Annotated in this window: 45 protein-coding genes, 1 tRNA gene and 2 pseudogenes (1 of these 48 running past the window's edge); 30 read left to right on the top strand and 18 right to left on the bottom strand. The window is 54.8% G+C overall.

Features of this window, described 5'->3' with window-relative positions:
- The 3 genes in view from RB620_RS08940 to RB620_RS08930 are tightly spaced (at most 41 nt apart) and all read right to left on the bottom strand, a layout consistent with a single transcriptional unit that may run on beyond the window.
- On the bottom strand, positions 1-459 hold the 5' portion of the coding sequence (locus RB620_RS08940) for an ABC transporter ATP-binding protein (protein ID WP_308093604.1). 300 nt of this gene lie to the left of the window's left edge; 459 of the gene's 759 nt are visible here — the first part of the coding sequence; its start codon is at positions 457-459; the stop codon falls past the left edge of the window.
- A 4-nt stretch (positions 460-463) separates the two neighbouring features.
- Complete coding sequence (locus tag RB620_RS08935) at positions 464-2,770, bottom strand: ABC transporter permease (RefSeq protein ID WP_308093602.1); 2,307 nt, start codon at positions 2,768-2,770, stop codon at positions 464-466.
- Between the two features lie 41 nt (positions 2,771-2,811).
- Positions 2,812-3,459, bottom strand: a complete 648-nt coding sequence (locus RB620_RS08930) for a TetR/AcrR family transcriptional regulator (RefSeq protein WP_308093601.1) — start codon at positions 3,457-3,459, stop codon at positions 2,812-2,814.
- Between the two features lie 212 nt (positions 3,460-3,671).
- Here RB620_RS08930 and RB620_RS08925 point away from each other — a divergent pair, with 212 nt between their 5' ends.
- The 7 genes from RB620_RS08925 (at position 3,672) to RB620_RS08895 (ending at position 14,117) form a co-directional block, all read left to right on the top strand.
- Complete coding sequence (locus RB620_RS08925; RefSeq protein WP_308093600.1) at positions 3,672-4,631, top strand: peptidylprolyl isomerase; 960 nt, start codon at positions 3,672-3,674, stop codon at positions 4,629-4,631.
- 28 nt (positions 4,632-4,659) lie between these two features.
- Positions 4,660-6,996, top strand: coding sequence for a carbohydrate binding domain-containing protein (locus RB620_RS08920; protein ID WP_308093598.1), 2,337 nt, complete (start codon positions 4,660-4,662; stop codon positions 6,994-6,996).
- A gap of 178 nt (positions 6,997-7,174) precedes the next feature.
- The gene (locus RB620_RS08915; protein WP_308093596.1) at positions 7,175-8,140 is read left to right on the top strand and encodes an ABC transporter permease; all 966 of its coding nucleotides are present in this window, start codon (positions 7,175-7,177) and stop codon (positions 8,138-8,140) included.
- Entirely contained in the window at positions 8,140-9,015 is an 876-nt protein-coding gene (locus RB620_RS08910) for a carbohydrate ABC transporter permease (protein WP_308093594.1), read from the top strand. Before RB620_RS08915 ends, RB620_RS08910 begins: the two co-directional genes overlap by 1 nt.
- A gap of 57 nt (positions 9,016-9,072) precedes the next feature.
- A complete protein-coding gene (locus tag RB620_RS08905) occupies positions 9,073-10,731 on the top strand; it encodes an extracellular solute-binding protein (RefSeq protein ID WP_308093593.1) in 1,659 nt (552 codons plus the stop codon).
- A 127-nt stretch (positions 10,732-10,858) separates the two neighbouring features.
- Positions 10,859-12,685 (top strand): sensor histidine kinase, encoded by a 1,827-nt coding sequence (locus RB620_RS08900; protein ID WP_308093591.1) that lies wholly within the window; start codon positions 10,859-10,861, stop codon positions 12,683-12,685.
- Complete coding sequence (locus tag RB620_RS08895; RefSeq protein ID WP_308093589.1) at positions 12,675-14,117, top strand: response regulator transcription factor; 1,443 nt, start codon at positions 12,675-12,677, stop codon at positions 14,115-14,117. The genes RB620_RS08900 and RB620_RS08895 overlap by 11 nt, the downstream gene beginning before the upstream one ends.
- Before the next feature lie 77 nt (positions 14,118-14,194).
- Here the strand turns inward: RB620_RS08895 and RB620_RS08890 are convergent, their stop codons facing one another.
- The gene (locus RB620_RS08890; protein ID WP_308093587.1) at positions 14,195-14,572 is read right to left on the bottom strand and encodes a methyl-accepting chemotaxis protein; all 378 of its coding nucleotides are present in this window, start codon (positions 14,570-14,572) and stop codon (positions 14,195-14,197) included.
- Complete coding sequence (locus tag RB620_RS08885; protein WP_308093585.1) at positions 14,569-15,888, bottom strand: methyl-accepting chemotaxis protein; 1,320 nt, start codon at positions 15,886-15,888, stop codon at positions 14,569-14,571. The genes RB620_RS08890 and RB620_RS08885 overlap by 4 nt, the downstream gene beginning before the upstream one ends.
- Before the next feature lie 222 nt (positions 15,889-16,110).
- Here RB620_RS08885 and RB620_RS08880 point away from each other — a divergent pair, with 222 nt between their 5' ends.
- From RB620_RS08880 to RB620_RS08870, 3 genes are all read left to right on the top strand, one after another.
- Positions 16,111-16,533, top strand: coding sequence for a MarR family winged helix-turn-helix transcriptional regulator (locus tag RB620_RS08880; RefSeq protein ID WP_308093584.1), 423 nt, complete (start codon positions 16,111-16,113; stop codon positions 16,531-16,533).
- A gap of 31 nt (positions 16,534-16,564) precedes the next feature.
- Positions 16,565-17,020 carry a GNAT family N-acetyltransferase gene (locus tag RB620_RS08875; protein ID WP_308093582.1) on the top strand — a complete coding sequence of 152 codons (456 nt, stop codon included), beginning with the start codon at positions 16,565-16,567 and terminating at the stop codon, positions 17,018-17,020.
- A 91-nt stretch (positions 17,021-17,111) separates the two neighbouring features.
- The gene (locus tag RB620_RS08870; protein WP_308093581.1) at positions 17,112-17,591 is read left to right on the top strand and encodes a hypothetical protein; all 480 of its coding nucleotides are present in this window, start codon (positions 17,112-17,114) and stop codon (positions 17,589-17,591) included.
- 75 nt (positions 17,592-17,666) lie between these two features.
- Here the strand turns inward: RB620_RS08870 and RB620_RS08865 are convergent, their stop codons facing one another.
- The 3 genes from RB620_RS08865 to RB620_RS08855 form a co-directional block, all read right to left on the bottom strand.
- Positions 17,667-18,476: a DUF4367 domain-containing protein gene (locus RB620_RS08865; protein ID WP_308093580.1), complete on the bottom strand. Its 810-nt coding sequence runs from the start codon at positions 18,474-18,476 to the stop codon at positions 17,667-17,669.
- Between the two features lies 1 nt (position 18,477).
- Complete coding sequence (locus RB620_RS08860; protein ID WP_308093578.1) at positions 18,478-19,047, bottom strand: RNA polymerase sigma factor; 570 nt, start codon at positions 19,045-19,047, stop codon at positions 18,478-18,480.
- A 111-nt stretch (positions 19,048-19,158) separates the two neighbouring features.
- Positions 19,159-20,067 (bottom strand): AraC family transcriptional regulator, encoded by a 909-nt coding sequence (locus RB620_RS08855; protein ID WP_308093576.1) that lies wholly within the window; start codon positions 20,065-20,067, stop codon positions 19,159-19,161.
- A gap of 155 nt (positions 20,068-20,222) precedes the next feature.
- On the opposite strand from RB620_RS08855, the gene RB620_RS08850 reads away from it, so the two are divergent.
- From RB620_RS08850 to RB620_RS08840, 3 genes are all read left to right on the top strand, one after another.
- Positions 20,223-20,966, top strand: coding sequence for a ThuA domain-containing protein (locus tag RB620_RS08850; RefSeq protein WP_308093574.1), 744 nt, complete (start codon positions 20,223-20,225; stop codon positions 20,964-20,966).
- Between the two features lie 3 nt (positions 20,967-20,969).
- Positions 20,970-21,098 (top strand): hypothetical protein, encoded by a 129-nt coding sequence (locus tag RB620_RS08845; RefSeq protein ID WP_308093572.1) that lies wholly within the window; start codon positions 20,970-20,972, stop codon positions 21,096-21,098.
- Positions 21,099-21,351: 253 nt separating this feature from the next.
- Positions 21,352-22,401, top strand: a complete 1,050-nt coding sequence (locus RB620_RS08840; protein WP_308093571.1) for a M42 family metallopeptidase — start codon at positions 21,352-21,354, stop codon at positions 22,399-22,401.
- A 70-nt stretch (positions 22,402-22,471) separates the two neighbouring features.
- Here RB620_RS08840 and RB620_RS08835 read toward each other — a convergent pair whose 3' ends face one another.
- Positions 22,472-30,268 carry a cadherin-like beta sandwich domain-containing protein gene (locus RB620_RS08835; protein ID WP_308093570.1) on the bottom strand — a complete coding sequence of 2,599 codons (7,797 nt, stop codon included), beginning with the start codon at positions 30,266-30,268 and terminating at the stop codon, positions 22,472-22,474.
- Between the two features lie 325 nt (positions 30,269-30,593).
- On the opposite strand from RB620_RS08835, the gene RB620_RS08830 reads away from it, so the two are divergent.
- Positions 30,594-32,354, top strand: a complete 1,761-nt coding sequence (locus tag RB620_RS08830; protein WP_308093568.1) for an ABC transporter ATP-binding protein — start codon at positions 30,594-30,596, stop codon at positions 32,352-32,354.
- Positions 32,338-34,428, top strand: a complete 2,091-nt coding sequence (locus RB620_RS08825) for an ABC transporter ATP-binding protein (protein WP_308093566.1) — start codon at positions 32,338-32,340, stop codon at positions 34,426-34,428. Before RB620_RS08830 ends, RB620_RS08825 begins: the two co-directional genes overlap by 17 nt.
- 404 nt (positions 34,429-34,832) lie before the next feature.
- Here the strand turns inward: RB620_RS08825 and RB620_RS08820 are convergent, their stop codons facing one another.
- On the bottom strand, positions 34,833-35,690 hold the full coding sequence (locus tag RB620_RS08820) for an AraC family transcriptional regulator (protein ID WP_308093564.1): 858 nt from the start codon (positions 35,688-35,690) through the stop codon (positions 34,833-34,835).
- 334 nt (positions 35,691-36,024) lie between these two features.
- Here RB620_RS08820 and RB620_RS08815 point away from each other — a divergent pair.
- From RB620_RS08815 to RB620_RS08810, 3 genes and pseudogenes are all read left to right on the top strand, one after another.
- Positions 36,025-37,236 (top strand): annotated as a pseudogene (locus RB620_RS08815) (family 8 glycosyl hydrolase); the annotation flags it as partial.
- A gap of 18 nt (positions 37,237-37,254) precedes the next feature.
- Positions 37,255-37,464, top strand: a pseudogene (locus tag RB620_RS30315) (fibronectin type III domain-containing protein); the annotation flags it as partial.
- A gap of 60 nt (positions 37,465-37,524) precedes the next feature.
- Positions 37,525-37,896, top strand: coding sequence for a discoidin domain-containing protein (locus RB620_RS08810; protein WP_308093774.1), 372 nt, complete (start codon positions 37,525-37,527; stop codon positions 37,894-37,896).
- A gap of 76 nt (positions 37,897-37,972) precedes the next feature.
- Here the strand turns inward: RB620_RS08810 and RB620_RS08805 are convergent, their stop codons facing one another.
- Both RB620_RS08805 and RB620_RS08800 read right to left on the bottom strand, forming a co-directional pair.
- The gene (locus RB620_RS08805) at positions 37,973-38,443 is read right to left on the bottom strand and encodes a GNAT family N-acetyltransferase (RefSeq protein ID WP_308093562.1); all 471 of its coding nucleotides are present in this window, start codon (positions 38,441-38,443) and stop codon (positions 37,973-37,975) included.
- Positions 38,444-38,467: 24 nt separating this feature from the next.
- Positions 38,468-39,340 (bottom strand): AraC family transcriptional regulator, encoded by an 873-nt coding sequence (locus RB620_RS08800; protein ID WP_308093560.1) that lies wholly within the window; start codon positions 39,338-39,340, stop codon positions 38,468-38,470.
- Between the two features lie 116 nt (positions 39,341-39,456).
- Between RB620_RS08800 and RB620_RS08795 the strand changes: the two genes are divergently transcribed.
- The 4 genes from RB620_RS08795 (at position 39,457) to RB620_RS08780 (ending at position 45,110) form a co-directional block, all read left to right on the top strand.
- Entirely contained in the window at positions 39,457-40,995 is a 1,539-nt protein-coding gene (locus RB620_RS08795; protein WP_308093558.1) for a sulfatase family protein, read from the top strand.
- A gap of 204 nt (positions 40,996-41,199) precedes the next feature.
- On the top strand, positions 41,200-42,774 hold the full coding sequence (locus tag RB620_RS08790; protein WP_308093557.1) for a spore germination protein: 1,575 nt from the start codon (positions 41,200-41,202) through the stop codon (positions 42,772-42,774).
- Positions 42,764-43,981, top strand: coding sequence for a Ger(x)C family spore germination protein (locus RB620_RS08785; protein WP_308093555.1), 1,218 nt, complete (start codon positions 42,764-42,766; stop codon positions 43,979-43,981). The genes RB620_RS08790 and RB620_RS08785 overlap by 11 nt, the downstream gene beginning before the upstream one ends.
- A gap of 31 nt (positions 43,982-44,012) precedes the next feature.
- Positions 44,013-45,110 carry a GerAB/ArcD/ProY family transporter gene (locus RB620_RS08780; RefSeq protein WP_308093553.1) on the top strand — a complete coding sequence of 366 codons (1,098 nt, stop codon included), beginning with the start codon at positions 44,013-44,015 and terminating at the stop codon, positions 45,108-45,110.
- Here RB620_RS08780 and RB620_RS08775 read toward each other — a convergent pair.
- The gene (locus RB620_RS08775) at positions 45,107-45,337 is read right to left on the bottom strand and encodes a YczF family membrane protein (RefSeq protein WP_308093552.1); all 231 of its coding nucleotides are present in this window, start codon (positions 45,335-45,337) and stop codon (positions 45,107-45,109) included. The two genes, RB620_RS08780 and RB620_RS08775, sit on opposite strands and share 4 nt — an antisense overlap.
- Before the next feature lie 170 nt (positions 45,338-45,507).
- On the opposite strand from RB620_RS08775, the gene RB620_RS08770 reads away from it, so the two are divergent.
- The 3 genes from RB620_RS08770 (at position 45,508) to RB620_RS08760 (ending at position 46,877) form a co-directional block, all read left to right on the top strand.
- Positions 45,508-46,104, top strand: coding sequence for a DUF2087 domain-containing protein (locus RB620_RS08770; protein WP_308093550.1), 597 nt, complete (start codon positions 45,508-45,510; stop codon positions 46,102-46,104).
- Positions 46,105-46,106: 2 nt separating this feature from the next.
- Positions 46,107-46,505: a secondary thiamine-phosphate synthase enzyme YjbQ gene (locus RB620_RS08765; RefSeq protein WP_308093549.1), complete on the top strand. Its 399-nt coding sequence runs from the start codon at positions 46,107-46,109 to the stop codon at positions 46,503-46,505.
- Positions 46,506-46,592: 87 nt separating this feature from the next.
- Positions 46,593-46,877 (top strand): DUF2277 domain-containing protein, encoded by a 285-nt coding sequence (locus RB620_RS08760; RefSeq protein ID WP_308093548.1) that lies wholly within the window; start codon positions 46,593-46,595, stop codon positions 46,875-46,877.
- 372 nt (positions 46,878-47,249) lie between these two features.
- Here RB620_RS08760 and gluQRS read toward each other — a convergent pair whose 3' ends face one another.
- The 3 genes from gluQRS to RB620_RS08745 all read right to left on the bottom strand — a co-directional run bounded on the left by gluQRS (position 47,250) and on the right by RB620_RS08745 (position 49,193).
- Positions 47,250-48,239: a tRNA glutamyl-Q(34) synthetase GluQRS gene (gluQRS, locus tag RB620_RS08755; protein ID WP_308093547.1), complete on the bottom strand. Its 990-nt coding sequence runs from the start codon at positions 48,237-48,239 to the stop codon at positions 47,250-47,252.
- Positions 48,240-48,324: 85 nt separating this feature from the next.
- Positions 48,325-48,401: transfer RNA gene (locus tag RB620_RS08750), tRNA-Asp, on the bottom strand.
- 81 nt (positions 48,402-48,482) lie between these two features.
- The gene (locus RB620_RS08745; protein WP_308093546.1) at positions 48,483-49,193 is read right to left on the bottom strand and encodes a hypothetical protein; all 711 of its coding nucleotides are present in this window, start codon (positions 49,191-49,193) and stop codon (positions 48,483-48,485) included.
- Positions 49,194-49,388: 195 nt separating this feature from the next.
- On the opposite strand from RB620_RS08745, the gene RB620_RS08740 reads away from it, so the two are divergent.
- Together RB620_RS08740 and RB620_RS08735 are read left to right on the top strand one after the other, a co-directional pair.
- Positions 49,389-50,165, top strand: coding sequence for a gluconate 2-dehydrogenase subunit 3 family protein (locus RB620_RS08740; protein ID WP_308093773.1), 777 nt, complete (start codon positions 49,389-49,391; stop codon positions 50,163-50,165).
- Positions 50,166-50,189: 24 nt separating this feature from the next.
- On the top strand, positions 50,190-51,905 hold the full coding sequence (locus RB620_RS08735; protein ID WP_308093545.1) for a GMC family oxidoreductase: 1,716 nt from the start codon (positions 50,190-50,192) through the stop codon (positions 51,903-51,905).
- Between the two features lie 98 nt (positions 51,906-52,003).
- Here RB620_RS08735 and tatA read toward each other — a convergent pair whose 3' ends face one another.
- Both tatA and tatC read right to left on the bottom strand, forming a co-directional pair.
- Positions 52,004-52,213 carry a twin-arginine translocase TatA/TatE family subunit gene (gene tatA / locus RB620_RS08730; RefSeq protein WP_308093543.1) on the bottom strand — a complete coding sequence of 70 codons (210 nt, stop codon included), beginning with the start codon at positions 52,211-52,213 and terminating at the stop codon, positions 52,004-52,006.
- Between the two features lie 47 nt (positions 52,214-52,260).
- Positions 52,261-52,986: a twin-arginine translocase subunit TatC gene (gene tatC / locus RB620_RS08725; RefSeq protein WP_374121387.1), complete on the bottom strand. Its 726-nt coding sequence runs from the start codon at positions 52,984-52,986 to the stop codon at positions 52,261-52,263.
- A gap of 139 nt (positions 52,987-53,125) precedes the next feature.
- Here tatC and RB620_RS08720 point away from each other — a divergent pair, with 139 nt between their 5' ends.
- From RB620_RS08720 to cysI, 3 genes are all read left to right on the top strand, one after another.
- Entirely contained in the window at positions 53,126-53,536 is a 411-nt protein-coding gene (locus RB620_RS08720; RefSeq protein ID WP_308093540.1) for a c-type cytochrome, read from the top strand.
- Between the two features lie 275 nt (positions 53,537-53,811).
- Positions 53,812-55,686 (top strand): assimilatory sulfite reductase (NADPH) flavoprotein subunit, encoded by a 1,875-nt coding sequence (locus tag RB620_RS08715; RefSeq protein ID WP_308093538.1) that lies wholly within the window; start codon positions 53,812-53,814, stop codon positions 55,684-55,686.
- A gap of 80 nt (positions 55,687-55,766) precedes the next feature.
- Entirely contained in the window at positions 55,767-57,500 is a 1,734-nt protein-coding gene (gene cysI / locus RB620_RS08710; protein ID WP_308093536.1) for an assimilatory sulfite reductase (NADPH) hemoprotein subunit, read from the top strand.
- The last annotated feature ends 171 nt before the right edge of the window (positions 57,501-57,671 follow it).

Genomic DNA, 57,671 nt, shown 5'->3' with positions numbered 1-57,671 from the left:
ACGCTGAAGCTGACCTCCGGAAACCTGAGTAATGTCGCGCTTTTCGAGCTCTGCAATGCCTACCCTTTTCATAAGGGTTCTTGCCTTCTCAGCTATTTTTGCGGCGTTTTTTCTGTTATCGCGCATGGACGGGAGAATGATGTTGTCGAGGATATTCAGATTTTTCAGCATGGTCGGCTGCTGAAAAACAAATCCCATCGCAGTTCTGCGTAGATCCGAAAGCTCATTCTCAGAGGCCGCTGATATATCCTTGCCGTCAAAAACGACCTCTCCGCCATTAACGCTATCCGTTCCGCTCAGCGCATACATCAGCGTCGATTTTCCCGAGCCCGAAGGTCCCATAACCGCAACGAACTCGCCCTCGCCAATTTCAACGGACACTCCATCGATAACATTGCGCTGTTCATCGCCCTCGCCGAAAGATTTTACGATTCTGTCACCGATAATGATCTTCTTCATATGCCTACTCCTTTATATGTTCGGTTATTTTGATTTGTCCCGCGCCCAATGTGCCGATAGCTGTTGCGATTAGAACCGCGCAGATCATCATCAGTGGACTGAGCAGATAGGCCGAAAGCGGATTGACCGCGAATTGAAACGTCGACGCTCCGAACGAGGAGATCACCGCGCCCGCAAGCTTCTCTCCGAGCGTGTTCGCCAGAAGCGTGCCTACGACAATTCCGACAATCAGAACGAATACCGAACGCGAAACAAATTGCGACTTAATATCCGAGTTTGCAAAACCGAAAGCTTTCATTACGGCAATGGAATATCTGTCCTTGGCAACAAGCATTTTCATGAACAAAAGCGTAACCAGTACCGTAATAACCAGCGCAACGGCAACTGCGGCGTAGGAAGCCATTTCGACGGAACTTATTGTCGAACCTAGGGTCTGTGCAGTATATTCACCAATGTCTGAAGTCTTTGCAAAATCAAACCTGTCCGAATATTCAGAAACTTTTTCGCTGATAAGAGATTTATCCGAAAGCTCCACACTGATAATGTTCCAAATCATGTCCGCTGAATGGTCGGTGAATACAGCCTTTGCCGTTTTGCCGCCGTTGGTAACATCTGAATAGATTCCAACTACAGTGAGATCTTTCTCCTGCCCCTCAATCACCAGCGTAATGACATCGCCGACCTTCCTGCTCATCTCACTAGCGTTTACAGCCGAAAGGGCAATTTCGTTTTCATCGGCAGGTGCTCTGCCCTCGGAATAGGCTATAGGGAAAGCAGAATGGTCACCGAGCTCAACTTTCATATTTTCCTCTGTCCCGGCTTCGGTTTTTGTTTTGAACGTTTTGGTTGTTAGGACAGCATATTTTGAAATGTCACTGTCGCTATCTATCGTCTTTAAAATATCAACGGCTTCAGAGTTATTGCCAGTCTGTACGCGTAAATCGTAGTTTCCAATCCCCATATAATTGATGAAGCTTTTTGAGGAAATCGTGTTGTATAAGTTCTGCGGAACAATAATGATAAATGCCGAAATAATCAGCACCACAAGCATTGTGGCGTAAAGTTTTTTCCTCGCGAGAACATCTTTGATACCGAGAAAAACATTCGTGCTGAACAGCTTGTTTCCGTTCAGGGTAAAACGTTTTGCCCCAGCCTTTTTTTCCTGTGAAGTACCGAAGCGTATGGCTTCCGCGGCGGATATTTTCCGAAAGCGTTTCAGCACTCCGTTGACATAAGCAACAATGGCAAGGAATACAAACAGTATGCCGATGATTCCGAACAGCAAAGCAGAAGAGGAGTTTTCGCTTTCACCCATATAAAGCCGTATATTTTCAAGAAGCATGCCTTTGAGCATAAACGAAAGTGCAAACCCGAGAATAGAGCCTGCCGCCGCAATCGCTGCGTATTTTGCAAGATACATCTTCTTTATGTCGGAAATACGCAGCCCGATTGCCTTCATTACGCCAATTTCGCGGTAATCTTCTTCGATTTTCGCAAGGAGCGTAAACCGTATGCACATAAATGCGATGGTCACGACAAGCGCGCTTACAAGCAGGATAACCGCAATCATCATCCCGTCTGAAATGGCGTTCATCGTTTTGAAAAGCGTATAGGTAACCGACGGTCCGTTCGCTTCAAGTCCGGCGGAGGCATAAGCGGTTTCAAATGCGCCGATCGCCGACATATCCTTTAATCTGAACGCTATCAAATACTCCGCACTTCCAAGGTCTTTCATCTCCTCGTAGTCATTGCCGCTTACAAGAAACCGCTTTGAGGCGGAGAGCGAGGAATTCATTGTCGAGTCTCGAAGAAATCCCGCAACGGTAAATTCCTTTCCGCTTATGAGGGCTTTGTCACCGACCTTGGCAGTGTTGTCCTTCATATAGCTTATCGGAACATAAAGCTCGCCGTCGGATACGTTGATGACGTTTCCGTCAAGATCAAGAAGATAATCGAATTTTTCGTTTTGTACGCTTAAGCCGTTGTCCTGAACGCTGTTCGCTAGCGTTTTATCGCCAAAAACAAATTGCTCGCCGCCGATGTTGAGAAACTGGGCCACCTGGTAATCAGCCACATCTTGATTTTTCTCTGCAAATGCCGCGAGACGCTCAGTGTCCAATTGACCCGAATGCATCTGCATAAAATGCGGCGTTTTCGCTTGCGTCATCAGCGTATCCAGCGCGCCGGCAAGATTGACGACAAGGATCGCTGCCAATGAAACAAGCATAGCCGCGGCTGCGACAAAGATCATGGTTGTCAGCGTAATTACTTTGCTCTTTAAAATATCACTACGGATTATTCTGTTATACATACGTCACCTCTGTCTTCAAGCTTTATTGCAGCATTTCTGAACTATTCATTGCTTCCTTCATTTCCGCTGCCAAACATCTGCATTACGTTCATAAGACTTCCGCTTTCGGCGCCAAGCAGCCTTTCTGCATTGAAAACAAACGCCTGTATGCGTGCAACGCGCTCCTCGTTCGTCATTGGGACCATATCATCATCAAAAACGGTATTCGCATAGATCACAACCATTTCCATGCATTCATGCGGGTACGGCGTATTGAACAGTCCCTGCTGAATGCCCTCGCGAATGATTTCCGCCAGAATCGGCGTAACGCCGCCTATGATAACTTTTTGTATTTTCTGATGCAAAAGCGCATTCTGGGGCTTATGTATATGCTCCATAATTTCCTGGCTGCTTCCGCCGCTCAGGTTCAGCGCCATAACAACGCTGATGATGCGCTCGACTACGGGAACGTTTTTGTCTGCGGCAATTTCCTGCGCCGCGCCTAAGAGACGGACATTATACCGTTCAATCAGAGCGTCCATAATATCCTCCTTCGACTTGAAGTGATAATACAGCGTTCCCCGCGCAATTCCGACCTTTTCGAGAATATCGTTTGTACTCGTGCCGTCAAAGCCCTTCTGACCGAAAAGCTCATCCGCTGCGTCAAGTATTTCGTTCCTCCGTTCCTCCGCTTTTTTTACAACTCTCATTTTTACAACTCCTTAATATAGACCGACTGTCTGTCGGTAAAACAATAACATACTATTGGGGGGAGTCAATATCATTTACTAAATTTCAACAAATAACATCTAAATAATGAATATAGAACATCTAAAAATGATTGATAGGAACAAGCGGTTTCCTTCTTTATAGTTGACATTAATGAAAGCGTTATCATTCTATGCTGAAAGAAGGGAAGCGGATGAAACGAACGATGATGGTTTCGATCATTGTCCTATTGATCAGCGCGATAATATGTGTGTTGACTATCGTTGCAATTAAACGGATGAGCGGCGATACGGGGAACGGTTACGGGAATTCCGTTGCTTTCGTGAACGGCATTCCGGTTGCGGCCGAAGAGCTGGAGCTGTACGGATTGGAGGAGCTCGTAAAAGTGAAAGCCGCTCAGCAGGAAGCGATTCAATACGGCTTGCTGAAGGACGGCTCTTACCATGCTTTCTTGAAAGAATGGAGAGAGGAGAATGAAAGAAGAGCGCGTGCATTAGAAAACAAGGAGCCTATATACGGACCCAAACAATATACGGAGAAAATGTATTACGATTACCGGCAATCCATCTTGCTGAATGCGATCCAATCGATCTGGACCGAGCGGCGCGGAAGTGCGACGGAAGAGGAGATCTATGCCTATTACATGGACAATCGCGATCGGCTTGCAAGGAAACACGACTTCATGACGCTACTGAAAATTGTAGAACCAATCGAGGCGTCTTTGCCGAATAGCGGCAGCGATCGGCGACGCGAGGCTGAGCAAAAGATTGAGGATATTAAGCTTCAATTGGATAACGGAACGGCATTTATGGATCTGTACGATAAGCGCCGATTGACTGAAGGATTAACCGGAACGGAAACGATCCGGGAGGACAACTACAGGAACATCTCCAAATATCGCAGCGGCTATTACGAGCTTGTCGCGAATCTCCGGCAAGGCGAGAATAGCGCTATCATCGAGTCTGTCGATTCTTACGAAATTGTCTTATGCGTTCTTCGAACGCCCGAGGGCTACCTTCCCTTCGACGACGTTAGAGAGGAGGTGATTCGACAATATCGAGACAAGGGGTTCGAGGCTTATATGGACAAGCTCGCTTCAAAAGCGGAGATCAACTTGACGCCGCTGTATGAAACACTGACGGCTGAAAAGTGATCAGCAAAACGAATGGAGGAGAATGGAAATGAAAACGATGGTTATGCGAAGTATTTATTTGACGGTTCTGGCGCTGGCGTTCAGCGCGATTTGCTTTGCCGTATCTGCCGCGGCGGCGACCTACTACGTCGATGCGACGAACGGCAGCGATGCGAATGCCGGAACAGGAACGGGAACGGCATGGAAAACCTTGAACAAGGTGAACGGCACAACCTTTCAGCCAGGCGACCGAATTTTGTTCAAGCGCGGAGAATCCTGGACGGGAAGGCTTTGGCCGAAGGGAAGCGGCACGAACGGCTCGCCGATCGCTATTGATACGTACGGCAGCGGCAGCGCCCCCCTAATTAATGGCAACGGCCAGGAATCGGCCGTGTATCTTTACAACCAACAATATTGGGAAATTAAAAATCTCGAAATCAAAAATGAAAACGGCAGCAGCTCCAGACGAATGGGTATTTATGTCGTGAATGAAGACGGCGGTACGCTCCGCCACATTTATTTGATCGGCAACAACGTTCACGATGTATATGGGAATAACGTAAAGGACGGGAACGGCAGTTCAGGCATCAAAGTCCGCACAATTGCAGGCAGCGTGCAATCGAAATTCGACGATGTTCGGATCGACGGCAACACGGTCGGGCCGCGCGTCGATCGGACGGGCATCGATATCAATTCCGATTATTGGTGCAGAACGGACAGTGGCTGCCAAGGCGCCTACAATTGGTATCCGAGCACCAATGTCGTCATCGAGAACAACTATGTGAGCGACGTTGGAGGGGACGGGATCGTTCCGATGGCTACGCAAGGCGCGATCGTGCAATACAATACGGTCAATGGATTCAATATGCGGTCGGGCACCGTCAACGCCGGCATATGGACATGGAACGCCGACGACACCGTCATTCAGTTCAATGAAGCGTTTAATGGCAACTCGACCGCGGATGGCCAAGGCTTCGATATCGACTACGGCCAGTCGCGAACGATTGTTCAATACAATTACAGCCATGACAACGACGGCGGATTTATTCTGATCTGCCAGCCGGGCGGCGCAAAAAACGACGGAGGGATCGTTCGGTACAATATAAGTCAAAACGATGGAGCGCGATTGTTCCAGCTTGCCGGTCCGACGACGAATACGTCCGTCTACAACAACACGCTGTATTTGCCGCCGGGAAGCTCAACTTCGCCGATCTATGCAGGCTCATGGGACGGTTATACGCAATCAATCGCCTTCCGCAACAATATCTGGTATCTTGCCGGTGCCGGAGCATGGGAAGGCCTATCCGGCATTCACAGCTTTCAGTTCGATTCCAACACGATCTACGGCGTTCATACGGCGGGAGAACCTGCGGACTCGAATAAGTCGACCGCCAACCCAATGCTGGCGGGTCCCGGAAGCGGGACGAGCCGCAGCTCCGTGGACGGTTACAAGCTGCTCGCGAATTCGCCGGCGCTCGGCACCGGTACGCCGATCTCGAATAACGGAGGACGAGATTATTGGGGCAACGCAGTAGCCGCGTCCGGCTCGCCGAATCGCGGAGCCTATAACGGTCCGGGCGTGCAAGGAACCGCGAACGAACCGGTTCATAACGCGGGCTTCGAGTCCGGCACGTTAAGTCCGTGGACGAATTGGAATACGGCCAGCGTCGTCAATCACAATGCTCGAAGCGGCAGTTATGCGCTGCGCTTGGCCGGAGGTCCCGGATCGGCCGAGCTTGTCTTGGAAGTGCAGCCGAATACGACGTATACGCTGACCGGATTCGCCAAGACAAGCGACAGCTCGCAGCCGGTACGAATCGGCGTAAAAAATTATGGCGGAGCGGAGATGTATGCTTCGATATCCAGCACCACTTATACAGAAGGTTCGGTTACGTTTACAACGGGATCTTCGAATACCGGCGCAACGATATATGTATATAAGCCGTCTGGCTCTGCCGACGCTTTCGGCGATGATTTGTCGTTGACATCCAGCTTGCCGGGCAACGGCGGCTTCGAGTTAGGCTCGCTGAGCCCATGGACGAACTGGAATACGGCGAGCGTCGTCAATCATAATGCCAGAAGCGGCAGCTACGCTTTGCGATTAGCCGGTGGTCCGGGCTCCGCCGAGCAGGTCGTTCAGCTACTACCGAATACGACCTATACGTTGTCCGGATTCGCAAAGACCGCCAGTGGCGCGCAGCCGGTACGAATCGGCGTAAAAAATTACGGCGGTGCGGAGATGTACGCTTCGATATCCAGTACCTCTTATACGGAAGGTTCGGTTACGTTCACGACGGGAGCCTCGAGTACAAGCGCAACGATATACGTCTATAAGCCTTCGGGTACCGCAGACGCATTTGCCGACGACATAACCATCACGCATTAAATGTACATCGATCCCCGGTCCTGGCGACCGGGGATTTGTATTTTCATAACTAAGCACAGAATCTAAAAAATGAATATAGAGAACTAAATGTGGTTTATACGAACGGGGGGCAATCACCTTTACAATGATAAATGTAAGCGTTGACAAAATACAGCACAAAGAATGCAGGAGGTAACGTATGCATGAAAGAGGAAAGGAGCGGCCGCGGCTCACGGCTATCGAAACGATTCCTGTGAAGAGCAAAGCGGCTAAGCTAGCATGGGAAGCCAGATATCTTTATCTTCTGCTATTGCCGCTCATCGCCTATTATGTTGTCTTTCACTATTATCCGTTGTACGGAATTATGATTGCGTTCAAGGAGTACAGCTTTTCCAAAGGCATATTGGGCAGCTCCTGGGTAGGATTCGAGCATTTCGAAATGATGTTTCATTTGCCGCAGTTTTTTGATGTATTGCGCAATACGCTGATCATCGCGGTCGGCCGTATCGTCATCGAGTTTCCGTTTCCGATCCTGTTCGCCTTGTTATTAAATGAAGTGCGCAAGGCGGTCGCCAAACGATTTTACCAAACGATCTTTACCTTTCCGCACTTTCTGTCCTGGGTCGTCGTTTCGGGCATCTTGATCCATTTCTTGAACGATGCCGGAGTGATGAATCAGCTGCTGCAAGTATTCGGATTGCCCAAACAGAGCTTGTTAATGGACGGTAACGGATTTGTGGGGCTGTTGTTCGGCTCGAGCATATGGAAAGAGATGGGTTGGGGAACGATTATTTATTTGGCCACTATATCCGGCATTGATCCTGCGCTGTACGAAGCGGCCAGCATTGACGGAGCGAACCGCTATCAGCGAATGAAAGCGATCACTTGGCCATCCATACGCGGAACCGCGGCGATCCTGTTTATATTGGCCGTAGGAAATATGATGAGCGGCGCCGGATTTGACCAAATATTCAATATGTACCATCCCGGCGTATACGAAAATGCCGACATTCTGGACACGTATATTTACCGAACAACCTTCTACGAAGGGGCGAGCTTCAGCTTCTCGACCGCCGTAGGCGTCTTCAAATCGATTATCAATTGCGTGCTTCTGATCGTCGCCAATTCGGTAGTGAAGCGGATGGGCAATGGGGGGTTGATCTAATGGTAGAAAAAAAGAATTGGGCCGACTACGCGATACACGCCATTCTGATCGCGGTAAGCATCTTGATGCTGCTGCCTATGTACAATGTTGTGCTCATTTCATTTTCGGATCCCGGAGCAATCGCCAAACAAGCCGTTTATTTGTTCCCGACTTCCCTTGATTTCAGTTCCTACCGATTTATTTTTTCCGGGGACACGATTTTAAGCGCGCTCGGCGTTTCCTTTATCGTAACCTTCTTCGGCACCATTCTTAATATCGCCGTTACGATATTCGGAGGGTACGCTTTGACCAAAAAGCATTTGCCCGGCAGAAAAATAGTTCTAATCGGCATATTGATTACGATGTTGTTCCATGGAGGACTTATCCCCGTTTATTTGACCGTAAAAGGTTTGGGGTTGATCAACAGCGTGTTGTCGATGATTCTCCCGCTTGCCGTCAATACGTTCTATTTAATTATTATGATGACGTATTTCAGAACCGTGCCGGAGGCGCTGGAAGAGTCGGCGAGAATGGACGGAGCCAACGACATTCAAATCTTGATGCGGATCGTTTTGCCGATCTCGATGCCGACGATTGCCGCCATCACTTTATTTTACGCGGTGGATCGGTGGAACGAATGGTGGAGCGCGCTCTTGTACATTACCGATACGTCCAAATATCCCATGCAGCTGTATTTGCGGGAGATGCTCGTAGATGTCAATAAAATGCTGAACAATTCTTATGCGGCCTCCTTGGCGTCGGAGACCCGGGATATGTACCCGGAAGGTCTCAAGATGGCCGCGGTTGTCGTAACGATGCTTCCGGTCATGTGCATCTATCCGCTCCTGCAAAGGTTTTTCTCCGCAGGCGTCATGATCGGATCGCTGAAAGAGTGATTGCGGCTTATCAGCCATAATCTATAATTATACGTATACACAAGGAGGTCATGGAAGATGTTCAAGAAATCTAGCAGATCGATGATCGCGCTTATCCTCATGCTGTCGACTTTACTCGCGGCTTGCAGCGGCGGGGGCAATTCCAACGAAGGTTCAGGCGGAGACCCTAAAGAGACAGACGGTGCGCAAACGGAAGCTCCTTCGTCCGAGGCGCAGAATGATTCGAAAAAGCTGGAAATCAGCATCGGCATGTGGGATGCGGATAAGGCGTTCGTTAATCGCGAGCAGGACGAAATGCTGAAAAAAATCGAAACGGACTACAATGTGAAGCTGACTCCCAAAAACGTAAGCTGGACCGATTATCAGGAGAAATTCAGATTATGGGGAGCGGCGGACGAGCTGCCGGATATTATCGCCACGGATATGTACAATACGGCCACGTACAATCAATGGATCGACCAAGGGATTATTCGTGCGCTGCCGGATGATCTGAGCGCATACCCGAATGTACAAAAGGTGATGGAGCAACCCGATATCCAGCCGCTTAAGGTGGACGGCAAATTTTATATGATTCCGAGACTTACATTTGATTCAACGGAAGACTGGGTCATGGAACGAGGCCTCATGGTTCGCAAGGATTGGATGGAGGAGCTTGGCATTCAGACGCCAAAGACGTTTGAAGAATATAAGCAAATGTTCAAAAAATTCGCGGAAGCGGATCCCGACGGCAATAACAAAAACGATACGGTAGGCGTTACGCTGCGGACTCCTACGTTTCTCGACGCGGCTCTTATCGGCACGATTCCGCAATATAGCAACGAAGGCTGGCTGTACGAGGATGGCAGCTGGATGCCGCATGTCGCATCCAAAAACATGATCGAAGGATTGAAGCAGCTCCGCGATCTGTACGACAGCGGGGCGCTGGACAAGGACTTCCCGCTGCTCAAAAACGACGACGGCTCGGAGAAATTTGCCCAGAACAAAGCCGGTGCTTTCTTCAGCCAAATCTCGATCAGCAAACTTAAAAATATGAAAGACTTGTGGAGCAAATACGAGCATGACGTCGCATTCGAAGATGCGATCGAGATTCTTCCGATCTGGCCTCACAGCGACGGCAACACCTATCGTTTCGTGCAAACCTCGTTCTGGTCGGAAAGCTACTTCAGCGCCAAAGTGGATGACGAGAAGATGGATCGCATATTGAAGCTGTATGATTTCCTGCTCTCGCCGGAAGGAGACAAACTTTCCAGATACGGCTTTGAAGGCAAAGATTACAAGATGGATGGCGACAAAGTTGTCGCAACCCGTCCGATAGATGACAAAACCGGTTTGATGAAAAATGTGAAAGACATTTATCCTTCGCAGCAAATTATAGCAATGCTTGCAAAATGGCGTGAAGACACGTATTTGGATGACAGTGTGAAACGGACACAGTTCGGAGACAAACTGGTGGACTTAACCGATGCCGCCTATGCCAAATTGATGGCGGAAGCTAAGCCCATACCGACCGCGTTTGATATCAAGCTGATGTCCACGCCAGCCAAAGATAAAGTGATGGGCATCAAGTTTATAGATGATATTATCAAGGTCGTGATCGCAAAAGAGGACCCTGCGAAGATGTGGGCGGAAGTCCTGAAAGGATACGAAACCAAAGGGCTTAAGGATGCGATTAAAGAAGTAAACGAAAAAGCGGCGGAAATGGGCATTCAGCCGTAAATACAAACCCGATCAGCTTCCTCTGCGGTATTCCGCAGGGGAAGCTCTATATTGCCTCCAGAATCTATGAGATAATAGATGAGACAATCTCGAATAATAAAAGCGCTCGAAGGGGGAGGAAGCAACATTGTTCAAGTTCATCGGCAGACAGCCCATCAAGCTGCAGCTATTTGTCGTCATTACTGTGCTGCTGATGCTCATCCTTGCGGCGATGATAACAGCCTACCACTTTACTTCGAAATGGATATATGATCAAAATAGTGGATATTCCCATTTGCTGCTTAACAAGATTCGCCAGCATATTTCGGCTCAGACGATCTCCACCAATCGGCTTATTCAGGGCATTGCGTATAACGATTCGGTCCAACAATATTTGCTGGAGCCCGAAGGCATGTCTTCCCGCAAATACGATCTATTCACCCAGACGAATAGGATCGTCGTTCGTTATGCATCGCTGCGCGAAGGCATAGCCGAACTTACGATTCGCGGCATGAATGGAAGCGATTACAACTTAATGTATGATTTGAAAAAACGCGAGGCCGTGCTGGAAACCATTAGCGAGATGGAGGCAATGGGAATAAACGGATCGGCTCCGTACTATAGAGGGCTTCTTTCGATCGGCAACGGAAGCGTCACGGAAACAGATCGGTATTTCATTGTCGGGCTCACCATCAATAACGCGATGCCTACTTCGGTCGTGGGCAGAAGGCTGGGATATCTCGTCGTGTTTATGGAGCCGTCTTCGTTTGTGTCCAACATGGGTGAGGTGTACAAAAACGCGTTCGGGCAAATCTATGTCCTGGATCGCAACGGCATCATCATCGCTGCTAACGATGCTGATCAAGTCGGCACGAAATACGCTCTAGACCAGCTGAAAGAAACAAAAGACGGGGGCTACGAATATTACGATTCGGACGGAAAGCGCTACATTGTTCGTCTGACCGATTTGCCGGAAATTCAAGGGAAAATTGTAAACGTCATCTCTGAGAAAGAGATGTTCAAAGGGCTGGACGATATACGGAAAATGTATTTGGCGATTATGGCGGTGGCCATACCGCTGCTTTTTCTGGTCGCGCTTCTCTTTGGCCGGAGCATCATATCTCCAATCCGGGCTTTTGTCGGACATATCAGTTCTTTCAAAATAGGGCAATTGCCAAAATCAAAGTCCAAAATTTCATTGACGGGTTATTCGGAAATTATGATTATGGCCGATAAGTTTAATGAAATGTTCGAATCGATTGACCGATTGACGGAAGAATCGGTGGCTTCGCGGACCCGCATCTACGAGCTGGAATTATCCAATCAAACGGCGGAGCTTTCCTATCTGAAGCATCAAGTTAATCCTCACTTTTTGTACAATACCTTAGCTTCGATGAAAGGTTTGGCCGCGGAGCTCGGCGTTCCGCAATTTGTGGAGATTACCGGCGCGTTAAGCCAAATTTACAAATACAGCATTAAAGGCGCGGAAGCCGTAAAGCTCGGGGAAGAGCTTGAAATTGTCAAATCGTATGTCCAAATTCAGCAGTTCCGTTTCGAAGACCGCTTCGATGTGCATTATGATTTCGACCCTCGGATTTACGATTGCAGAATTATTAAAATGATTCTTCAGCCCGTGGTGGAAAACGCGATCGTTCACGGCCTGGAGATGAAGCTCGAGAAGGGAAATCTATGGATCGGCGGGCGGGAAGCGGGACCGGGACATCTCGAATTATGGGTAAAGGACGACGGGGGAAGCATCGCTCCCGAGAAGCTCTTGCGGATTCAGCAATATCTGGCGAATGAAGGCACCGCGCAGCCCCTCTATTCCGATAATGCCAGCTTAGGATTGATGAACGTGCATAGGCGATTAAGACTGACGTACGGCTCGATGTCCGGCATTACGTTGTCGAGCTCTCCCGCAGCAGGAACGGAAGTTCGTCTAACGATCATAAAGGGGGATGCCAATGAAATATAAAGTCTTATTGGTAGATGACGAGAAATGGGTTTTGAAGCATATGCGAAGCTCCATCGATTGGGAGGTTTACGGATTCGAAATCGTCGGTGAAGCCCGGAACGGAATAGAAGGGTTGGAAGAGATTGCGAGGCTTAAGCCTCATCTCGTCATTACGGATGTGCGCATGCCGGGAATAGACGGCTTGGATCTTATTAGACGCGCGAAGCGCGTGACGAGCCATACGAGCTTCCTTGTAGCTAGCGGTTACGCGGAATTCGAATACGCTCGCCAGGCCGTGAACGAAGGGGCGCTCGGGTATTGCTTGAAGCCGTTCGACCAGCATGAATTGATAGAGATACTGGATAAATTCAAGAAAACCCAGGCTGAGACCGAGAACCGGCTCCATATGGAGCTGCTGCATCTGCTGTCCGACCGGTTCGACAACGAAGCCTATCTGGCCGAAGTGTTGACGCGATTAGGATTGGAGTGGAATTCTAATGTCGGCTTATTGGTCTTGGCCGTCATCGGCCAAGATGAACATATACTGAACGTCCGCATTCCGCATATCCGTCTTCCAATCGGCAAGGAAGAGACGATGTATCTGTTCGGCGCGGAGCATGAGGATGAAATCTATAGTCATATGCAAGAGCGTTTGTCGGGGCCTTCGGGGACGCTCGGTATCGGACTATCCTCTCGCGTGCTCGAGCTTTTTCAGCTGCGCGGCGCCTATCTGGAGGCGGAGGAGGCGGCTTATCAATATTTCATCACCGGGAAAAGAGGGATATGGCGCCCCGTTGCCGGCTCGTCCTGGACGGAAGTGAAGGAACTGCTGCAGAAGATGGGCAGCAAGGTGAACCCCGATATTGTGTATACCGTATGCGAACAGATTAGGCGCTTTGCCGCTCAAGGAACGTTCGGAATTATCGATGCGCTGCGGCTGTACAATCTATACTTCGGGATTTACAACGAAGCTGAAGCGCAGGACGAATTTGTTATTACTTATGAGCAATTGGTTCGGAAATACGGCAATTTGGAGCACATGCTGAAAGAGCTGATGCAGATGGCTTCAATGGATCACGAACTCGTGAAGGAGAAGGGCGAAGTCAAGCATGTAACCTTGCAAAGGATTTTGCAGTTTATGGAAGACCACTTTACCGAAGATTTATCGCTTACGGGCGTTTCCAAACAATTTTTCGTCAATCCGAGTTATCTCAGTCAATTGTTTCGCAAAGAGTTGAACAAAACGTTTATGCAATTTCTGATGGATAAGCGGCTCGCTTATGCGTGCATGCTGCTGAATCAATCCGATCTGACGATTTACGAGGTTTCCGAAAAGTCGGGTTATCCGAACTATTTTTATTTCGCGAAAATATTCAAAAAAACAACGGGCAAAACCCCTACGCAATACCGGAAGGAACCGCTCGGAGAAATGAAATCTATCGGGGATTGTTAAACGATCCCATGGACAGCCATAAAAAAAGCCCCGCATGCAAGGTGGATCTTGCATGCGGGGCTTTCGCTCGTCTCTCGTTATACTTTAAACTTGTCGATCTGCGTCTGGAGACGCTCGGCCATCTCGGACAACGATCTTGCGGAGGCGGATACTTCCGACATGGAAGCGAGCTGCTCCTCGGTCGACGCGGACACTTCCTGCGTGCCGGAGACAGTCGTCTCTGCAGCGCCCGACACGACGCCCATGGCGTGCACGATCTGCTCGGCGCCGGCGGCCATCTGCTGGATGGACGAGGACACCTCGCGGATTTGATTGTTAACGGAGCTGACCGAACCTTGGATATGCGCCAGCGCATCTCCGGCCGTGTTTACCGCGACAATACCGGAGTCGACTTCGCGGGATGCGGCGCCCATCGTCTCCACCGCTTTGCGCGTCTCCTGTTGGATGGCATTCACCAATTCGGAAATTTGCTCGGCGGACTGCGCCGATTGAATTCGGCCAAATTGCGAATTTCGACGGCTACGACAGCAAAGCCGCGTCCTTGCTCGCCCGCTCTGGCGGCTTCGATGCCCGCGTTTAGCGACAGGATATTCGTTTGTTTTGCGATTTCCGAGATGACCTTCAGAATGCCGCCGATCTCGGTCGAACGTTCGTTCAGCGTTTGGATAAGCGCCGCAAGTCCGGTGACCGTCTCGTGGATCGCGCCCATCTGGCGCACGGCGGTTTGCGCCGCATCGCCGCCTTCGGCCGCGCGTTCATACGCTTTCGATGCTGTGGCCGCCACGCTATGGGCATGTCCGGCGATCTGCTGGACGCCCGCGGACATTTCGTTAATGGTGCGCGAGGCTTCGCCGACATGATGGAACTGCCGGCTCACGTCGCTCGATACTTCCTGCATCGTCGCTGCGATCTGCTCCGACGCATTAGAAGCCTGCTCGCTGGTCGCCGACAGCTGCTCAGCCGAAGCGGCTACCTGCTCGGCGTTATGGCCGACGTGATGGATAAGCTCTCTTAAGTTAGCCGACATGGCTTGGAACGAACGGGCAAGATCGCCGATCTCGTCCTTGCCCTTCACGCTTATGTCCTTCGCGGTCAGATCGCCGGCCGCGATCGCTTCGGCCGCAGCGGCGATCTTCACCACCGGCTTTGATATTTTGCGTCCGACGATCCACGATACGGCGACGCCGATCAGCACGGCGGCAATGCCCAGGATGAGAATCAGCGACTTGATCTTATCGACCTCATCTGATGTCGCGTGTTCGCCGTCCACAAGCAGCTTTTGCTGGAACGCCGTGAACGCTTCCGCCTTCTGATCGAATTGGGCAATCAGGTTTTGGCCTTCGGTGGAGACGAGGTCAAGCGCCTTCTTGGTTTCGCCTTTTACCATCAGCTTGATGGAGTTATTGGAGGAGAAATAATATTTGTTCTCCAGATCGATGATTTCGGTCAGCAATACGATCCCCTCGGGATGTTTGACGATCCCTTCGAGCGTCGCGGTCAGTTTCTTGAATTCCGTATGGGCGTTCGTGAAGTTCTGCAGGGAGGCTTCGTCGCGCAGGAGCAAGTAGCCTCGCAGTCCCGCCATCTCCTTCTTCACGCTGACGTTCAGCTGCTGGATCATGATGAGCTTATTTGCTTTGTCGTCGATCAGATCCGTAAACTTGCGGTCGACATTCGAAATTTGGGTATAGCTGATGCCGATCGTGACAACCAGTACGAGCAGAACGGCCATAAATCCCGTGAACAACTTCTTGCTTATCGTAAGTCTCATAGCGGTTACCCCGATCTTATGTAGTTAATTGCATTAATAATATAATATAGGTTAGCTAAGTTTACAATGATGAAACTATGAAGTTATAGGTCTTTCCTATTAATGGTATAGGGCGATAGGAGGGGGCCAAATGACAATCGCCTGCGCATATGCTACCATGGTTGCTATTGAGCCATCATTATATCGAAACAAACAGTTAGGACTGCGGGGTGACCAAGCGACATGCAAAAACAATCGATCGAAAGCATCGAGCTTGAATTAGCCGTCATGGTGCGGCATATTACGTCCATCGCTTCAAGCCGGAGCGATTGGACGCTCGATCGCTCCTCTTACTTGCTGCTGCACCAGATCCACGCGCATGGCTCCGCCGGCGTGAAGGCGCTTGCCGACGAATTCCGGCTCGACATCTCCACGGTGAGCAGGCAGGCGGCGGTGCTGGAGCAGAAGGGTTATGCGAGGAAGATGCCCGATCCTTCCGACGGAAGGGCATTTACGTATCAAATTACGGACCTGGGCAAGGGAGAGCTGCTTGCGAACAAACAAATGCGGCAAGACAGCTTAACGAGACGGCTTGCAGGGTGGTCGGATGAAGAGCGCGAGCAATTCGGAAAGCTGCTGATGAAGTTTAATCAGACGTTCAAATAAGGCATTAAGGACGAAAGAGGGGGTCATGCCCATGATTCAACGCATCGAACATCGAAACATGGCGGATGCGGAAGCCATACTTGCGGTGCAGCTTCCGTCGTATCGCGTCGAGGCGGAGCTTATCGGCTTCGACGGCATTCCCGCTTTGAAGGATACCCCCGAATCGGTTATGGCTTCCGAAGAGGAGTTTGTCGGATTTTACGAGGAAGGGCAGCTGGCGGGCGTCATCTCGTATGCGGCAGAAGCGGATGAAATCGATATTTGCCGCCTTGTCGTTCATCCGGACCGTTTCCGGAGAGGCATCGCGACGAAGCTGCTGGAGCATGTTCTTCGGCATTGCGCCGCGGGGAAACGAGCAGTCGTGAGTACCGGTGCGGCCAACGAACCGGCAATCGCCTTATACAAGCGATACGGGTTCGAGGAGTACGGCCAGTTAGAGGTTGCGCCTGGTTTTTTCATCACGCAATTGGCGCGCGACGCGAAATAATCTTTTATTTTTCGACATGGACAACCTGATCCTCGATTGAGGCGTTATACCCTTCGTAGGACTATTCTCACAATCGAGAGGGATGGTTGTCATGGTTAAGAGAACCCTGAGCAAGTCGATCGTACTAACATTTGCATTCGTCATCGCGATGATGGCCGGCATGCAAGCCGCTTACGCGGCCAAGGAGACGGCAGTCCCGCTAACTGCGGCTCCGCCAAATACGCCGGAGGAAATGGCGGTTTACGAAGGTTACGCGTATTTGTACGCGTCGTCGGCTGAACTGACGGGCAATGGCAACGGTACCGTCAGAATTTCCGTAACGACCACCGCCAAGACGACGGTAGCCGTGGCCGGGGCAACGGTTCAGCTTCAGCGTTACACAGGCACGAGCTGGTCGAATGTCGGCTCGTCCACGACATTAACGGCCGCGAATACGAGTATCTTGACGAGCTACGTCGATAAGACGGTGACGGCGGGTTATTACTACAGGGCGAAAGTGACGCATTACGTCACGCAAGGCGGCACGACGGAATCCGTTGTCGAATATTCGGCGTCGTACTTGACCAGCTAATCTAAGCCGCTGTCCGATCCGTTGCTGCACGCAAGGAAGGGGCTGTCCCGTGACAGCCCCTATTCGTTCCGGCTTCTACTTGTTGAACCGGAGGTTCTCCGCGATCGCGATGATTTCGTCCCCGGTAAGCGCGCCGAGAATCCACACGTGGAGATCGTCCACGAAATATTGCAGACTCGCGCTTCCGTCCGAGGTCAATTGGAGGTAGGCTTCGTATTTGTTTACGGTAATCGTCTCCATCTTGATCTTGGAATTGCCGGATGTGATCTTCATGAGCGTGCCCGGCAGAAACTTTTTGATCGTAATGCGGTACAGCCCGTATTCGCCCGTCTTTCGTTCGTACAGTACGGACATTTGGTCCGCCTTCTCCATATCGTGCATCCGAAACGTATCCACGCTCGTTAATTCGAATGGTTCGGCGACGTACCCGATCTCGGGCTGCCGGAATGAAAGATGCTCGGCCGCTTCTTCCGGCGTGTCGTAGACTTTGTGCTCCATTCCCCCTCCGGGCACATCCTGGCCGTCGCTGCCCGAAGTTCCGCCATCCCCTTCATAACCCGGAGGCGGAGCTGTCTTCGGAATCGTATTCGCGTTCTCCTGCTCGCCGACCGTAATCTCGACGACGCCGTCCTTGATCGTGGCGACGGCTTTGATGATAGGCTGGAAGGCAATCGATACGGCGGGCGTACCGAAGATGTAGGCCCCGAGCAAGAAGGAAGCGGCCAAGTAGGGAGCCAGCTTGAGCAGGCGTTTTACTTTCGCGCGTTTCGCGAGCTTCTTCTCGACTTTAGCCCACGAAGGTTCGGGGTCGGGTATGAATTCGGAGCTGCGGGCCGCGTCTTCGAAGGCATGATCGAACAACTGGTCGAATTCCTCGCGCTTCATCCTAATCTCCCCATCTCTTCGAAAATCTTTTTTTCATGGCTTCCCTGGCTTTGTACAGCTTGTATTTGACTTTATCCTCGGTCGTATCCAGTTCCGCGGCCATCTCCCGATAGCTGAGCTGCTGCTTCCACCTGAGCTCGATGAGGGCGCGGTATTCCGGCTTTAATTCCGTCAAGCAAGCCGCGAGCTCCTCCGCCATAAGCTTGGTTTCGATCTCGCTCTCCAGCGCGGACGTGTCCGTCGCCAGCTCCGGGCTTTCATTTATGTAAACACTGTCCGAATCGATAACGTTGCGATTTTTTTTATGTTTTCGAAAATAATTATAGATTTCGTTTTTCACGACGACCTTCATCCAACCCTTTAGATGCGCCTCGCTCTCGGCTTGCGGGACATTTCGGATGATTTTCAGAAAGGCGTTCTGAATGACATCCTCGGTTGTCGCGTGATCCTGCACCATGTAGATGATAGAGGGATACACATAACGGTAAAATTCCTGATAGATTTCCCTCTGGACGTTCGGGGATAACACTTCAAAGCTTGCCGTGGTTAAGTGGAACATCTTGCTCTGCATCGAACCTGCATACCCCCTTGCAATTGCGTCAGCGACATGTGCGTCTAGTAAGTGCCTTCAGCCATTATAGCGTATAAGCCCTGTTTTGTGACCGTTAGATGGCGAAGGTCTTTAGTCGTTCTCACTAGCGATCGCCGGCTTCATATCTTTCGAGCGGCGCCGGAACTGGTCGGGCGAGCAGTCATTCAGCTTCCGAAACAGCCGGTAGAAGTGGGCCGTGTTCGGGATGCCGACCTCCGCTCCGATGACGATGACGTTCTTGTCGCTTGTCGCGAGCAGCCGCTGCGCGGCCTGGATTCGCTTGCGGCCTACATATTCGGAGAATTTGATCCCCATCGTTTGATGAAACAGCCTGGACGCGTACGAATAACTCATGTTCGCCTGCCGGGCAGCCGTCCCCAGATCGATGTCGCCCCGATAGTTTTGCTCGACGTAGTTCAAGATTGGCCGCAGCATCTCAAGCTCATGGCCATTCCCGAGCGAAATGTCGGAGCATCGGAGGAGAAGCAGCATGATTTGTTTCATGTGCATGCTGACGGCCAGCTCGTAGCCGGGCTCGCGTGCTTTGTTTTCTTCGTGGATGCGAAGCAGAGCGTCGGCGATTCGGCCGTTGAGGTCCGGATCCTCGCGCAGCTTTTGATTGAAGCGGCTTAGCGGCTCGGACATACCCGTGAAGAAATAAATGTAAGGCGCCGCGAAGAAGTCCAGATACAGCTCCAGGTCGAATTGGCAGACGATCTGCCGGAACGTCTTCCTGAACATGGCCGCCGAATGAAGCTCGGACGGGCCGACGATCGCCACGTCTCCGGCGTTTAGCTCGTAGGTTTTGGAGCCGATGCAGAAGTCCTTCTGTCCGCTCAGGATAAGAACCAGCTCGGCTTCGTTGTGGTAATGCCAGTCGTATCTCGGCGCGAACCGGTTCGCGGGCAGGGTGGTGCCGTCGTACCCGAGCTCCCATATTTTCATGCGGAGGAGGGGGCTTTGGTAGTCGACGAGTTCTTCTCTGTAGGCGATGGACATCGGGAACCTCCATGACAAAAAAAGATAGTTTTCCGACAAACGAATCCATCGGAAACGCCAAACGCTGCTGGTATAGTTAATAGTATAGTAACACGTTATACAGCGAGGGAGAAGACACGGGGAGAAGACGACAACAAACGAAGGGGAGAATAATAATGGAGCAAAAAACGAGAGTGTTGGTTTGGAATGAATTCCGTCATGAGAGAGAGAATGAGGAGGTTCGCCGCATCTATCCGGACGGGCTGCACAAGGCGATCGGCGCAAGCTTCGACGAGCGCTTCGAAGTGTCCTACGCGACGCTCGACGAGCCGGAGCACGGGCTGACCGAGGAGAGGCTCGCACAGACGGACGTGCTGATCTGGTGGGGGCATTGCGCGCATGACGATGTAGATGACCGCATTGTGCTGCGAGTGCGAGACCGCGTATGGCAAGGCATGGGGCTAATCGTGCTGCATTCCGGCCATTTCTCGAAAGTGTTCAAGCTGCTCATGGGCACATCCTGCGATCTGAAGTGGCGGGAAGCCGGGGAGAAGGAGCGGGTATGGGTCATCTCGCCGGGCCATCCGATTGCCGAAGGCATCGGCGAATATTTCGAAATTCCGCATGAAGAGATGTACGGGGAGCACTTCGACATTCCCGAGCCTGACCAGCTCGTGTTCGCCAGCTGGTTCGAAGGCGGGGAGCTGTTCCGCAGCGGTTGCTGCTTCAACCGGGGCCAGGGGAAGATTTTCTATTTCCGGCCGGGTCACGAAACGTTCCCGACCTATTACCAAGACGAAGTGAGACGGATTATTGCCAACGCCGCTCTATGGGCAGCGCCGACGAAACGCGAAAAGCCGGCATATGGCAACGCCAAGCCGCTCGAGACCATTCGATCCACCGTTCAAGGAGGGGTTTGATCCGTGGCTAAGCTGAAGCTGGGCATTATCGGCGTTGGCGGCATTCTGAAGCATGCCCACATGAAAGGCTGGCTATCGTCCCCGGACGTCGAGATTAGCGCCGTGTGCGATGTTTCGGTGGAGCGGGCATGATTCGCATCTTGTCGGCCATCTATCAATCAGCCGAGCAGGGCAGAGAGATTCGATTAGACGTGTAGTTTGGCAACCAAGGAGATCATCCGAAGAAACCGAATCGAAGAGAAAAAAATGCCGGAGGGGCGATCCTTCGGTGTTTTTTGCGCCCGAATCCAGACTGCCCGGATTGAAACCGGACCGGCCGAAAAGCTACAATAGAGCGAAGCGCGGCAGCAATCCCTGCAGGGAGAAGAAGAGAGGAACTGGACGAATGTCGAATCCACTGAAACCGCAATTAGATGCGGATTATATCGTAAATCAATTGAAGACGCTTCTCGCCATCCCAAGCCCGAGCGGCTATTGCATGGACATTATGCGTTACGTTGGCGAGGAGGTTGGCAAGCTGGGGTATACGATGGAGCAGACGCCGAAGGGCGTGGGCATCATTACGATTCCCGGCGAGGATCCTTCGACGGTCGTCGGCATCTCCGCGCATGTCGATACGCTCGGCGCGATGGTAAGGTCGATCAAGTCGAGCGGCATGCTTCGTTTCACGCCGATCGGCGGCTACGACATGCAGAGCGTGGAGGGCGAATATTGCCTTATCCACACGCGTGACGGGCGCAAATACGAAGGCACCGTGCTCACGACGAAGCCGTCGGTCCACGTCTATGTCGACTCCCGCGACGCGAAACGGGAGGAGGCGGCCATGGAAATCCGCATCGACGAAACGGTGAAGTCCAAGGAAGATACGGAGAAGCTGGGCATCTCCGTGGGCGATTTTATTTCGTGGGATCCGCGCACGCGCGTGCTGGATAATGGCTGGATCAAGTCGCGCCATTTGGACGACAAGGCAAGCGTGGCGGCGCTGTTCGGGCTGATGGAATGGCTGAGGCGCGAAGGCCGTACGCCAAAACATACGCTGAAGCTGATCATCTCGACGTACGAGGAGGTCGGTCACGGCAACGCGTATATTCCGCAGGACATCACGGAGCTGATCGCGGTCGACATGGGCGCGCTCGGCGACGATCTGTCCGGATCGGAGCGGCATGTCTCCATCTGTGCCAAAGACTCCGGCGGACCGTACGATTACGGGATGACGACGCGGCTGATCGAGCTCGCGAAGCGAGAGCAGCTGCCGTATGCGGTGGACATCTATCCGCGATACGGCTCGGATGCGACCGCGGCGCTTCACGGTGGCAGCAACATCCGTGCGGCGCTGCTCGGACCCGGCGTTCACGCTTCGCACAGCATGGAGCGGACGCACAAGGACGCGGTCGTGAACACCGCCGCGCTGCTGCTGGCTTACGTGATCGAATAGCGAATAGCGGGCAAAAAAAGAGGAGCCGCGGCAGAGTCTACGAGACTCTGTTGCGGCTCCTTTTACGTTTTTATTTCGTTAGCAAAGCGAATAAGTTATGAATGGCTTGCGCCGCTTCCGCGCGATTCGTGGGATCGGCCGGAGCGAACCTGCCGTTGTCCCGGCCGTTCAGCAGCTTCGCGGCAAGCGCGGTTTTCACCTGCGCCAAAGCCCATTCGCTGATGGACGACTCGTCCGCGATGGTTGCCGATGCTCCCGCATCCAGCTTCTTGCCGGTTGCATGCTCGAAGGCACGGACGATCATGATCGCCATCTCTTCGCGCGTGATGGTTTGATCCGGCGCGAAACGGCCGTCTTCGAAGCCCTTGACGATGCCGGCTTCATAAGCCGCGGCTACTTCATCGGCATACCAGGCGTCTGAAGCCACGTCGCCGAACGTTGTCTCTCCACTTGCGCGCAGGCCAAGCGTTCTTGCCAGCAGTGCCGCGAACTCGGCGCGAGTGACGTCTTGGTTCGGCGCGAACGAATTCTCCGTCACGCCTGTGACGATCCCTTTTGCCGACAGTTCCTTAATCGTATCGTATGCCCAATGGGAGGCAGGCAAGTCGTCGTACATTTTTTCCATCGACAGCAGGGCGTATTCGCTGAAGTGGCTCAGCTCGACGATCACCGCCGTGCCGTCGTCCGTGAGCGTTCCGCCCATGTAGACCAAGGTGCCGTCTTCCTGAATATGATAGATGCCCGCGAGCCTAGGATCCATGCCTTCCGGAATCGGGAATTTCACGACAACCGGCTGAGGGAATTCCTTCAGCTGATGGCGGTTGCCATTCGTGTCGGTCGAATAGATCGACAGATCCACCATTTTGCCGCCAAGCAGGTAAGTGGCGTTATGGTTGCGTCCTGCTTCCCGAATGGCGTCTTCCGCTTCGGAATCCGCAACCGGGTCGATCTTCACCGTGATCGCGCCGGACCGATCTGCTTCGGGCAGCAGGGCGTTCAGCGCCTCCAGCAATTCGGCAGGCACTTCCAGCGAGGCGTTGCCCGATTGAACTTGGAGCGGACGGCCGTTCAACTGCTCCGTTTGTTCCGCGGGAATAACCACTTGGTTTTTCCCTTCCGGCAGCTCTACGTTAACCGACGGATGTTCTTCGTTCCATTGCTCCTCGTCAATCTCGACCGCGCCCTCAGGCAGGACTGGCTTCACCGGAGGGGTTACCGGCGGATCGATCGGAGTCGTAGTTGGAGCATCGGCGCGATGAACGGTCACCGTATACGTTTTTGTCGTGCCGTCCTCCGCCGTTACCAGAACCGTTACGGCATTCGAACCTACGTTCAAGCTAGCGCCGCCCGTGACGGCAGCGGTTGCCGCAGGATGTTGGGCCAGGTAGGTCACATTGGCGACCGTTGTGTTATGGGATACGGAGACGGTATAGCTAAGCGTGTCCGGCGCAAAACCGGATACCGTAGTCCCGTTTACTTTCAGATCCTGCAGGCTGGCGTTCGAAGACAAAACTTCGGCTTGTCTGGTCACGACAATGGTATACGACTGCTTCGTCGTACCGTCCTGGGCCGTGACGGTGACCGTCACGTCGTTGTCGCCGACCGCGAGCGATTTCCCGCCCGCCACCGCGACCGTCGCGAGCGGATCGGCCGTCGTATAGGTGATGCCGGTTACCGTCGTTTCGTAAGGAACCGTCAAGGCGTATTCCAGTACGCCCGGCTCGAAGTCGGCCAGCGTCGTGCCGTTCACGCGCAGGTCAAGCAGGGATGCGTCGCTAGGAAGAGCTTCCTCGGCCCGGGTGATCGTCACGCCGTAGACGATGACCGTCCCGTTCTGGGCGGTTACCGTGACCGTTACGTCGTTGTCGCCAACTTGCAGCTCTGCTCCGCCGTCTACGACTGCCGTCGCCGTTCCGTCTTCCGTGACGTAACCGATGTTAGCGACGGTCACTTGATAAGGAACACGAACCGTATAGCTATGCGTATCCGGCGAGAAACCGCTCACCATCGCTCCGTTCACCAGCAGATCGGACAACTTGGCGTTGCCGCTTATTTCCGTCCGTTCCGAGGACTTCAGATTCGGCATTGTCTCGCGTCCCGCGGCATCGGCAATCATCGCTTCCGCTAGGTTTGCGCTCGCGCCCGCCTCGGCGGTGACGTTCAGTTTCACGATCGGCGAATCGACCACGACGGAGCTTTGCGCTGCCAATACGATGCGCGTTTTCCCGTCGGCCGTTTCGCTGCGAAGCACTTGAACGCCTGCTTGGAGCGGTTCGACCGAATCGATCGTCAACGCTTCCGACTCAACCAGCAAGTCGATCGCCGCCGCGTCTCCTCGCAGACCGTTAACCGAAAGCTCATAGCCGCTAATCGATCCGGTTACTCCGTTCGATACTTTCGTCAATACCAGATTCTCGGCACCCGCCTCGTTTAATTCCGCTTGAGGCGTAAACATGCCGTCGATGATTTGCGAATCGCCTAGCGTCGGATTTAATCCGAGCGCCGTCAGAATTGTTGCCGGCAAGTCGCGCGTCGCGCCGCCTTGCAGGATTTTCTCCATTCCGCTTGCCTCGTCGTTAGCGACCGTGCGGCCGTTAGCCGCGAAGAAAATCGTCTTCGCCAGCGGAGAGTCTTGCCCGTGGCTGCCCGGGCTGCCGAGCGTGCCGTTCGCGTTCTCGGTCCCGCCGCCGTGATCCGGCAGAATCACGATCAACGTATCTTCGAGGAGATCGTTGCTTTCAAGCGTGTCGTAGATCCGGCCAACCTGCACGTCGATCGCCTTGAGCTTCTCGTAATACCCCTTCGTGTAAAATCCGCTCCCGTGTCCGGCGCCGTCCAGCTCATCCAGCTGGAAAAACATCAGGGCGCTGTCGCGGGCTTTGCCAGCTTCGACATAGGAGATGAACGAGTCTACGGTTCCCGCATCGCCGTTGCCAATGTTGCCTTCTACGCCGACGGAAGGCTCGTAGTGCCCTTGGACGATATTGCCCCAGGTGGTGAAGGCGGCAAGCTTGTTCGAGGGCAGGTATTCTCTTAACTTTTTGAACACCGTCGTATATTCCCATGTTTCGCTATACGTGTATTTCGCCGTATCGTCGTTGTACAGGCCGTGTTTCTCGTACCCGACGCCGCCCATCATCGCTCCCCAGTTCGGGGAAGAACTGGACGGAATCGTCGTCTGCGCCGTGTAGCTGGCCGCGCCGTCCTCCACGATGCCGCGGATGTTCGGAATGTTCAGCCGATCCCCGACCTGTTCCTTCTGGGAGCTTGGCGTTTCCCAATAAGGCGCCTCCTTGCGGATCGATGCGCCGCCGCCGTCGATGCCGATGACGACCACGCGCTTGTAAGGCTTGTATTCCGCCTTGTCCGCGATGGCTTGCAGCGCTTCGTCCGTTAAGCCTTGTCCCAAGGCGACGTCCCCGATCGTGACGTAACCGTCCTTGTTCAGGTCTTCCGTCGCTTTAGCGTGGATCTGCACGTTCGCCGTGCCTTTGTTCAACGTGTCGATCTCGTATTTCGTGTTTCCGAAGAAGAACTCCGCGTTCGATATCGCAATCGAGCCATTGCCCGACTCTGCGAGCGTATCGAATCGCAGCTCCGAAATTCGGGATACCGCGTACTCGAGCGGATCGGACTCGCTATAGACGGCTCCGCCCGTTAGTTCCAGCTTGACGATACCCGGCGCCGAGGCGTCCGCCTTCGTCGCGTTCGTCGCGCCGGCGAACCGGAATTTGTCGCTGTTGTACGCGATCTCCACGTTGATCTTGTCAATGCGCGTCTCCATGTCCGGCGTGCGCAAATCCAAATTGTAGTGGAACTGCGCACCTTGTACCGAATGCTGGGCGCCAATCAAGTTCAGGGAGCCCTTAAACGTCTCGTCCAGCTCGATCGGAGGAGCAATGCCGTAGTCCGCCGCTACCTCCTCTGCGGATACGGCTTTTCTGAGGATCTGCACGTTATCCAGCTGGATTTGATTCTTCTGATCGTAGTTGCCCGTGCCGTCGTTGCCGATGATTGTATTCAGGCCGGAATCGATCGTTCCCGTTCGATTTCCAATGGACACCTGTTTGACCAGGCTGCCGTCCTTGTAGAAGTAGACCTTACCCGCCGTACGGTCGTGAGACACGGCAATGTGGTGCCAGCTGCCGTCCGCGACGTTCGGGATATCCGTATCCGCCCGCGTGCCGCCTTGCGTATTGTAGTTCCACTTCATGCCGCTGCCTACCAGCGCCAGAATATAACCAACGTTGGATCCAGAATTCCAATTTTTATTGGAAATAATGGAAGGATCGCCCGACACCGCGTTCGATTTGATCCAGAACGAAAGCGTGAAGTCGGTGCCGGTGCCGAATTGCAGGGAATCCGGTTTGCCTAGATTAAAAAATTGTTTATCCGCCGCGCTAGTCGTTTTCAGCTCCAGCCCGTTGCCGATCCGCCCTTCCACGTATGCCGGGCTGCCTTGCGCGGCAGCCGCCAGCTTGCTCGGGGAGTAGTCCGTCAGGCTATTCTCGAACGGGAGATAAAGCGCGTGGTCCGCAGATGCCGCGCGGTTAACCTCGATCGTATAGACATTCGTCTCGCCATGCGCGGACACTGCGACCGTCACAGAGTTCGCGCCTACCTTCAGGCTGTCCGCGCCCGTTACTTCGACGGCAGCATCGGCATCGGCCTTCTCGAACGTCACTTCTACGGATGTTGCTTCGTTTGCGACGTTCACTGAGTAATTCAGCTTGTCGGAGGCGAAGCCTTCGACCTGCGCTCCGTCCACTTTCAGGTCGGTCAGAGCAGCATGATCATGAACGACGGCCTCGCCCGTGAAGTCGATTTCGCTCATGCTCGTGAATGTGCCGGACGCGCCGTAAGTCCCCGTTACGAGGAACTTGACGTATCGTCCTTCCACCGGCTTATCCAGCGCCACGAAATCGCGGTAGACGTTGCCGGCCCACGTTTTGCCGAAGGTGCCGCTTGCCCGATTGGCCGCATCGCCGAGATATGCGGGATCGCTCAGATCGGCCAGGTTGTCCGACGCGTACAGCTCAAATGCCTTCGGGAATTCCAGCGCGCTCTGGCTCAGACGGCTCGTGCGCTGAATGCCGCTCAGCTTGAACGTGTTTTTCATGTCAACGATTACCCAATGCGGGAAATTCGGCACGGGAGCTTGCCATTTGGTATGCCATATCGTCGACGTCAAGCCGTCCAGAATGTTGGAGGCGTAGGCATTCTCGTTGTCGGCATAGGAGCTAAACGAGTCGATCGCGAACGACAACTTCGGAATAAAGTCGTAGACAACAGCCTCCTGCGCGTACTTCAGCGCCCACATCAGATCGATGTAGGCTTGGTCGATCGTCTCCGCATCTTCGCCGGAAGCGATTGCTTTGGCAGCCGTTAAGCGGGAGGACAATTCGACCAGCGTCTGCGCGGGAACCGATACGCCCGCCGTCGAACCGACGTACGCGGCGAAAGCGTCGGCTTCGGAAATTTTGTCCGTTAATTGCTCGAACGTATAGAGCACGGTTTCCGACAAGTACGAGTCGGACAACGCCTTAGCTTCCGTCGCCGTCAGCGCGCGGTTCCAGATCTTCAGCTCATCGAGCGTAACCGCAGCCCCACCGTAGCCCTTCTTGCCGTCCGCTCCGATGATGACGTTGTAAGGCGTGTCCATGCTCGACGTTCCGAGCGTGGCAAGACTCTTGGAAGCTTGCTCGACGCCGTCGACGTAGATCTTGGACGTGCCGGCCGCGCGATCGACGGATACGGTGTAATGATGCCATTCCGTCCCGGCTCCCGCATCCGAATCGATCCGTCCGCCTGCGCCGTTGCCCATGTTAAGCGACATGGATCCCGCGATTCGCGGCCCGATGTACCAGCCGACGTTGCCGCCCGAGCCCCAGTCCTTGTTGGAGACGACCGTCTGATCGCCCGCCAGGTTGCCCTTATGCCAGAACGAGACGGTGAAGCTGCCGCTGCCGAACTTCAGATCGGAACGGTTGCCCATGTCGATATGATTGGCGGAACCAGCGGCGATGCTGACGGCTTTGCCGGCTTTACCTTCGACATAGGTGACGCTGCCTGCCTGCGTGGCCGCGCCCGTTGCGCCGTTCGCCGATTCGGCAAGACTATCGTCTAACTTCATGTCGGATACGAGTCCGACCCACATCGTATCGGGATCGATTGGCGTAATTTCGGGTGCCGACCCCGCAGTTTTGAAGGACGTCTGAAGCTTTGCGCTTCGGTTGCCGTAAGCGTCCACGCCCGTCACCGTAAAAATGTAGCTCGTAGCTTCCTTCAGGCCGCTGAGCGGAATGCGCAGGCGGTTCGGCGTCGGGGATACGTAGTATTCCGACAGCACGTTGTATGTTTTCGCCGTTTCGCCCGTGCGCGCGTCCATCGATTTGATTTCGTAATGATGCATGGACTGGTCGTCCTTGGCTTGCCTGAACGAGAGCAGGGGATTTTCGTCCGCAGCCGCGGTTACGGCGAGTTCCGGATTCGCCGGGAATTGCGGCGCTACTTTGTTCCGGTTGGCGTCCGTGTACACGAAGTTGTTTTTGATTTCTTCCTTCGTGCTGCCCTTAAGCTCCACGACCCACCGGTCGCCCGCGAGCGATCCGGCGCTGTTGAACGGCGCGTCACCGCCCCCTTGCCAGACGCCGTTCAAGTACGTCGTGTCCGCGTCCGCGTTGAACGCTACGCGCTCGATCTCGATACGGTCCGCGTACACTTCGATGAATTGGGCTTGGCTCTGAGGCATGGTGAACCGGTTGTCCATGAGGCCTTCTTCCGTGATGGCGGAATAGCCGTGATCGACTTCGATGTACGACATCGAACCCAGATTGACCGATGTGAAGTCTTTCTGGTGCACGGAGCGGTCGTCGTTGATGTTGAGATGGGAATGCCCCGATAACACGATCGCCTGCGGATAATCCTTCAAATCCGCGTACAGATTCGGATTGGATGCCTGTTGTCCGTCCATGACCGTGCCGCTGACGGGCTGATGAACCGTAATGAAGATCGGCTTGTTCATATTCGCGGGATCCGCGGTCAGCTCGGCCAGCCGGCCCTTCAGCCAGTTGCGCTGCCCCGTGTCGCCGTTGTAATTGTTGCCGTTCAGGAAGAAGAACGAATACCCTTCGATCGTTTGCTCGTAGTAGCCGTTCGCCTGGTCCGTGAACCAGTCCGCCGGATAATACTGCCGCGCTTCGGCGACGGTGGCGTCGTGATTGCCGATGGCGAACCGGACCTTCGTCGCATCGGTCCAGCCTTTGCGGGCGAGCTGTTCTTGGAAAATGGTTGTGACGAACGCGTGATGCGGGCCAAGCCCGTTCCAGTTGTCGTTGATGTTGTCGCCGTTCAGCAGAATCGCGTCCGGATTCGGGAAGATGGACGAGATGACGTCGAAGTTGCTGTCATAGAGCGCGCGGACTTGCGCGTCTTGCTCCGCCCTTCCGGGGCCGATGTGGACGTCGGACATGGCAACGAACTCGAGCAGCGGCTGCTCGGTCGTCTTCACAATGTATCCGAAGGAAGCGGCTTCGCTCCATACGCCGTCCTTCTCGGCGATGACGGAGAGATTGGCCGAATCCGTCAGGACGATCGGAGCGCCGTTATAGAGGGGACTGGTCTCGTCGGGGAGCATGCCGTCCAACGTGTAATAGATGTTGGCATCCGGAGTGGAACTGCTAAGCGAGACGCTGACCGACTGTTCGTAACGGCCAGGGGGCGACGACGGCACGGGCTTGTCCACCGGCCCCGCGGCGTAGATCGGCGATGCGGAGAGCGGATAGCCGGCCGGAGCCGCGGCGGACAAGATGGAGCACGCCAGCGTGCAGGCCATGGCGGCGGCAACGATTTTTTTGGAAACGAACAAAAGAAATGCCTCCTTATACTTTCGAATGGATGATCAAAACTTCGGTCGACGCGGATATCGAAACGTGAATTCGACTCCTACCCTCCTTTCAACAATTCCAACATAATCCACAAATTAATGCCGTTAATTATGTTGGTTTATTTATTATTTACTTGTAGTTTATGGTTGTGTTGTTCGTTGAACGTTAGCGTGAACTAAAGGGTTTGTAAAAGTCGAAGGGCTGGTTAGAGCAGAATAATCCATGAAACTGAGTTTGAATATCCATGTTTTATCAGTTGGAAGAGGAGTAAACTTAATGCCATAGCGAAAAAGAGGGGGGATAACGGTGAAATCGAAGCCGCTATTCAAAGAGCACCTGTTGAACCATAAATTGCACTATTTCTTTGGCGCGGTATTATTGTCCATATCCTGTTTGCTTCAACTGGTGATTCCCCAACTGCTCGGGCATTTCGCCGATCTCGTGCAGGAAAACATCACGGCGGGCCAGATTATGACGATCGCGTTATGGATCGTGCTGGTCGGTTTTCTGTCGGCCTTCTTCCGATCGACGGGGCGCATTTATTTGTTCCGGCTGGCCCGACTGCTGGAGAAACACATTCGGAAACGGCTGTTCGTGAAGTGGGAGAGCTTGTCCAGCGAATACTTCGGCAAACAGCGGATCGGCGACTTGATGAGCCATGCCGTGAACGACATCAATATCATGCGCGAGGTCGGCATGATGGGCGTGTTCTCGACGATCGAAGCCGTCGTGCTGATCGGTGTCGCGATTACGGCAATGGCGGGCACCGTCCACATCGGATTGACGCTGCTCGTGCTGCTGCCGCTGCCTGCGCTTACTTATCTCGCCTATCGGTTCCGGGGCGAGATCGAGCACCGGACGACGCTGGCGCAGGAGGCGGTCGGCCAGTTAACGAGCCGCGTGCAGGAATTTTGCGCAGGCATTCGCGTCGTGAAGGCTTACGTTCAGGAGCGGCCAGAGATCGAGAAGTTCAAGGAAGACAACCGGAACAACCTGGAGACGAACCGCAGGCTGAACCAATCCAACTCGTTTTTCTCGGCGATCAGCTCCGCAGTCGTTGGGGTCAGCTACCTGCTGTCCGTCGTGTTCGGCGGTCTTCTCGTCATGAGGGGCAGCATCGGCATGGGCGATTTCGTCGCCTTTAATACGTATCTCACCATGCTGATCGCGCCTATCGAAAACTTGGGCAAGGTCATCAATATTCTGCAGCGGGGCAAGGCGGTGGACACGAGGCTGCGCCACATCCTGGATACGGAGCCGTCCGTGTCGGACGCCGAGGGGGTTGCGCGCGTGGAGGAAATCAAAGGCATGATCGAAGTCGACGGGCTGACGTTCCGTTATCCCGGCCAGAAGCGGGCGGCGCTGGAGAACATTCGCCTTACCGTGCCGCAGGGCAGCAGCCTCGCGATCGTGGGTAAGGTGGGCAGCGGCAAGACGACCCTGGTGAACCTGCTGCTTCGCTTATACAATCCGCCGCATGGCGCGATTCGAATCGACGGGCACGACATCATGGACATCCCGCTGGTGCAGCTCCGCGAGTCCGTCGGCTTCGTGCCGCAGGAGCATATGCTGTTCTCCACGACGATTGCGGGCAACATCGCGTTCCATCCCGGTGGCTACGCGCAGGAAGATATCCAGGAAGCTGCCAAAGTCGCGCAGGTGTACGACAACATCGTGGAATTTCCCTGGAAATTTGACACGTCGCTGGGCGAACGCGGGGTGTCTCTGTCGGGCGGCCAACGCCAGCGCGTCAGCATTGCGAGGGCGCTTATCAAAGCCCCGTCCATCCTCGTCTTCGACGATAGCCTGTCAGCTGTGGACGCCGAGACGGAGGAGCGGATTTTGGAAGGGTTGAAGCGAGTCATGAAGGAGCGGACGACGATCATTACGAGCCATCGATTGTCCGCGATCCGGCATGCCGATCAGATCGTCGTCATGGATCAAGGGCGTATCGTGGAGAGAGGCGACCATGCTTCGTTAATGAGACTGGGAGGGCTTTACGCGTCCACGTACAATAAGCAGACGATGAAAGTCGGAATGGAGGGTTCCTTTGGATATTCACAATGAACGCCGGCTGACCGGCGTGAAGGACGCTTGGTTATGGCGCAAAATGTTGGCTTTTGCCGTTCCGTACTGGCGGAGCCTCGTCATCTCCTTCTTATTCGCTTTACTGATCGCGGCCGCGGCCGTCACTCAGCCCTTACTTGTGAAAACGGCCATCGACGACCGAATCAACGGCGTGCTGAAGCCGATGGCGTACGTGGCGGACACCGCCGCCCTGGCAAGTTTAGCGGAAGATCCACGCGCGTACGGAAAGCCGGTCAAGCTGGGGGAGCGGACGTATTATCGGGTGCATCAGGATGAGCGGCCTTGGCCGGAGGGCGTCTTCCAGGCGAGAATCGCCTCGAGCGAAGGGACTTATTACTTGCAGGAAGGCTGGAGCGCGAATGAAGGGGAGCAGGCGGCCGATGACGGCCGCGCGTTGTCGAAAGAGGAGACGGCCGCCTTCCGCAAGCAGGACTACGCCGGACTTGCCGTCATCGCTGCCCTCTTCGTGCTGAACGTGGCGGTCGCGGGCATCTTTACGTACTGGCAGTCCGTGATCTTGTCGAATACGGGGCAGCAGATTATTTTCGACATGCGCAACCGGATGTTCAGCCACTTGTCGAAGCTTCAAACAGCCTATTACGACCGCAACCCGGTCGGACGGCTCGTGACGCGCGTCGCGCATGACGTGGAAGCCGTCAACCAGCTGTACTCCCAGGTCATCGTCAATTTGGCAAAGGAGCTGCTGCTGCTGGGTGGCATTGCGGGCATTATGCTGGTGCTGAACGTGAAGCTGGCGCTCGTGTCGTTCGCGGTTATTCCGCTGCTCGTGGCGGTTACCTTCTTCTTCAAGGGCATCATTCGGGATGCGCAGCGCGTCACGAGGGTCATGTTGTCCAGGCTCAACTCCTTCCTGGCGGAAAGCTTGAGCGGCATGGCGATCGTCCAAATGTTCACGCGCGAGAAGCAGCAGCTGGACGATTTCGCAAAGCTGAACGACGAGCATTACCGCGCCGGCATGAGGGGCAGCGTCAACAACTCCATCTTCAACCCGATGATCGGCTTCGTCGGCAATTTGGCGCTCGCGCTTGTCGTCTGGTACGGCGGGCACTCGGTGCTGGCCGCGGGCGCGACGTTCGGCGTCGTGTACGCGTTCACGACATACGTTCGGCAATTTTTCCAGCCGCTTACGGCGCTCGCCGACCGTTATACCCAAATCCAGACGGCGCTCGCGTCGGCGGAGCGCATCTTCGAGCTGATGGAGGAGAAACCGGCGATCGTGAACGGCGAGAACGCGAAGGATGTCGAGCGGCCGATGAAGGGAGACATCCGGTTCGAGCGGGCTTGGTTCGCGTACGACGCGGAAGAGTGGGTGCTGAAGGATATCAGCTTCGACATCAAGCAAGGGGAAACGGTAGCGTTCGTGGGCGCGACGGGAGCGGGGAAAAGCTCGATCATCGGTCTCGTCAACCGGTTTTACGACATCCAGAAGGGCAGCCTCAAACTGGATGGGATTGAGGTTAGGGATTACAAGCTGGAGCAGCTGAGGGATGCCGTCGGCGTGATTCAGCAGGATTCGTTCGTGTTTACGGGCAATATTTACGACAACATCCGGATGAACCGCGCGGAGCTGACGGACGAGGAAATTCGGCGGGCGGCGAAGGAGCTGGAGATGGACGACTTTATCGAGCGGCTGCCTCTCGGGTACGAAACGCCGGTCGGCGAACAGGGTATCAAGCTGTCCTCCGGCCAGCAGCAGCTGCTGGCATTCCTGCGTGTCTACGTCAGCGATCCGGATATTCTGATCCTGGACGAAGCGACCTCCCATATCGACACGGAGACGGAGGAAAAGCTGCAGAAGGGGCTGATGCGACTGTCCAGCGGCCGGACGACGCTGATCGTGGCGCACCGGCTGTCGACGATCCGCCACGCGGACAACATCGTCGTGCTCGACAAAGGACGCATCCAGGAAATGGGCGACCACGACGCTTTGATGCGGCGCGGGGGGGTGTACCGCAAGCTTTACGATCTGCAAAACAACGAAGGCGCGAAGGAACAACGCGTCGCCGCCGTGCCCGTGCCGAGGGCGAACTAGCAGATCGCTCCGAAATGGCCGTAACCATTCGATTTTATCTAGCAACGGAGCCCAGCGCTCTTATTTTGCGATTATGAGCCTGGATGGAAATCGCTCCGAAATGACCGTAACCATTCGATGATCTAACGGAAATCAGCGCCCCTAATTTGCGATTATGAGCCTAAATGGAAATCTAACGGAACTGTGAGCACCTATTCCATTGAAAATGGCGTTTTTACAGGCTGAGAAACATAAATAAGGCCCCGCACTTCCGTTAGAAAATCAAAACGAACAAAATGAGCCGAATAACGTTGGCTGCTTCCGTTAGCATGTAAGAACAACCGCTATGGTAACAAGTTTAGGATCGTTAAACTAAATCGTTGAACGGTCGGCGATGATCTGACTGAGGTCGTGCCGAGGGCGAACTAGCCGTTCGGCGCGGCCTTATGCGTCTTGGCATATTGCGACGGCGATTGGCCGGTAAATTTTTTGAACAAGCGGCTGAAGTACAGCTCGTCCTCGTACCCGATGCTCTGGGCGACGGCCTTCAGCTTGTAGTCAGACAGGATCAGCAGCTCTTTGGCCCGGTCCATGCGAAGCTGGGTCAAGTAGTGGATCGGGCTGGCGCTGGCGTATTTCTTGAACAGCCGGGAATAATGGCTGCTGCTCATGCCCGCCATCTTGGCCAGCTCCTCCACGGTCATGTTTTCCGCATAGTGTCCTACCATGTAATCGATCGTCGTCTCGATCATCGCATTGGTATGTCCCGTCACGATCTGCGAACGGAGGTCGGAGACGATGAGGGTTAGAATGTCGAGGAACAGGATGCGCTGCCGCATCTGGACGATCTGTCCGCGATGTTTCGTCAGCTCCAGCACTTGCTCGAACGCGTTGAGGAGCGGGGGGATGTTCTGCATGGAATAACTGCCGGACAGGGGGAACGGCAATTCGCCGTCGTCCGCGAACGTCCAGCTGCCGTCCTCCTCGAACGCGGACACCGCGTAAGCGAATCGGATAAAAAAGAATTCGATCGGTCCTTCCCCTTCGTTGATCCGCTCGACGACCATGCCGGGGGCCAAAGCGAACAGCTTGCCCGGCTCCGCCGCGTAGGCGGTTCCGTTCAAGACGAACGTAGCTTTGCCTTTGGACATGAGCCACAGGCTGTGGAAGCGGTGTGCATAAGGGCCGTTGCGCCAGCCGGCGGGTTTCTGGGAATGCCCCGCAAGCATGATTTTGAAATTCATTCGGTTCATGTCGCGCATAAGTTCCCATGGTTTGGTCATGATCGCGTCCTCCGTCCGTGGGGCCTCCCGCGTTTAAGGCGGCAAGCATTCTTATTACAGTGTACCAAACAAAGGACGGTTCGGAACATGGGGACGCCGAACAAAAATTGATTTGCAACTTTTCCAAGTCATGCTATTATAGGGTTGCACCTCAGATCAGGTTTATTTTTTTGGGATAAAAGTTTAAGCGCTTTAACTTTTGAGTGAAAGGAGGAGCAAGGCTTCTCGGCTCGGTCCCCATCAAAACCTTTAGGAGGCGTTTTTATTGCGTTATGCGAATACGATGAGAAAATTGATTGTTATGACTTTGTGTACGTTGCTTTTTGTCATCATGGCTATCCCGGTACCCAAAAACGAAGTTGTCCACGCGGCCGGCGAAGCGAAACCGTTCCCGCAGCAAGTCAGCTACAGCGGCATCATTAAGCCGAACCATGTGACGCAATCCGCCATGAACTCCGCTGTGGCGGCCTATTACGATTACTGGAAAGCTACCTATTTGAAAAACAATCTGTCTTCCCTTCCAGGCGGTTACTATGTAAAAGGGGAAATTACCGGCGACGCCGACGGATATACGCCGCTTGGAACTTCGGAGGGCCAAGGCTACGGGATGATTATTACCGTCTTGATGGCAGGGCATGATCCGAACGCGCAGACAATCTACAACGGCTTGTTCAAGACGGCCCGCGCATTCAAGAGCTCGGGCAATTCTAACCTGATGGGCTGGGTCGTCGCGGACGACGCGGGAGCCCAGGGGCATTTCGGCTCTGCGACGGACGGCGATCTGGACATCGCCTATTCGCTTCTGCTGGCTCATAAGCAGTGGGGATCGAGCGGAACGGTTAATTATTTGGCGGAAGCGACGAACATGATTACGAACGGCATCAAAGCCAGCAACGTTACGACGAACAACCGGATCAACCTGGGCGATTGGGATTCCAAGAGCTCGCTGGATACACGGCCTTCGGACTGGATGTTAAGCCATTTCCGTGCTTTCCATGAATTCACGGGAGACCAGACTTGGCTGAACGTCATTAATAATCTGTACAATGTGTACAATCAAGTGAGCAACTCGCATTCGTCGACGCCCAGCTTGATCTCGGACTTCGTCGTGGGCAACCCCGCGCAGCCTGCTCCGGAATGGTTCTTGAACGAATTTCAACAAACGAACGCGTACTTCTGGAACGCCGCGCGCGTGCCGCTGCGGATCGTCATGGACTACGCGATGTACGGCGATACGAGAGGCAAGACGATCGTAGACAAGATGGCGACATGGATCAAAGGAAAAGCAAGCAACAGCCCCGCCAATATTCGCGACGGCTATCAACTGAACGGAACGACGATCGGCAGCTACGCGACGGCGGTATTCGTGTCTCCGTTCATCGCGGCCGGCACGGCAAGCAGCGGCAACCAGGCCTGGGTCAACGCGGGCTGGGATTGGATGAAGAACAAGAAGGAAAGCTACTTTAGCGATTCTTACAATATGCTGACGATGCTGTACCTGAGCGGCAACTGGTGGAAGCCGGTCGCATCGGCCAGCGATACGCAAGCGCCAAGCGCGCCAAGCGGATTGTCGGCAACGGCGGCGTCGAGCAGCGCGATCAACTTGAGCTGGAACGCGTCCACGGACAACGTCGGCGTGACGGGTTACCGGATTTACCGGGGCGGTACGCTGGTTGGAACGGCTTCGGGCACATCCTATGCCGATTCCGGCCTTAGCGCAAGCACTTCGTACAGCTATACCGTGAGAGCAATCGACGCGGCGGGCAATCTATCGGGCAACAGCAACACCGCGAGCGCAACGACGCAAGCGGCGTCAACGAATCTGGCGCTGAATATGACGGCAACGGCAAGCTCCATCGAAGGCGCTGGCTTCGAAGCGGGCAAGGCATTCGACGGCAATGCTGGCACGAGATGGGCGAGCGTGGAAGGCGTCGATCCGCAGTGGGTCCGCGTCGATTTGGGAACGACGAAGTCGATCAACTCCGTCAAGTTAACTTGGGAGGCCGCGTACGCTTCCAGTTACAAGATTCAAGTATCGACGAACGGCACAAGCTGGACCGATGTCTATACGACGACCAGCGGCAACGGTGGGGTGGATCAAATCTCATTCGCCCAGACGAACGCCAGATACGTAAGAATGCACGGAACGGTCAGAGGAACCGCATACGGCTACTCGCTGTTCGAGTTCGAGGTGTACGGCTCATAAGTTCATAGCTTGGAACATAACAATAGGGATTGTCCCGACGGGTCTGATGCAGGCCTAAGGGATGATCCCTGTTTTTTTATATCGGCGGCAACGACCAATTCATCTGTTCGTACACATCGTCACCGCCGGCGGAAGCGAACCCCATCCGCTCGTACAGGCGCCTTGCAGGGTTGCCGCGCAAAACGCTAAGAGACAGAGTGAGACGAGAGGCAGACGCCTCCTGCTTCAAAGCTTCTAACAGATGCGTGCCGAAGCCGCGGTTGCGATAGGCCGATAGAATCGAGAGGTCGACGAGGCGAAGCTCCGTGTCCGATCGGTTCGTGAGCATCCTTCCGACAGGAACGTTCTCTACGAGAATCCGTTCATGGTTTGCGTGAGGGTAACGCATCGCATAGGCGGCGCGCTGGGCGTTCCACTGCATCCGCAGGAAAGCTTGCTTCATCGTCTCGTCGAAGCCGGATGCCTGCATCTCGGGCTCTCTAACGTTGGCGTACAACAAGAAGAGAAATTCTTCGTCCACCGGGGAGATGGGGCTCGTCGCGATCATAGAGATTCTTCCTTCCTATTGGTTTTACATTTGCTGCCGGAGCCGCCTTCGATATTCGGACGGCGGCATCCCGTTATGAGCGGCGAAAGCCCGCGTGAAGGCGAACGGATTCGCGTAGCCGAGCGAATAGGCAATCTCCGCGATGGATGCCGTGGACTCGCCTAGCAGCTTGGCCGCTTTGTCCATCCGAACTCTCGCAATATATCGAAGCGGCGAGATCCCCACCTGTTCGGCAAATGCGGTCGAGAAGTACGTTCGGCTTATGCCGGCCAGCGCGGCCAATTGCTCGACGGACAGTCCTTCCGCCGCGTGCAGCTCGATGTAACGGACGCTCTGCCGTACCCATTCCATGGACGGGGAACGGCTGTAATCCGGCTTCGGCTCCATCAGGCAGGCGAAGAACCGGAGCAAGGCGCTCTGCATGTCGAGCGAATGGCGCAGATTCTCGCTCGACTGCGTGCCGCGGATCAGCTGGAACAGCTCGGTCAGCGAGGTTTGAAGCGAAGCGCCAAACCGGCCGCGGACGAACGGATCTTCCGGCGTGAAGCCGGCCTCGAGAAGCAAGGTTTCCGCGCCCGGTCCGTCGAAGGCGAGCCAGCAAAGCGTCAAGCTTTTGCAGCCGGCATCCCGATGGTATATGTACGAACGACCTTTGTACTTGCAGAACAAATCCCCTCCGGAGAGTCCGAACTCCCGGCTGCCATCCCTTAGGACAAGCTTGCCTTCCGTCACGGCATGCAGACTGTAACAGTCCATCCGCTTCGGCCCCACGTGGTAGCTCGGCTTCGTGATGCTCTGTCCCCCGCGCACAACCCATACCTTCTCGCCCAATTCATAGGGGCTAGGCGTATGATAGAGAAATTCCACGCGCTCGTGCATGTCGTCCTTCCAGTGCATCGTCGCCCTCTCCTTCTAGCAGCTTTCCTGACAAAATGATAGGCATTCCCAACATTGAGATATGTCCATGGTTGGGACCGTTTATTTATAATTTTATCATAGGAGGCGATGAATGGATGAAGAAGAAACCTAACATTTTGTTGATTACGAGCGACCAACAGCATTGGAATACGATCGGGGCTTTCAACGAGGAGCTTCATACTCCGAATCTGGATCGTCTCGTCAGGGAAGGAACAACCTTCGCGCGCGCGTATTGCCCGAACCCGACCTGCACGCCTACGCGCGCCTCGATCATTACGGGCATGCATCCTAGCCAGCACGGCGCTTGGACGCTCGGCACGAAGCTGCTGGAGGATCGCCATACGGTGGGCGAGGATTTCCGCGCGGCGGGGTATCGCACCGCCTTGATCGGCAAAGCGCATTTCCAGCCGCTGAAGTCCACGGAAGAGTACCCGTCGCTTGAGGCGTACCCCGTCCTGCAGGATTTGGAGAAGTGGAAGCGATTCGACGAACCTTTCTACGGCTTCGACCATGCGGAGCTGGCGCGCAACCATACGAACGAGGCGCATGTCGGCCAGCATTACGCGTTATGGATGGAGGAGAAGGGCTGCGCCAACTGGCGGGATTATTTCTTGGCGCCGACTGGCACGATGGATCCGAACCAAACGTACAAATGGCCGATTCCGGAGCAATACCATTACAATACGTGGATCGCGGAGCGAACGAACGCGATGATGGAGCAATACAGGGAAAACGACGAGCCATTTTTCCTCTGGTCGAGCTTTTTCGACCCGCATCCGGAATACCTTGCGCCGGAGCCATGGGATACGATGTACGATCCGGACAGTCTAACGATCCCGGGCGCCGCGCCTGGCGAGCATGACCGGAATCCGCCGCACTTCCGCATGACGCAGGAGGACGACCCGGATTTCTCCGCATGGAAGGAGAGTGGGTACGGCATCCACGGCTACGGTTCCCATAACGAATACGTCTACGGCGATCGGAAGAAGCTGACCGACTACGACCGGAAGAAGCTGGTAGCGGTCTATTACGGCATGATCAGTCTGATGGACAAATATATCGGACGTATTATGGATAAGCTCGACGATTTAGGAATCGCCGAGAACACGGTCGTCGTGTTCACGACGGATCACGGCCATTTCTTCGGACAACACGGCTTGCAGCAAAAAGGCGGCTTCCATTACGAGGATCTGATCAAGCTGCCGTTTATCGTTCGGTATCCGGGCCAGGTGCCGGCCGGGGCCGTCTCGCATTCCATTCAGTCGCTGGTCGATCTTGCGCCGACTTTTCTGTCGTTCTGCGATATTCCGATTCCGCATGCCATGACGGGAGTCGATCAGAAGGACGTATGGCTCGGGCGCAAAGGAAGCGCGAGGGATCATGCGATCTGCGAGTTCAGGCATGAACCGACGACGATTCACCAGAAAACCTACGTCGACGAACGTTACAAAATTACCGTCTACTATAACAGGACCTACGGAGAGATCTTCGACTTGCAAGAGGATCCCGGAGAACTGAGCAATCTTTGGGATGATCCGTCTTACGCCGGTCTGAAGTCGGAGCTTCTTCTCAAGTATATATGGGCCGAGCTGGGCAAAGAGGCCATGCCGATGCCTAGGATTTGGCACGCTTAATGGTTTAATCCGTTCTTCTATTGAATGCCTTCGCAAGCACGGCGAGCAGAGCCGCGTGATAGGCGATTCCGGCAGCCGCGTGCAGGCACGCGGCTGCCGTTCTGTTTTCCTCGTCAAGGGACGAGCCATGGATTGTCAGGATGGCGAATATCGGAAAGGAAAATTTAGCAAACTATTCGTTGATCGCATCAAACGGAGGTTGCTATGAAAAACATGTTGCTTCTGTTCGGCTGGTTGCTAGGAAAGAAACGGAACAATAAACATAAAGATTCCGTCCGCGAGGAAGGTTTCCGCAAGGACACATCCACGATCGAACAGAAGCTTGATGTTACGGTCGAGCGGATCAGGAGGCAGCTCGGCAACAGTCCCGATCTGATCATCCGTTACTTCGCTATGGCGAACTTTCCGCATGTCCCGGTTGCGGCCGTGTATATGGAAGGGCTGACGGACACGGATAAAATAAACGAGTTCACCTCCAGCTCGATTATGGAACAACCGGAAGAACTCGAAAATCAACATGCGGGCGACCGCCAAAAAATCTTCGAAGCGATATGGCAAAGGTCGTTGACCGTCGGCGACGTTAAAATGCAGCATAATTGGAACGACATGTTGTACGCTCTATTGTCGGGAGACACGGTGATCATGGTCGACGGTTGCGCGGGCAGCATCATCGCTAATTTGAGGGGAGGCGAACGGCGTGACATCTCGGAGCCGATCACGGAAGTCAACATTCGCGGTCCCAGAGACAGCTTCACCGAATCGATCGGGACCAACGTTTCGCTGATCAGGCGCAGATTAAAAAGTCCGAATCTCTGGCTGGAAACGATGCGAATCGGAACCGTGTCGCAAACGGAGGTGTCCATGTTGTATTTGCATGGCATCGCGGACGACAAGCTTGTCGAAGAAGTCAGAAGCCGTCTTAAAGATATACAAGTTGATGCCGTGCTCGAATCCGGTATCGTCGAACAATTGATCGAGGACGAGACATTAACGCCTTTTCCGACCGTGTACAATACGGAACGTCCCGATATTGCGTCTTGCAACTTGCTGGAAGGGCGCATTGCCGTGCTTGTGGACGGAACGCCGAACACGCTCATCTTGCCGACGACCTTTTCCCATTTCTTCAAAGCGGCCGATGATTATTACCAGCGGGCCGACTTTGCCGTATTCCTGCGGATGATCCGATACTTCAGCTTCTTTATCCTGATTCTGCTGCCTTCGGCTTATATTGCGGTAACCACCCATCATCAAGAGATGATACCGACGCCGCTTGCCATCAATTTGCTGGCTCAACGGGAAGGCGTGCCGCTCCCCGTGTTATTCGAGGCCATGCTGATGGAGGTAGCGTTTGAAATCATACGGGAGGCGGGCACGCGCATGCCCAGGGCGATAGGACAAGCCGTATCCATCGTCGGGGCGATCGTGCTCGGGCAAGCTGCCGTCGAGGCCGGAATCGTAACGGCGATGATGGTAATTATCGTTGCCTTTACCGGCATTGCCAGCTTCACGATACCCGGATTCACGTTATCCACTTCATCCCGAATCATCCGATTCCCGATGATGATCGCCGCGGCTACGTTTGGTTTCTACGGGGTCATTATGGGTGTGATCCTGCTCGTGGCGCATTTGGCCAGCCTGCGTTCGTTCGGCACGCCTTATCTATCGCCGTTCGCCCCGTTTGGACTGAACGGCCAGAAGGATACGTTGTTGCGCGTACCCAACAAAATGCAAGAGAATCGTTCGCAATCGGCCAAAGGAGGCGGACAACGTGAATCGTAAATTCGGGATTTCCGTTTGCGCGGGGCTTATCCTGTTTATGTTGACAGGCTGCTGGAATTACCGGGAGATGAACGATTTGTCCCTGGCTTTGGCCGAAGGAGTCGACAAAGTACCCGGCAAAAAAGAATACCGGTTCTCTTTCCAGCTTGTAAACGCCCAGGAAATCGCGGGCCTCAAAGCAGCAGGCAACACGCCGGTCGTCGTCTATTCGGGGACGGGAAAGACATTGCTGGAAGCGGTAAGAAAAGCGTCCAAGCTGGTTCCCCGCAGAATAACCGGCCAGCATTTGCGCGTACTCGTCATCGGGGAAGAGCTGGCAAAGGAAAGCATCGGGGAAGTGTTCGATCTAATGGAGCGGGATCCCGAACCCCGCATGACGACGCGTGTCTTCATCGCCAAACGCACGACTGCCGAATCGATCTTGCGAACGGTTACCCCGCTCGAACTCATTCCCGCCAATGCGTTGTTAGGCAAATTGAAAGTTTCGGGCAAGGTGCTTGGCGAAGGCTTCGAGACGGAGATCACGGATATCATCCGCGGTCTGATGAGCAAAGAGAAAAGTACCGTTATAAGCGGAATCAAGCTTACGGGCAGCATACAAACCGGACAAGGCGTCAACAACCTGAAACGAACAACCCCTCCCTCCCAACTGCTGGCGAGCGGTATGGCTCTATTCAAGGATGGGAAGCTTGCCGGCTGGGCAAACGGAGACGCGGCTCGGGGCATTACTTGGCTCAACAATAAAATAAAAAGCACGGTGGTTAATGTCGATTGCGAAGACATTAGCGACGCCGTGGCGATCGAGCTCCTTCATTCGAAAATCAAGTTGAATGCCAGACTTGCGGGCGAACGTCCCGAGATGAACATTCATATCCACCAAGTCGGGTTCATTGAGGAAGCGATGTGTTCCGTCGATTTGAGCAAGTCGGCAACGATCCGCGATTTCGAGCAGAAGTGGAACGAGGAAACAAGCCGAATCGTGCTGGCGGGCGTAAAGAAAGCCCAAGAGCTGAAAACGGATGTCGTAGGTTTCGGGGAAGCGTTGGAGCGGTCCAATCCGAAGGTTTGGAAAACGATGGAGGAGGACTGGGCGAACATCTTTCCGTCCTGCAAGGTGGAAATAGAGGTCGATTCGTCGATCCGAAGAACGGGAATGGTGGCGAGGCCATACATGTTCAAAGAAAAGCAGCCTGAGCCGAAGCAATAGTAAATCGAAGGACAGAGAGCGGTGAATCGAAATGGAGAAAGCAAAGATCGGCCCGGGCCAGCTATTTTCGTTAATCGTGCTGTTCGACATGGGAACTTCGATCTTGCGCGTATTGGCCATGAAAGCGGAAAAAGACGCATGGCTTACGATATTGCTCGGATCGCTCGGCGGCATGGCCTTGTTTTGGGTCTACGTCTCGTTATACCGTCGTTACCCGGAGCTTCCGCTCACCGGATATGTCAGAAAAATACTGGGGAAATGGACAGGGGGAGCGATCGGGCTTCTGTATGTCCTCTTTTTCATTCATGGCGCCGCAAGGGATTTGCGAGAGGGAGGCGATTTGATCGCAAGCTCGGTTCTTGACCAGACCCCCGTAATCGCTATTAACGCGATTATGATCGTATCCATAGGTTACGTGTTAACAAAAGGAATCGAGGTATTGGCGAGAACGGGGCAGATTTTTTTGTTCATTCTGATCGTGCTCGGCGTTATCAGTAGTTTCTTGCTGTTTTTTGCCGGTGTCATCGATGTCAAACGGCTGCTGCCCGTATTGGGCAACGGCCTCGGTCCCGTCATCGAGACGACACTGAAGCAGACGTTCCAGTTCCCCCATGAAGAAGTGGTATGTTTCACGATGGTGCTGCCCTATTTGAATCGGATGCGTCAAGGCATTCGAGCGGGATTCGTTGCCGTGCTGCTCAGCAGCTTTCTCTTGAGCTACACGACCTCGCTGAATATTGCCGTGCTTGGCGCGGATATCGCAGCTCGGTCCACGTTTCCTTTGCGGAATACGATCAGCCTGATCAACATCGGCGAATTCATTCAGCGGCTGGACGTCATTGTCGTTCTGACGCTCATTATTGGGGATTTTTTTAAGGTAGCCATCTTTTATTATGCTGCCGTCATGTCGATCACGGATGTATTCCGAATTTCGGATTACCGGAAGCTCGTTCAGCCGGCGGGTATCATCATTTTATTGATCTCCGTTATGCTGTCGGGTGATTTCGCTGAACAAATCGAGGAAGGAGATATTCTATTATATACGATGTTTATGTTGTTCGGGGCGATTCTGCCCGGCTTCCTGCTGATCGCGGCGATGGTGCGCCAACGGCTAGGGGCTAGCCGCTAGCGTTGCTGAGCCTTTTTCTTTTTTCTGAAATGAATGTACGCGTAGTGAGCCGCCGAATACAGAAAGAGGAGAACGAGCACGGCAATTTCCTCGCCCACCATCGATTCGTACGGCAGCCATATGTTGCTGAACGACACGTGTACTGGAAATCCCACCAGCAGATCCATCGCAAAGACAAAACCGACGCTAAGAAGGAAGAGCGTCAACGATAGTAGAATAATCCTCAATTTCCTGCCAACCTCCGAATCCAAAAGTATTGAATCTATTATGAGAATCCCGGCCTATTTTCATTCGGAAAGAGCTTGACTGGCGATTGACAAACAGCTCTCGCTCATGTAATTTAATATATATCTAATTAGATTATTGTTAAATTAACTTTCGAAAGGCGGATGGCGCCATGCAGCTGGATAAAGTCGTGAAATACCATAAAGCGTTGTCCGACGTGACTCGGGTTCGAATGCTCGTCCTGCTCGCCGATGGCGAACTGAACGGGCAGGTGCTGGCGGAGAAGCTGTCCGTAACGCCGGCGACGATCACGTTCCACGCGGCGAAGCTGAGGGAAGCGAGTCTCATTCATGAGAGACGAGACAAAAACACGATCTATTTTTGTTTGAATCCCTATTTTTTGAAGCAAGGGGCGGCTGGTGTGGAAAGGCTAATATTCAAATCGAGGGGAGAGGATGTTATGGAACAAGAAGAGTACGTACGCGTGAAGGAATCGGTCATCCGGAATTTCTTCGCAGCGGACGGGAAGCTGAAGAGCATTCCGAGCCAGCTGAAGAAGAAGCTGATCGTGCTGGAGCATGTCGTCTCCAAGCTGGAGAGCGGGCGCGAGTACGGGGAATCGGAGATTAACGCGTTCATTAAACTTTATCATAACGATTTCGCGACGATTCGCAGGGAGTTTATTATGCACCAGTTCATGTTCCGCGAGAACGAGACGTACGAATTGAACCCGCGCGAGTTGTGGACGAAGTGGGAGGAGCTGAAATAACGATGAGAACGTTCGAAATCTCCACGACAAGCAGGGACGGGATGATCGACGTAACGGATTTCGTGCGGGAGGCGGTGCGGGAGAGCGGCGTGCGCGAGGGATACGCGATCGTATATTGCCCGCATACGACGGCGGGCATGGCCATTAACGAGAACGCCGACCCCGACGTCGTGCGGGACGTGCTGCGGCGCTTCGACGAGCTGTATCCGTGGGAGCATCCGCTCGACCGGCATGCCGAGGGCAATACAGCGGCGCATCTGAAGGCGATTACAACGGGGACGAGCCAGACGGTCCTCGTTCACGAGCGGAAGCTTGTGCTCGGAACGTGGCAAGGCATCTACTTCTGCGAATTCGACGGACCGCGCAGACGGAAGTTTATGGTGAAGGTTATTGGCGGCTAGGACTTTGAATACGGAATCGAAAAGGGCAATCTTCCGCGGACTAGCGATTTGCCGGTAAACAGGCCGGACACGAGGAGGCAATAAACCATGTGCAGAAATATCAAGCAGCTGTTTAATTTCGAACCCGCGGCGACGCCTGACGAGATAGAGGCGGCAGCCTTGCAGTACGTTCGGAAAATATCGGGCTTCATCCAGCCCTCCAAAGCAAATGAAGAGGCTTTCCGCCGTGCAGTGGCGGAAGTGACGGAAGTTTCCCAGCGACTGCTGGACTCGCTTGTCACAAACTCGGAGCCGCGCAACCGCGAGACCGAGATCGAACGCGCCCGCGAACGCAACGCGAAGCGGTTCGGCATAAAACCTGCGGACGACTAGAAGATCGCTCCGAAATGACCGTAACCATCGCGACTTCGGCGCTCACTCAAATCATACTCCTTATCGATCGGAGGGCTAACGGAGCGCACCGCCGTTATTCTGCCTATTAGGCCTTTTTTAAAATTCTAACGGAGCTACGCGCACTTATTGGACGGATTTCAATGGAAATGGCCATGTTTGATTGCCAATTGCAGTCTCCAGCTCCGTTAGAATTTGTGAACAGCCGATTTGAGACGAATAAAGGCTATTGTAGCCGTTAGCCATCTCAAACGATTGCCATCGAATTGTATCTTTAGGCGACAAGCGCCCGGCTCTCTCGAGTCCGGGCGCTTTGATGTCGACTGTTGATGAAGGTTGCGATGCTATGCGATGCTACTGCCGTAGCCAGCGCAGCAAGTCATCGCCGATCGGCAGAGGCTCGTGGCCGGTGCGGAGCGGGGCGAAACGAGGGATCAGCTCGGCAGCGCTGGCTGCCTCCGGTGCCTCCAACCATCCCGCCACGTAACCGATCAGCCCGATGAGTCGTTCGGGCCTCACCCCCTCCTCTCGCAGCGCCGCCAAAGTAAGCGACTTATTCCGCTTGGACAGCCGCTCGCCGCCGGCGTCGCCGAGCAGCGGCACATGGGCGAAGGCCGGCGGCCGAAGGTCGAGCGCTGCGTAGAGGGCAAGCTGCCTAGGCGTGGAGTCAAGCAGATCCGCTCCGCGAACCACGTCCGTTATTCCCATGGCCGCATCGTCGACGACGACCGCAAGCTGATAGCTGAACATGCCGTCGGCGCGTTTCACGACGAAGTCTCCCAGCGCGTCGCCGTCGTAGGTTTGTTTGCCCGCAAAAGCGTCCATGAACGAAATCGGAGCGCCCGGCATCCTGAAGCGGATGGCGGGTTCTTTGGCGATCGCCTTGGCTGCCTGCTCCTCCTCTGTAAGTTGGCTGCAGAAACCGGGGTAAGCTGCGCCTTCGGACGACAAGCCGTGCGGGGCGCTGGCGATGGAAGCAAGCTCCGCACGGCTGCAATAACAAGGGTACAGCTTCCCGGCTAGACGAAGCTGATCCAGCGCGGCTTCGTATAGCTCTTCGCGTTTGCTCTGCTCGTAGTGGGTGTGCGGTCCGCCGACTCGCGGTCCCTCGTCCCAGTCCAGGCCGAGCCACAACAGGTCGTCCTGCTGTTGATCGGCGAAAGCAGGGCGCGACCTCGGTTTGTCGATATCCTCGATCCGCAGCAGAAACTCGCCTCCGGCTTGCCGGATTTGCAGCCAGGCAGCAAGCGCGGCGAAGGCGTTTCCGATATGCAGCAGCCCGGATGGCGTAGGCGCGAATCGCCCGCGGCGGATTCTATTTTGAAGGTTAGATGCATCAGACATGGACTTGTCCCACACTCCCTCGGAATGCAAAAAAAGAGCAGCATCGCCGCTCTGTTAGGTATAAATCGTATGTATGAACTTCAAATGGCGGAGCCGACGGGATTCGAACCCGCGGTCTCCTGCGTGACAGGCAGGCATGTTAGGCCTCTACACCACGGCTCCACACTTCAAAGTTTGTGTCTCGCAGACACAAGAAGTATCTTATCACGATAGGACAAGTTTTGGCAAGCTTCTTTTTTAGGGCTAGCGTCCTCCGCGCTGAACCAGCTCCAGCAGCGAGCGAATGTCGGCCGCCACCATCGCCGGCGACAGCTTCGCCGCGGTTGCGTCCTTCCGGATTTTGTCGATCATCCGAACGGCTTTGTCGCTCTCGACGGTTAGCACCCGCACGTCTCCTCCGCCCATAAAACCTTTGATCTGTTCGGCAGCCATCGACAGATTGTCATGCGCGGACTCATCCGTGCCGCTCATGCCGCCGAGGCCTTGACCCGGCGCCGTTCCTTGTCCGGATAAGCCTTCGGTCGGACTTAGAAGCTTCATCTGCACGCTGTCGTAATGCGAGGCGGACGCCGTACGTTTCGCCGTGGCGAGCACGACCGTATCGTCGAAGACGAATACCTTGACGTCCGGGATGCCCGCGCCGCTCAGCCGGGATTCCAAATGCGCGGAGAAACCGGTCGCGTGCAGGCCGGAGCTGCCGATCGTGCTATAGACGGAAGTGCCCATGCCGTTCGTAGTGCTGCCCTGGCGATTCGTCGTCTGCTGCTTGATTCCGTTCTCGCTCGGAATGACGTTCGGATCCCGCAGCATCTTCGCGTGCCCTTCGTGATCGACGGAGTGGGCCTCGATGTCCGTCTTATCGGAGTCCATCGCCGCATTGCAGCCGCTCATCAGCAGCATGGCGGCCAGCGCCGCGACCATTGCTCCCGCGAGCCATATACGCGTAGTTGTCATTCGTCATCATCCTCCATCTTTATGACTGTTGCTTAGCTTAGGATGAGCTTTTCCATGAAATGAATATTCATGATGACATGGAAAATAATAAGCCGGAACGCAACCATTACGATTCAGGAGGTGTATCGTTTGGATTCGACCGACAAGGAGAATGACCTGAATAAAAAAGAAGCGGGCAGCGCCGCGGTTACCACGATGGAAAAGCCGCCGTCCGTCCCCGATGCCAAAAACAACTCTCGCCGCCAATTCCTGAAGACGACGGGTTACACGCTCGGCACCCTCGCGCTCGGCGGCGCGTTGAGCTCGCTGATCGGCTGCGCGAACAATGAAGGCGACACCCCCGCGCCTACCGGTGAACCGGGCAAAGTAGACAACGCTGCCGCGGAGCCTAAGAACTACAACCGGGCGCTCATGTTCCTCACGCAGGAGCAGTTCCGCGTCGTGGAAAGCGCAACGGAGCGGATTTTCCCGGAGGACGAGAACGGACCCGGCGCGAAGGCGCTCGGCGTCGCTTTTTTCATCGACCATCAGCTCGCGGGGGATTGGGGCTTCAACGGACGCGACTATATGCAGGCGCCGTTCTACGCGGGGGAGAAGGAGCAGGGGTATCAAGGCCGGCTGAAGCGCCGCGAAATTTTCGAGATCGGCATTAAGGAAATGAGCAACTACAGCCTCACGCAGTATCAGAAGGGCTTCGCCGAGCTTGCGCCGGAGGAGCAGGACGAGGTGCTGAAGGCATTCGAGTCGGACGCGGTGAAGCTGACGACCATTTCGGCGAGCAGCTTCTTCAAGATGCTGCGAACGAATACGCTCGAAGGCGCATACAGCGATCCTTTGTACGGCGGCAATCTGGACATGAACGGCTGGCGGATGCGCGGATATCCCGGCAATCAGATGAGTTATTCGGCTTCAATCGACAAGGACTATACGAAGATGGACCCGATCAGCCTTCAAGATCATATGGCCCATTAGCGAAGCGGAGGGACAGCGGCGAATATGGCCAAAACATTACCGAAAACGGATGTCGTCATTATCGGAGTCGGCTGGAGCGGCGGCATCATCGCGGCCGAGCTGACGAAAGCCGGCTTGAACGTCGTCGGCCTGGAGCGGGGCAAGGACCGCAAGACCGAGGATTATTTTATGGTGCACGATGAATTGCGTTACGCGCTGCGGTACGAGATGATGCAGGATCTGTCGAAGGAAACCATCACTTTCCGAAGCAACGAGAAGATCAGGGCGCTGCCCATGAGATCGTACGGTTCGTTCTTGCTCGGAGACGGTCTCGGCGGGTCGGGCGTGCATTGGAACGGGCAGACGTACCGCTTCCTTCCGTACGATTTCGAAATGCGCAGCAAGACGATCGAACGGTACGGCAAAGCCAAGATACCTGCCGAGATGACTATTCAGGATTGGGGCATCACGTACGACGAGCTGGAGCCTTATTACGACAAGTTCGAAATGATGGCAGGCATTTCGGGCGAGCCGAATCCGCTGGGAGGCGCCCGCAGCAATCCGTACCCGACGCCGCCGATGAAGAAGTCGCCGGCGCTGCAGTTATTCGCGGACGCCACGAAGAAGATGAACCTGAATCCGTACATGATGCCGTCGGCCAATCTGTCGGACAACTACACGAACCCGGACGGAATCTCCAGGGCGGCCTGCCAATATTGCGGCTATTGCGAACGCTTCGGCTGCGAGTACGGCGCGAAGGCGGATCCCGTCGTGACGGTCATTCCCGTCGCGAATAAAACCGGCAAGTTCCAGATTCGCACCCATTCGAACGTTCGCCGCATTTTGCATAAGAGCGGCAAGGCGACGGGGGTCATGTACACGGACGTGACGACCGGGGAAGAAATCGTGCAGCCGGCGGACATCGTCGTCGTCACGAGTTATGTCTTCAATAACGTGCGCCTCCTGCTGATGTCGGAGCTCGGCAAGCGTTACGATCCGGCGACGGGCAAGGGCGTCATCGGCAAAAACTACGCCTACCAAGTCATCAAGGGCAGCGCGGCGGGTTTTTTCGAGAAGCAGCAGTTCAATACCTACTCGGGGGCGGGTTCCCTCGGCGTGTCCATCGACGATTATAACGGCGACAACTTCGACCATTCCGACCTGAAGTTTCTGCACGGCGGCGTCATCGCGCTGTCGCAAACCGGCGCGCGTCCGATCCAGAACAACGCGGTGCCGTCCGGCACGCCGACATGGGGCAAGGAATTTAAGGCGAAGTCGCTCCATTACGCCTACCGGACGCTCGGCATCGGAGGGCAAGGCGCGTCGATGTCGTACAAACATCATTTTCTCGACTTGGACCCCACGTACAAGGACGCCTACGGCGATCCGCTCATGCGCATTACGTTCGACTTCGAGGATCAGGACCGCGAGCTGGCCAAATATTTGGCTGAGCGCAGCTCCGATATCATGAAGGAGATGGGAGCGGACCATGTCGATTATTTGAAGGATCTCGGCCCGTACGAAATTATGACGTACCAGTCCACGCACAACACGGGCGGCGTTATTATGGGGGCGGATCCCGCGACCTCGGCGGTCAACAACTACAGCCAGATGTGGGATGCGGACAACGTCTTCGTCGTAGGAGCGAGCTCTTTCCCGCAAAATGCGGGTTACAACCCGACGGGAACGGTCGGCGCGCTCGCGTACCGGACGGCGGAAGGCATCCTGAAGTATAGGGAGAAGGGCGGCACGCTCGTGTGATCGGGGGATATCGTCGAATCCCGCTTAGACCAAATAAGAAGAAGGGCCTCCTCCATGGCGGAAGAGGCCCTTCTTGTTGTCCGACGAGCTTGGGCGGGCTACAGCAGCTTTTGCAACTCGTCCTTGTTTTCGATCACGGCGGCCGTGCTTGGCGTATCTTCTTCCACGATTCCGCGCGTCGAACTGCGGAATTCGCGCAGCGTGTCGCCGAACGCCCGGCCAAGCATGGGGAGCTTGGACGGACCGAAGACGATAAGCGCGATGAGCAAAATAATGATCAACCCGGAAACGCCGATGTTGTTGAACATAGAAGCAGCTCCTTTCGTAATGGGTGAAGCAAAGTTGGTTGGTTGCGTCAGGTTGGGGTTGGGCTGGCGGACATCCGTTTCGAATACCGTCTGGACAGCAGCGCGCTAATCTCGAAGAGAAGGATAAGCGGCACTGTAACGGACAGATGGGACACGAAGTCCGGCGGCGAGATGCACGAGCCGACGACGGCGAGACCGACGTAAGCGTATTTGCGCGTGACGTTCAGCCTCTCCGGCGTAAGAACGCCGAGCCGCGTCAGGAACAGCATGACGATCGGCATTTCGAAGGCGACCCCGAGCGGGAATACAACGCTGAAGAGGAAGACGAAATACCTGTCGATGCCGTATGTTTCTACCGCCCCGACGGTGTGGTTCATCTGCATCATGAACCGCAGCATCATCGGGAAAACCAGAAAGTAGCTGAACGAAATGCCGGCCAAGAAGAGCAGGAACGACGCGGGGACGTAGGCGAGCGTGCCCTTCGCCTCTCTCTCCGTCAAGCCGGGCCGCACGAATGCCCAGATCTGGTACAGCATGATGGGCAGTGTGAACAGAATCGCGAACAGAAACGCGCAGCGCAGGTAGATGAAGAGGCCGTCCGTGAAGGAGAACACGTTCCACTCCACCGATGCCGAGACGTTGCCCGATTTGATGTAACGAAGGATTCGGGGGGACAAATACAGGCCACCGCACATCGTAACGAAGAACCACCCGATGACGAGGATCAGCCGTTTCCTGAGCTCGGCGAGATGGCCTACGATATCCTCCTGCATCTCCAAGGGATCACCCCTTTCATTTTCCATGTCATTCCTTTAAGATTGTCCAAAGCGAATCGCCTTATGCGCCGCGGGGCGCGTATATCCGCGCGGCAGATCGGGAAAAGTAACCATATCTTCGGCGAATGAGGTGTGCATGATGAAGAAACGGAACAAATGGTTATTGGGGCTATCCGTGCTGGCTATCGCAATCAGCCTGGCTGCATGCGGAGGCAACGGGAACAACGGAACGACAAACAATAACGGGGTAAACAACGCGGGCAATAACGCGGGGAACGCGACCGGCAACGCGGGTAACGCGGGCAACGGCGGTACGGTCGACGCGGCTGCGGCCGAGGAGATTTACAAGAATAGCTGCATCGGCTGCCATGCCGCGGATCTCGCGGGAGGTGTCGGCCCGAACTTGCAGAAGGTTGGCGGCGAGATGACGGCCGATCAGATCGAGGACAAAATCGTGAAGGGCGGCGGCGGGATGCCCGGCTTCAAAGGTCAGCTGACCGACGCCGAGATTGATTCCCTCGTCGGCTGGCTCGCGGCGAAGAAGTAATGTGGTATCGCAAAGGAAAAAAAGCCGTTTCGAGGCGATCGGTCTCTTGATCGTCGTCGAAGCGGCTTTTTTTGGCGCCCGATGAATCAAGCGTCACGTTTGCAGCCGCTCTCAATCATAAGAAAAGCTCACGCTTGGCTTCAATATTTCTTATAGACAGAATTCGGCATATTTCATTGACCGAAACTAGCGACTATGGTAGCTTTAGTACAGAATAAATTCATACCGATAAACTTGGAATTGATATGCAAAGATTTGATGCGAGGTGGATGCAGTTGCAACTTAAGGTGACGAACAGTCCGTTCACGGAAGGGCAAGTCGAGCTGCTTAACAAGCTGTTGCCGACATTGACGGACGCGCAGATTCAGTGGCTGAGCGGATATATGACATTTTATCGGGCGGGAACCGCGTCGGCGGAATCCGCCGTGGCATTGCAGGAACCAGAAACGGCGGCAGCCGCTTCGGCGCTTCCGGCGGAAGCGGTTGCAGTCGCTCCCGCCGTGCCGCGCGAAGCGACCGTGCTCTTCGGATCGCAGACGGGCAATTCGCAGCGTCTCGCGGGCAAGCTGGCTGGCAAGCTGAAGGAACAAGGCTTTGAAGTAACGCTGTCGGCCATGAACGCGTTCAAAACGAACGGCCTGAAGAAAGCCCCGTACTTGTTCATCGTGGCGAGCACGCACGGAGAAGGCGATCCGCCCGACAACGCGCTTACGTTCTACGAGTTCCTGTTCGGCAAACGCGCGCCTAAGCTTGACGGCATGAAATTCTCCGTTCTTGCTCTAGGCGATACGTCCTATGAGTTCTTCTGCAAGACGGGACAAGATTTCGACAATCGTCTTGCCGAGCTGGGCGCGGAACGGATCGTAGACCGTATCGATTGTGACGTGGACTTCGACGGTCCGTCCTCGAAGTGGCTCGCGAACGTCATCGACGCGGTAACGGCCGCCCCTGCGGCAGGCGCGGCGGCTTCCGGAGCGGCAGCTGCCGCGTCTGCGGGCGCAACCGCGACTTTAACGGAATCGGAATATTCCCGTTCCAATCCGTTCAAGGCGGAAGTGCTCACGACGATTAACCTGAACGGACGCGGCTCGGACCGCGAGACCCGCCATTTGGAGATTTCGCTCGAAGGCTCCGGTCTCACGTACGAGCCGGGCGATTGCGTCGGCATCTATCCGGAGAATGATCCCGCGCTTGTCGATGCCATCATCGCCGAGATGAAGTGGGACGGAAGCGAGAACGTCGTGTCCGGCAAGGACGGAGAAGAAGGCCAGCTTCGCAACGCGCTTCTTCGCCAGCTCGAAATAACGGTGCTGACGCGTCCGTTGCTGGAGAAGGCGGCTGCATTCACGGAGAACGGCAAACTGGCCGAGCTGGTGCAGGCAGAGAACAAGGATGCGTTTAAAGCATACGCGAACGGACGGGATCTGCTGGATCTGCTGCAGGACTTCGGGCCGTGGAAGCTGACTGGCGCGGACCTCGCGTCCATCTTGCGCAAGCTGCCTCCGCGCCTTTACTCCATCGCGAGCAGCAACAAGGCGAATCCGGAAGAAGTGCATGTCACCATTCGCAAGGTCGAGTATGAAGTACATGGACGGAAACGCGGAGGCGTATGCTCCGTGCAAGTATCGGAGCGTCTCGAGGCGGGAGACTCCCTGCCGATCTTTATCCAGAACAATCCGAACTTCAAGCTTCCGGCGAACCCGGAAACGCCGGTCATCATGATCGGACCGGGAACGGGCGTCGCGCCGTTCCGCGCATTCCTGGAAGAGCGCGAGGAACTCGGTTCGGATGGCAAGACGTGGTTGTTCTACGGGGACCGTCATTTCGTGACGGACTTCCTCTACCAGACAGACTGGCAGCGCATGCTGAAGGATGGCGTTCTTACGAAACTGGACGTCGCGTTCTCGCGTGACAGCGAAGAGAAAGTGTACGTGCAGCACCGGATGCTGGAGCGCGCAGCCGAGCTGCATACATGGCTGCAAGAAGGCGCGCATGTCTACGTCTGCGGCGACGAGAAACATATGGCGCATGACGTTCACGCGGCGCTTCTGACGATCGTGGAGCAGCAAGGCGGGATGAGCGCCGAAGCGGCCGCAGCGTACGTGTCGGAGTTGCAAGCGAACGGGCGTTACCAACGCGACGTTTATTGATTGGCGAGCGTTTCGCTCGCCTGCGCATATTTTTATGATCGAACGTGCCCCGCAGGGCATAGGAAAGGAGCTGCCCAGCAGTGACGAAACAGAAAGTACAGCCGATCGGCGGTCCGCCGAGCGACGTCGAACAGTTGAAGATCGAAAGTAACTATTTGCGTGGTTCGCTTGTCGAAACGCTTGCAAACCGGATTACGGGCGGCATGAGCGAGCTGGACAACCGCCTGATGAAGTTTCACGGCAGCTATATGCAGGACGACCGCGACGTGCGGAACGAACGCCAGAAGCAGAAGCTGGAGCCTTCGTACCAGTTCATGCTTCGCGTCGTAACCCCGGGCGGGGTGTCGACTTCGGAGCAGTGGCTCGCGATCGACACGCTGGCCCAGAAGTACGGCTGCGGCAACATTCGTCTGACCACTCGCCAAGCCTTCCAGCTTCACGGCGTGCTGAAGTGGAACTTGAAGGCGACGATCCGCCATATCAACGACGTGATGCTGACGACGCTCGCCGCTTGCGGCGACGTGAACCGGAACGTCATGGCGAATCCGAATCCGGAGCAATCCGACATTCACGCCGAGGTGCACAAGTGGTCGGAAGCGCTCACGACGCATCTAGCGCCGAAGACGCCGGCCTACCACGAGATTTGGCTGGACGGCGAGAAGGTCGAGGTGCCGAAGGCGGCCAAGATCGAAGGCGTCGATCCGGTCGAGCCGATCTACGGTCCGGTTTATTTGCCCCGGAAGTTCAAGATCGGGATCGCCGTTCCGCCTTCCAACGACGTGGACGTGTACTCCCAGGATCTCGGCTACATCGCCATCGTGGAGAAGGGCAAGCTTATCGGGTTTAACGTGACGGTGGGCGGCGGCATGGGCATGACGCACGGCGACACGAACACGTACCCGCAGCTAGGCAGGATGATCGGCTTCGTGAAGCCCGAGCAAGTGCTTGACATCGCGGAGAAAACGATCATGATCCAGCGCGATTACGGCAACCGTTCCGTACGGAAGTACGCGCGGTTCAAATATACGATCGACCGCCACGGTCTGGAGTGGTTCGTGGAGGAACTCGAGGAGCGTCTCGGCTGGAAGCTGGAGCCTGCTCGTCCGTTCCACTTCGAGAATACGGGCGACCGTTACGGCTGGACCAAAAACAAAAACGGTTCCTGGAACTTCACGATGTACGTCCAGAGCGGGCGCATCATCGATACGGAAGACAGCAAGCTCATGACCGGCCTTCGCGAAATCGCGAAGCTGCACGCATGCGACTTCCGTCTAACGGCGAACCAGAACCTGATGCTCGGCAACATGAAGAGCGCGAAGAAAAAACAAATCGCGGCGCTGCTTGAGCAATACGGCATCGGCGACGGCGGGGAGCTTGCCGCGATCCGTCGCAGCTCGATCTCCTGCGTTGCCTTGCCGACATGCGGTCTCGCCATGGCCGAAGCGGAACGGTACCTGCCGACGCTGATCGACAGGCTGGAGCCGATTCTGACCGAAGCGGGCCTGCGCGACGAGGACATCAACATTCGTATGACGGGCTGCCCGAACGGCTGCGGACGCCCGGCGCTCGGTGAGATTTCCTTCATCGGCAAATCCCCGGGCAAATACAATATGTATATGGGCGCAGCCTTCTCCGGCGATCGCCTGAGCAAGCTGTACCGCGAGAACATAGGCGAAGACGAAATCGTCGACACGCTGAAGCCGATCCTGAACCACTATTCGGCGGATCGCGAGCAAGGCGAACATTTCGGCGACTTCGTCGTTCGCAGCGGGTACGTATCGTCGGTCACGGACGGACGAGACTTCCATAGTTGATTCGAAACCATAAACGAAAAGCACGGCTGCGCGTCCAACGCACAGCCGTGCTTTTTTTGTGCGCTTGGCAGCGCACTCTACTAAGGAGTGAAAGTCTCCAGTACACCGCAGGTGGCGGAAGTACATAGCCGACACATAGTGCTTAGTCCGTGAGGATAGGTGCGGAGGATG

Source organism: Paenibacillus sp. LHD-117, assembly GCF_030929555.1.
Taxonomy (GTDB): Bacteria; Bacillota; Bacilli; order Paenibacillales; family Paenibacillaceae; genus Pristimantibacillus.
Note: the sequence above shows the minus strand (reverse complement) of the source record. Positions and strands in the feature narration are given on the sequence as shown.

Bases quoted from the DNA above. Each gene is read 5' to 3' on its own strand.
- RB620_RS08935 (WP_308093602.1), bottom strand. From the start codon at position 2,770: ATGTATAACAGAATAATCCGTAGTGATATTTTAAAGAGCAAAGTAATT.
- RB620_RS08930 (WP_308093601.1), bottom strand. From the start codon at position 3,459: ATGAGAGTTGTAAAAAAAGCGGAGGAACGGAGGAACGAAATACTTGAC.
- RB620_RS08925 (WP_308093600.1), top strand. From the start codon at position 3,672: ATGAAACGAACGATGATGGTTTCGATCATTGTCCTATTGATCAGCGCG.
- RB620_RS08920 (WP_308093598.1), top strand. From the start codon at position 4,660: ATGAAAACGATGGTTATGCGAAGTATTTATTTGACGGTTCTGGCGCTG.
- RB620_RS08915 (WP_308093596.1), top strand. From the start codon at position 7,175: ATGCATGAAAGAGGAAAGGAGCGGCCGCGGCTCACGGCTATCGAAACG.
- RB620_RS08910 (WP_308093594.1), top strand. From the start codon at position 8,140: ATGGTAGAAAAAAAGAATTGGGCCGACTACGCGATACACGCCATTCTG.
- RB620_RS08905 (WP_308093593.1), top strand. From the start codon at position 9,073: ATGTTCAAGAAATCTAGCAGATCGATGATCGCGCTTATCCTCATGCTG.
- RB620_RS08895 (WP_308093589.1), top strand. From the start codon at position 12,675: ATGAAATATAAAGTCTTATTGGTAGATGACGAGAAATGGGTTTTGAAG.
- RB620_RS08885 (WP_308093585.1), bottom strand. From the start codon at position 15,888: ATGAGACTTACGATAAGCAAGAAGTTGTTCACGGGATTTATGGCCGTT.
- RB620_RS08880 (WP_308093584.1), top strand. From the start codon at position 16,111: ATGCAAAAACAATCGATCGAAAGCATCGAGCTTGAATTAGCCGTCATG.
- RB620_RS08875 (WP_308093582.1), top strand. From the start codon at position 16,565: ATGATTCAACGCATCGAACATCGAAACATGGCGGATGCGGAAGCCATA.
- RB620_RS08870 (WP_308093581.1), top strand. From the start codon at position 17,112: ATGGTTAAGAGAACCCTGAGCAAGTCGATCGTACTAACATTTGCATTC.
- RB620_RS08865 (WP_308093580.1), bottom strand. From the start codon at position 18,476: ATGAAGCGCGAGGAATTCGACCAGTTGTTCGATCATGCCTTCGAAGAC.
- RB620_RS08860 (WP_308093578.1), bottom strand. From the start codon at position 19,047: ATGCAGAGCAAGATGTTCCACTTAACCACGGCAAGCTTTGAAGTGTTA.
- RB620_RS08855 (WP_308093576.1), bottom strand. From the start codon at position 20,067: ATGTCCATCGCCTACAGAGAAGAACTCGTCGACTACCAAAGCCCCCTC.
- RB620_RS08850 (WP_308093574.1), top strand. From the start codon at position 20,223: ATGGAGCAAAAAACGAGAGTGTTGGTTTGGAATGAATTCCGTCATGAG.
- RB620_RS08840 (WP_308093571.1), top strand. From the start codon at position 21,352: ATGTCGAATCCACTGAAACCGCAATTAGATGCGGATTATATCGTAAAT.
- RB620_RS08820 (WP_308093564.1), bottom strand. From the start codon at position 35,690: ATGACCAAACCATGGGAACTTATGCGCGACATGAACCGAATGAATTTC.
- RB620_RS08810 (WP_308093774.1), top strand. From the start codon at position 37,525: ATGACGGCAACGGCAAGCTCCATCGAAGGCGCTGGCTTCGAAGCGGGC.
- RB620_RS08805 (WP_308093562.1), bottom strand. From the start codon at position 38,443: ATGATCGCGACGAGCCCCATCTCCCCGGTGGACGAAGAATTTCTCTTC.
- RB620_RS08800 (WP_308093560.1), bottom strand. From the start codon at position 39,340: ATGCACTGGAAGGACGACATGCACGAGCGCGTGGAATTTCTCTATCAT.
- RB620_RS08795 (WP_308093558.1), top strand. From the start codon at position 39,457: ATGAAGAAGAAACCTAACATTTTGTTGATTACGAGCGACCAACAGCAT.
- RB620_RS08790 (WP_308093557.1), top strand. From the start codon at position 41,200: ATGAAAAACATGTTGCTTCTGTTCGGCTGGTTGCTAGGAAAGAAACGG.
- RB620_RS08780 (WP_308093553.1), top strand. From the start codon at position 44,013: ATGGAGAAAGCAAAGATCGGCCCGGGCCAGCTATTTTCGTTAATCGTG.
- RB620_RS08770 (WP_308093550.1), top strand. From the start codon at position 45,508: ATGCAGCTGGATAAAGTCGTGAAATACCATAAAGCGTTGTCCGACGTG.
- RB620_RS08765 (WP_308093549.1), top strand. From the start codon at position 46,107: ATGAGAACGTTCGAAATCTCCACGACAAGCAGGGACGGGATGATCGAC.
- RB620_RS08760 (WP_308093548.1), top strand. From the start codon at position 46,593: ATGTGCAGAAATATCAAGCAGCTGTTTAATTTCGAACCCGCGGCGACG.
- gluQRS (WP_308093547.1), bottom strand. From the start codon at position 48,239: ATGTCTGATGCATCTAACCTTCAAAATAGAATCCGCCGCGGGCGATTC.
- RB620_RS08745 (WP_308093546.1), bottom strand. From the start codon at position 49,193: ATGACAACTACGCGTATATGGCTCGCGGGAGCAATGGTCGCGGCGCTG.
- RB620_RS08740 (WP_308093773.1), top strand. From the start codon at position 49,389: ATGGAAAAGCCGCCGTCCGTCCCCGATGCCAAAAACAACTCTCGCCGC.
- RB620_RS08735 (WP_308093545.1), top strand. From the start codon at position 50,190: ATGGCCAAAACATTACCGAAAACGGATGTCGTCATTATCGGAGTCGGC.
- tatA (WP_308093543.1), bottom strand. From the start codon at position 52,213: ATGTTCAACAACATCGGCGTTTCCGGGTTGATCATTATTTTGCTCATC.
- tatC (WP_374121387.1), bottom strand. From the start codon at position 52,986: ATGCAGGAGGATATCGTAGGCCATCTCGCCGAGCTCAGGAAACGGCTG.
- RB620_RS08720 (WP_308093540.1), top strand. From the start codon at position 53,126: ATGATGAAGAAACGGAACAAATGGTTATTGGGGCTATCCGTGCTGGCT.